This is a genomic window from Pseudonocardia sp. D17 (genome assembly GCF_036984265.1).
In the GTDB taxonomy this organism is placed as follows: Bacteria; Actinomycetota; Actinomycetes; order Mycobacteriales; family Pseudonocardiaceae; genus Pseudonocardia; species Pseudonocardia benzenivorans.
In genome coordinates, this window is the sequence record NZ_BPRG01000257.1 from 1 (window position 1) to 54,273 (window position 54,273).

The window sequence follows — 54,273 nt, forward strand, 5'->3', positions numbered from 1 at the left end:
GACGATCGTGTTCGCCACCTATGCCGGGATCTACTTCTGGTTCCCGAAGATGACCGGCCGGATGCTCGACGAACGCCTCGGAAAGGTCCATTTCTGGCTGACGTTCGTCGGGTTCCACACGACGTTCCTGGTGCAGCACTGGCTGGGCAACGAGGGCATGCCGCGCCGCTACGCGGACTACCTGCCGACCGACGGGTTCACCACGCTGAACACGGTCTCCTCGATCGGCGCGTTCGTCCTGGGGGCCTCGACGCTGCCGTTCATCTGGAACGTGTTCCGTTCCTACCGCTACGGACGAGTGGTGACCGTCGACGACCCGTGGGGTTTCGGGAACTCGCTGGAGTGGGCGACGTCGTGCCCGCCGCCGCGGCACAACTTCACCGAGCTGCCCCGGATCCGGTCCGAGCGGCCGGCGTTCGAGCTGCACTACCCGCACCTGGTCGAGCAGTTCCGCGAGGAGGCCCACAGCGGGACAGCGGCTCCGGCGCGGAGCCGCCTCACCCGCGGAGACATGACCACCGGTCAGCTGGAGCACCAGGAGGAAGAACAATGACCACGTTGAACGACATCGGTGCCGCGGACGGCGCCGTCGTGGCCACCGAGCACATCCGCGCGGCCCTGCTCGCGGGAACATTCGTCTTCGAGGACGGTTCCGTGCAGACCTTCGAGCCGTCAGGTGCGACGACGTACGTCGACCGCGGTCGGCCGACCGAGGGAAATTGGTACATCGGCGGCGACGGCCGTTTCTGCTCGTTCTGGCCTCCGGACTTTCGTGCCTGCTACGACCTCTACTGGATCCTCGTCGAGGACGAGGTCGTGGGAATTCGATTCGTCGGCGACAACCGTGGCAGCGGCTTCGTCGGCCGCTACCGGAAATGACCTCGCACCGTCCTGAACCGTTGTCGGACGACGTCCGGAGAGGTCCGGATCACGGCGGCCCCGGGCGCGGCACAGGCGGCGTCGCAGGCGAGGACCTCCTGCCCAGGACGGACGGGCGTCGTGCCGGCCCGGGTCAGGAGGCCGTCGTCGGAACGGTGGTGGTGTCGGCGGGACCGTTCGCGATCTCGGTCCGGACACTCCAGGCGAACTGGAGCAGCAGGGTGACCGGTGTCTTCTCGACGATGTTGATCATCGACTGGAAGTCCTGCGCGGGGACCTCCTCCGACAGTCGGATGGTGCGGTGGAGATATCGGGAGGCCCCCACGGTCGTCGGCTCGTGGTAGGTGACGTCCACGGTGATGTCGCCGGCGTAGTCGTACTTGCGGTCGGCATAGCTCCGCAGCGTGATGGCCGTGCACGAGGCGAGCGCCATCATCAGGTACTCGGTCGGGGTCGGGCCCGCCCCCGGCGTGCCGACGGCCGGATCGTCGGCCACACCCACGAAGTCCCCGGCCCGGATCTCGGTCTCGAGCCGGTTCGTGGCCGGCAGTGTCGCCCGTGCGGTCGCGACGATCCGCTCGTCGGTTGCGCTCATGTCCGGCTCCTTCCGCGTCGCCTCCTGCGACGGCCGTTCGAACGAGACGGCGTGCTCGGCGACACCCCGCCCGTCGGCTTGCTCGCGGCGTGCGGCCTCGGCGGCCGCGCGATCGGAGTATCCCGGGTGCCGCGGGTCGAGGAGGTCGGCGTAGCCCGTCGTCCGCGACAGGAAGTCGACGACGAAGGAGCAGATCGCCGTGACGGTGCCTCCCCGGGCGCGGATCTCGTCGAGCACCCGGCGCACCGTCGCACCGGCGACGCCCTGACGTCGATGACTCGGCTCGACCTCGGTGTGCAGCAGTGCGTACCGGTCGGGCCGCAGGTGGCGGTAGTAGAGCCACCCGACGAGCTCGCCGTCGCGACGGAGCTCGAAGCGGCTCTCGGCGGTGTTGTCGGTCAGGTCCTCGGTCACCTGCGCCCGTTCCTCGCTGCTCATGAGCTCCCTGTTCCGTCGTGTCGTCGCGCCGCGGCCCGTGTCCGCGCGTGCCGTCGTCACCGCCCGTCCGGGTCGGTGCGGGTTCCGAGCACCGCCTGCACGCGAGCGCGCAGGGCCGGGAGGGCCTCCTCAGCGAACCACGGATTCCGGGTCTGCCAACGGAAGTTCAGCGGCGACGGGTGGACGAGGGGCATGCGGTCGGGGAGGTGGTCGCGGAAGGCCCGGACCGTGTCGGTGAGGGTGGTTCCGGTGGCGCCGGGAAGGTAGTGCTTCTGCGCGTAGCGGCCGATCAGGACCGTGAGCCGGACGTGCGGCAGCTCCGTGAGCAGCCGCGGATGCCAGCGTGGTGCGACGTCGGGGCGCGGCGGCAGGTCACCGTGGGCGCCCTTGCCCGGGAAGTAGAAGTCCATCGGCAGGATCGCGAACAGTGTCGGGTCGTAGAACTCGTCGTCGGTGACCCCGAGCCAGCGCCGCAGCGTCACCCCGCTCGGGTCGTTCCAGGGGATGCCGCTGTGCTGCGCGCGCGTTCCCGGGGCCTGCCCGATCAGCACGATCCGGGCCTGCGGGTGCGCGGTGTAGATCGGCTGCAGTCCCGCGGCCGTCGCGGCCCGGTTGGCCGGGTCCGCGATGATCTCCTCCCGGATCCGCTCCAGTGCGGTGCTCGTCCCGGTCGCCGATCCGTCCACGGTGTGGCCGAGCGTCAGGTCGACGGCTGCGACGCGACGTCACGGCGTCGCGGCAGCACCCAGCCCGGCCGCGGGAAGTGGCAGGTGTAGCCGTGCGGGTAGCGCAGCAGGTAGTCCTGGTGTTCGGGCTCGGCCTCCCAGAAGGGACCGGCGGGCGCGACCTCGGTGACGACCTTGCCCGGCCACAGCCCCGATGCGTCGACGTCGGCGATCGTGTCCTCGGCGACCCTGCGCTGCTCGTCGTCGAGGTAGAAGATCGCCGACCGGTAGGACGTGCCGACGTCGTTGCCCTGCCTGTTCGGTGTGCTGGGATCGTGGATCTGGAAGAAGAACTCCAGCAGGTCGCGGTAGGTCGTCGCGGCCGGGTCGTAGGTGATCTCGATGGCCTCGGCGTGTGAGCCGTGGTTGCGGTAGGTGGCGTACGGGGTGTCACCGCCGGTGTAGCCCACACGCGTGGACAGCACGCCGGGACGGGAGCGGATGAGATCCTGCATCCCCCAGAAGCAGCCTCCGGCGAGGATCGCCCGCTGCGGCTCGGTCGTCATCTCGGTTTCCCTTCTCACGCGTCGTCGGGGTCGCGCACGATGTGGACGGCCGCTTCCTCGGCGCTGGCCGCGCCGCCGTCCCTCCCGACATCGACGGCGTTGAGGTAGGCGAAATCGTCCCACTCGCCGGCGGGTTCGACGTCCACCAGGCGCCCGGAGCGGACGACACCGACCTCGTCGTCGTACAGCTCGCCGTCGGTGCCCGGGGTGTCGCCGAGTCCGTCGCCGTCGTCGGTGTCCCCCACGTCTGGCAACTCCCGGGCCAGGCGGCCGGCGAGGCTCTCGTGATCGTGCGCCTCCCGCGCCGTGACCCCGTAGTGGTCCCGCTCCCACGGCCGTTCCGGCACCGTGTAGCCCTCGTCGAGGACATCGACCCCGCGTCCGTCGAGGGTGTCGTCGTCGTCGAGCAGGCCGTTGTCGATGTCGACCCCGTCCACGCCGTCGCTGTCGTCAGCCATGTCGCACTCCTGTCAGCGCCGCGGTCATCCCGTGACTCCGAACCGCTCGACCCTGATCCGTCCGGTGGGCACCCCCGCCGTCTCCGCGAGCCGGGTGGCGGCGTCGCAGAAGGCGGTCGACCCGCACACGTAGAGCTCGCGGTCCGGGTCCAGTGCCGCGGCGAGATCCTCTGCGGTCAGCCGGCCGGGCGGCCGGGCGTACCCGTCGGGCACGGCGCGCGTGAACGCGATCGACGTCTCCGGTCCCCGGACCTCCGCCGCGTAGTACAGGTCCTCGGGCCCGCGCACCGAGACGACGAGCCGGAACAGGTCCGGCTCGCCGAGGGCCTGGGCGTGGCGCAGCATCGACATCAGCGGCACGATCCCGGAGCCGCCGGCGACGCCGAGCGCGGGCCGGAGGTCCCAGGCGAAATGCCCGCCTATCGGGCCGCGCACGTCGAGGACGTCGCCCACCTCGACGGCGTCGTGGAGGAAGCGCGAGACCTCCCCGTCGGGCAGGAGCTCGACCGTCAGGTCGAGCTCGGCGGCGCCCGACGGCGCGCTGGCGATCGAGTACGACCGCTGGGCGCGGTAGCCGTCGGGGGCGGTGAGCCGGACGATCATGTGCTGACCGGGCCAGAACGCCCGTGGCTCGGACAGGGTCAGCGTGAAGGACTTCGCTGTCGGGGTCTCCCGGCGGATGCCGGTCACCCGCGCGGTCTGCCAGGGCCCCGGGTGGGGCGCCCTGCCGCGAACCACGGCGGTCATCGATCTCCCTGGTAGCGCTGCTCGCGCCAGGGATCGCCATGGTCGTGGTAGCCGTTGCGTTCCCAGAACCCTTGCTGGTCCTCGGCGAGCAGCGTGAGACCGGACACCCACTTCGCGCTCTTCCAGAAGTACAGGTGCGGCACGAGCAGACGGGCCGGACCGCCGTGGATGTCCTGGAGGGGCTCGCCGTCGACGTCCCACACGACCCACGCCTTGCCGCCGGTGAGGTCGTCCAGCGGAAGGTTCGTGGTGTAACCGGTGTGCGACCGCGCCAGTGCGAAGGCCGCGTCGGCGCCCACCCCGGCGATGTCGAGGAGGGTGTCGACGGATACGCCGTCGAAGCGCATCCCGAACTTCGACCAGGTGGTCACACAGTGGATCGCGCCCTCGTACCGGGAGCCGGGCAGCGCCCGGATCTCCTCCCAGCTCCACCGAACCGGTGTGTCGACCAGACCGTCCACCTCGAAGGTCCACCGCGCGGTGTCGATGCTGGGGGTCGACTCGACGTGCAGCACGGGCCAGGCCGCGCCGGCGTCGTACTGGCCCGGAGGCAGCCGGGTGTCCTGCGGACCCCGGCTCCGTCCGCTGAATCCCCTTGTCAGGGCCATCTGGAGGTTCGCTTCCCGTCGTCGGCGCGCCGCTCCGAGGGCAGACCTCGGCGTCCGGCAACGGGCCGGACAGCGGCTCTGGCGCCGAATATTGTCACGCAAAAGTGAACTGTCAAGTCCACTGTTCAGTAGCTGTCCGACCCATCACAGCGCGGATGTGGCGGACCTTCCGTCCCGGGTGATCCCCGAGGTGGCACCCGTCCGCGCTGATCGGGCCTGGTGTGTCGGGCTCGACCAGGGGGCCGTGACTCGAATTGTTATGGACGGTATCGTCCACAAATCTTCGTGGTGTGCGGCAGGGCAGACGGACTGAGAGAGGTGGCCCGATGAAGGCGATCGTCGTGACGGACCAGGCCGCGGGTACGGCCGGGATGACGCTGGTGGAGCGCGACGCGCCGGAGCCGGCGGGGAACGACGTGCTCGTCGAGGTGCACGCCTCGGGATTCACCCCGGGCGAGCTCACGTGGCCGTCGAACTGGACCGACCGCCTCGGCCGCGACCGGACCCCGTCGATACCCGGGCACGAGCTGGCCGGCGTGGTCAGCGCCCTCGGGTACGGCACGAGGGGACTGTCGGTGGGCCAGCGGGTGTTCGGCCTCACCGACTGGACCCGCGACGGCACCCTCGCCGAGTACACCGCGGTGGAGGCGCGCAACCTCGCGCCGCTGCCGGGCGACGTGGACTTCACGGTCGGCGCGAGCCTGCCCATCTCGGGGCTCACCGCATGGCAGGGGCTGTTCGACCACGGCCGCCTCCAGCCCGGGCAGAGCGTCCTCGTGCACGGCGCGGCAGGCGGAGTCGGTTCGATGGTGACGCAGCTCGCGGGGGAAGCGGGCGCCTACGTCGTCGCCACCGGACGCGCCCGCGACCGTCAGGCCGCGCTCGACCTCGGCGCGCAGGAGTTCGTCGACCTCGACCGCGACACCCTCGAGGACGTCGGCCGGGTCGACCTGGTCTTCGACGTCATCGGCGGCGACGTCCAGAAGCGGTCGGCCGCCCTGGTGCAGGCCGGCGGAACGCTGGTGACCATCGCCGGCCCGCCCGAGGCGCGCCCCGCCGACGGGCTGGCGATCGACTTCGTCGTCGAAGCCGATCGCGCCCAGCTGAGCGAGATCGTCCGGCGGGTGCGTGACGGACGGCTCCGGACGAACATCGGCACCGTCGCGACCCTCGACGACGCCGTCGCCGCCTTCAACCCGACCGAGCGGCCCACCGGAAAGACGATCATCCGCGTTCGCCCGTGAGGACGCCGGGCGCAGCCGTCGCCGGCCCGAGGATCGATGGAGCGAGGTGTTCGCGGTGAAGGCGATCGTGGTGACCGACCGGGCCGCCGGGACGGCCGGGATGAGACTGGCGGAGCGCCCCGACCCGGACGCGGCGAGGCTCGCCGGCCTCGAGGGGGCCAACTACGGCGACGTCGTCGTCGCGGTCCATGCGTCGGGATACACCGGCGACGAGCTGGAGTGGCCGTCGACCTGGATCGATCGTCTCGGCCGGGACCGGACGCCGTCGGTCCCCGGCCACGAGCTGGCCGGGGTGGTCACCGCCCTCAGCTACGGGACGTCCGGACTGTCGGTGGGCCAACGGGTGTTCGGCCTCACCGACTGGACGCGCGACGGCACGCTCGCGGAGTACACGGTCGTCGAGGCGCGCAACCTCGCGCCGCTGCCTGGCGACGTCGACCTCGTCGCGGGAGCGGGCGTCGCGATGACGGGGCTGACCGCGTGGCAGGGCCTGTTCGACCACGGCCGTCTCCGGGCCGGGCAGAGTGTCCTCGTGCACGGCGCGGCCGGCGCGGTCGGTTCCATGGCGACCCAGCTCGCGCGCGAGGCCGGCGCCCACGTCATCGGCACCGGGCGCGCGACCGGCCGCCGGGCCGCGCTCGACTTCGGCGCGCAGGAGTTCGTCGACCTCGACCGCGACACCCTCGAGGACGTCGGCCGGGTCGATCTGGTGTTCGACGTCATCGGCGGCGACGTCCAGAAGCGGTCGGCCGCCCTGGTCCGGGCCGGCGGAACGCTGGTGACCGTCACCGGCCCTCCCGAGGCCCGCCCCGCCGACGGCCTGGCGGTCGACTTCGTCGTCGTCTCCGATCGCGCGCAACTGGGTGAGATCGCCCAGCGGGTCCGGGACGGACGACTGCGCACCAACATCGGCACCGTCGCGACGCTCGACGACGCCGTCGCCGCCTTCACCACGACGGCGCCGGCCAAGGGCAAGACGGTCATCCGCGTTCGCCCCTGAGGACCGGAGGACGCCGTCCGCGAGCACTTGCCGGCGACGCGACCCGGGTGCGCGACCACTCCCTCCGGCTCGCGCACGAGCAGGCCCGGCGTCCCGGCCCCGAGCGCGCCCGTGCCGGTCGTTGCGGGGGACGGCGGACGTCCGTCAGGCTCCCCACCCTGCGCCGTGTTGATCGACGCCGGGCTGCGGGGGAGGAACGCCGATGACCGAAGCATCGCGGACGCGTCGGCGACCGGGATGGCTCGCGCCCGCGGTCTCGTTGCGCCGCGGCGGCATCGTCCCCGACGTCGTCGCCGGGCTCACCCTCGCCGCGCTCGCGATCCCCGAGGTGCTGGGGTACGCGCGGATCGCGGGCATGCCCGTCGAGACCGGGCTGTACACGATGCTGCTGCCGATGGTCGTGTTCGCGCTGCTCGGGGCCTCGCGGCAGCTGGTCGTCGGTGCCGACTCCGCGACCGCTGCCATGCTCGCCGCGGGTCTCGCGGTGCTCGGCGTCCCCGCCGCCACCCCGGAGTACGTCCGGCTCGCCGGGACGACGGCGCTGGTCGTCGCGGTGCTGCTCGTCGTCGCGCGGGTGGTGCGGCTCGGGGTGCTGGCCAACTTCCTGTCGCGCACCGTGCTCGTCGGGTTCCTCACCGGGGTCGGCATCCAGGTCGCGGTCGGGCAGCTGCCCGAGGCGCTGGGGCTGCCGCCGACGGGCGGTTCGACGCCGGAGAAGGTGTGGGCCGTCGCCGTGAACCTCCCGGACGTGGTCCCGATCGCGGTCGCCACCGCGGCAGGGGTGATCGTCGTCGTGCTGGTGGCGCGCCGGATCTCGCGACGCATCCCCGGCACGCTGGTCGCCGTCGTCGCGGCGATCGTCGTGACCGCGGCGGCGGGCCTCGACGCCCGCGGGCTGACGGTGCTCGGCGACGTCCCGGCCGGGCTGCCCGGGTTCGCGTTGCCCGCGCTCGGCATCGACGACCTGCGGGCCGTGCTGCCCCTCGCGCTGTCGATGCTCGTCGTCATCCTGGCGCAGAGTGCGGCGACCTCCCGCGCCTACGCCGCCCGCCACGGCGACGTGGCCGACACCGACCGCGACGTCGTCGGTCTGGCCGGTGCCAACCTCGCGGCGGCGGCGACGGGCGCGTTCGTCGTCAACGGCAGCCCGACGAAGACGCAGATGATCGACTCCGCGGGCGGTCGCAGCCAGCTCGCGCACCTCGCGGCCGCCGGGGCGAGCGTCGTCGCGGTACTGGTGCTCGCGCCGTACCTGTCGCTGTTGCCGCTCGCCGCGCTGGCCGCGGTGGTGCTGCTGATCGGCGTCGAACTGGTCGACGTCGCCGGGATGCGCCGGATCTGGCAGGTCCGCAGGCTGGAGTTCGCCGTCGCGGCGCTGACGACGGTCGCCGTCGTGGTGGTCGGCGTGGAGACGGGCATCGTCGTCGCGGTGATCGCCTCGATCGCCGACCACCTGCGGCACAGCTACGCGCCGCGCAGCAGCGTGCTGACGAAGTCGGCCCAGGGGCACTGGCGGTCGCTGCCCGTGACGGCCGGGGCGCGGACCGTCGAGGGGCTCGTCGTGCACCGGTTCGGCAGCGGTCTGTACTTCGCCAACGCGGCCCGGTTCGCCGACGACGTGGCCCTGCTCCTCGGCACCGGGCCGCCCGTGCGCTGGTACTGCCTGGACGCGGCGGCGATCGGCGACGTCGACTACACCGCGGGCGCGGTGCTGAACGTCGTGCTGGACCGGCTCGAGGCGGCGGGGGTGCGGTTCGTCGTCTCCAACCTGCTCGACCCCGTGCGCGCGCAGCTCGACCACTACGGCATCACCGCCCGGATCGGCGAGGACGCCTGTTTCGACACCTCCGGCGAGGCGCTCGAGGAGTTCGGGCGGAGCACGTCATGAGCGTGCCGGCGAGGTTCCCCGGGTCGTGCCACCGCGGTGTGCGACGATGCCGGCCGTGGCCGACGAGACGATCGCCGAACCGCGCCCGTGTCGGCGCTGCTCCAAGGACGCGTTGCTCAACGTGCACGGCTGCTGCGCCGACTGCATCGGGGACATGGGCCTGCGCCACGTCGACGAGCACGGGACGTGGCGCGCCGAGCTCGCCGAACTGGTGAAGTCCGGCGCGATCACCGGTGGCTGACCGAGTCGGGACTGGCGCGAACGGCTGCGCCCGTTAGGCTTCCAGCGGCCGACGTCGCCGGGACCGGCGACGGGCCCCGGGAGGCGACGTGCTCGTGACGATCCACCAGCCGCGGCCCGACGAGCTCGCCGACGTGCGCGAGCAGGTGCGGGAAGCGCTGCGCGACATGGATATCGCTCCGGACGGCGAGGTCGGCGCGGCCGTGGTCATCGTCGCCGACGAGCTGGCCGTCAACGCCGTGACCCACGCGAGGACCCCGTTCGCGGTGTCGGTCGAACCGCGGCGCGACGAGGTGGGCCGCGAGGTCGTGCGCGTCGCGGTCAGCGACGGCGCATGGTCGGTCCAGGGCGGCCCGGAGACGGTGACCGACGGCCGGCCCCGGCTGGGCCTGCCGATGGTGCGCGGGCTCAGCGTGCGGTGGGGCATCGAGACCCGCGACGAGGGGAAGACCGTCTGGGCCGACGTCCGCCGCTGACCATGACCGTGCTGCCCGCTGTCGCGGCGGCGTTCGCCGGGGTGCTCGCCGGCGGCGAACTGCTCGTCCGGTGGGGGATCGCTCCGGCGCTCACGGCGCTGCCCGACCATTCCCACCTGCTCGCCCGGCAGTCCCTCGTCCGCCGGCTGCGGGTGCTCGTCCCGGCGGTGATGGTGCCGACGGTCGTCCTGGCGGTGGTCGCGGCCGTGCTCGCGGGCGGTGTCCTCCCGTGGCTGGGTGTCGGCGTGCTCGCGGTGTTCGTCCTGGTCTCCGCGTTCGGCACGGTACCTATCAACATCCGGGTCGACGGCTGGGACGCCGCCGACCCGCCCGCCGACTGGCGCGCGCTCGTGCGGCGCTGGCAACGCATCGACGTCGTACGGTCGACGGCCGCGCTCGTCGCGTTCCTCGTGCTCCTCGCGGTGCTCGTGCCGATGCGCTGACGACCCCGCCGGGTGACGCGCGACGCGGCAGGGCAGGGCAGGCTGGGCCCATGCCCGCCCGCCGGCCCGACGCCGCCCTGCGGCCGATGCTGGCCACCCCCGGCCGCCCGCCGTCCGGTCCCGGGTGGGCGGTGGAGTTCAAGTGGGACGGCGTGCGCGCCCTGCTCGACGTCGACGACGCGGGCGAGGTGCACCTGACCAGCCGCAACGGCAACGACGTCACGCTGGGCTACCCCGATCTGCTGGCCGGCGTCGACACCGGGCAGCCCCTGGTGCTCGACGGCGAGATCGTCGCGCTCGACGAGGCGGGCCGTCCCGACTTCGGGCTGCTGCAGAACCGCATGCACGTCCGGCACCCGTCCGGGCCGCTGCTCGCCGAGGTCCCGGTGCGCTTCTACGCGTTCGACGTGCTGCGCGTCGGTCAGCGCTCGCTGCTGCGCGAGACCTACGACGACCGGCGCGCGGCACTCGCCGGCCTCGGTGTCGACGGCTGGGCCCGCTTCGCGGTGCCGCCGTCGACGACCGAGGTGCCGCCCGCGCAGATGCTCGATGTCGCGCGCGAGCACGGCCTGGAGGGGATCGTCGCCAAGAGGCGGACGTCGCGCTACGAGCCCGGGCGGCGGGCGGCATCGTGGGTGAAGACGGCGCTGTTCACCACGCGCGAGGTCGTCCTCGGCGGCTGGACGCCGGGGCAGGGCCGCCGCGGCGCGCTCGGCTCGTTGCTGCTCGGCGCCTACGACGACGAGGGCCGGCTCCACTACCTGGGCAACGTGGGCAGCGGGTTCAGCGAGGCCGCGCTGCGGTCGCTGCGGGAGAAGCTCGAACAGCTGCGCAGCGACGAGGACCCCTTCGCCTCCGGCGTGCCGCGCGAACACGCCCGTGGTGTGCGGTGGGTGCAGCCGCGGCTGGTCGGGGAGGTCGAGTACCGCACGCTCACCCACGATGCCCGGCTGCGGCACTCGGTGTGGCGGGGGCTGCGTCCCGACCGTGATCCGCACGAGGTGCGTATCGACGGCGCGTTCGCGCGGGCACCGCTGGCGTCCTACGGCGTGCGCGCGCCGGCCCTCGAGCCCGCGCGGGCGCCCGCAGCGTCGGAGGCAGCGGAAGCAGCGTCGGCGAGAGCGGAGGCGGCGGCCGAGCGGGTCCGGGCCGCCACCGGCGACGAGCTCGCCGCCCTCGAAGCCCTGCGCCGCAAGGGCACCTGGCACGTCGCGGGCGAGGAGGTCGCGCTGACGAACCTCGACAAGGTGCTGTTCCCCGGCCGCGACGGCGGGCCGCCCGTCACGAAGCGGGACTTCGTGCGCTACCACGCGCGCGTCGCGCCGTACCTGCTGCCGTACCTGCAGGGGCGGCCGGTGAACATGCAGCGCTTCCCCGACGGCGTGGCGCGGGAGGGCTTCTGGCAGAAGGAGATCCCGGTCCACGCGCCGGACTGGGTGACGCGCTGGCGCTACCCCGATGCCGAACCCGGCGACGTGCAGGACTACGTCGTCGTCGACAGCACCGCGACGCTCGTGTGGCTGGCCAACCTCGCCGCGGTCGAGCTGCACCCCTGGACCTCGCGGCTGCCCGACGTCCACCGGCCCACCTGGGCGTTGATCGACATCGACCCGGGTCCGCGCACGGCGTTCGACGAGGTGCTCGCCGTCGCGAGGCTCTACCGCGCCGCGCTCGACCACCTGGGCGTCGCCGCGGCGCCCAAGGTCACCGGCAAGCGGGGCGTCCAGATCTGGGTCCCGGTGACGCCCGGTCCGACGTTCGCCGACACCCGCGGGTGGGTCGAGAAGGTGTCGCGGGCCGTGGGGCGCATGGTCCCCGAGCTGATCTCCTGGGAGTGGCACACCGACCGCCGGGCGGGGCGGATGCGCCTGGACTACACGCAGAACGTCATCAACAAGACGCTCGTCGCGCCGTTCAGCGCCCGGCCCGCGGCCGGCGCCCCGGTGTCGATGACGTTGAGCTGGGACGAGCTCGACGACCCCGAGCTGCGACCCGACCGCTGGACGGTCGGGACCGCGCTCGACCGGCTCGAGGCCGTCGGCGACCCGATGTTCCCGCTGGTCGGACGCGAGCAGGTCCTGCCGGAGCTAGGGGGCGTCTGACGGATCACTCGTCGCGGTCTCGGCGCCCGGGCGATCCGTGACTGCGTTGTCGCCAGGCCCGAATACGCCCGGTATGCCGACCCGGCTCCGCCTTGCCACGAACCGCCCGGATCACCGAGCCCATCGACGGCGATCCGTCAGACGCCCCCAGGGGGAGCGCGGTGCTCGACCGCGTCCGGGTGCACGTCGCTGGCCTCGCGGCCGGCCACGGCGTAGCCGCGCTCGGCGTAGGGGAAGCCGTCGAGACCGGTCGTCTCCGGACGCTGCTGGTAGTAGGAGCGGATCTCGGCGATCAGCCCGTCGCGCAGCACGAACCACTCCGCGCCCCGCGTCGCGACGCGCTCGGCCGCACCGTCGGGCCGCCAGAACATCGTCCACTCGATGACGGCCTCGTCCCCGTCGGTCACGACGTGGTCGACGACCCAGCGTGCGTCGATCATCCGCGTGACCTTGCGCCAGTAACGCGCGAGGTGCTCGCGCCCCCGCACCGGCGCCGAGCCGACGTTGGGCGCGAGGAACCAGTGCACGACGTCGGGGTGCAGCGTCGCACCGAGTTCGGCGAGGTCGCCGTCGGTGCAGGCGTCGTAGTAGCGGCGGATGAGCGCAGCGGTGGTCGGGTCCGGCACCCGCCCAGTGTGCGCCCGTCGGCTGCCCGACGGCGGGACGATCTGTTACGGTCGGGCCGTGCGCGCGTCGTCGTTCCTGATCATTATCGAGCGCGCCGGCTGAGCCAGGTCGCCGGCGCGCCGTCGCCGTGCGTCCTCGCCGGAACCTGGTCCGGATCCCTCCGAACGCCCAGCTCCTGGAACGGATCCGTCATGACTGCCACCCTCACGCGGCCCGCCGTCGCCCCCCGCCCCGTCGCCCGCGACCTCGTCGCCCAGCGGCGTGTCACCGCCTACGTCGGCGGCGGACTCGACGGCGCGCTGCGCGTCGTCGCGATGCTGCGCGGCCGGATGTACCGCGTGCACGACCTGTCCGTCGACGTCCGCGACGGCGTCGTCGAGAGCCCGGTGAGCGCCACGGTGTCGCTCACCGCCGCCGAGGCCGACCTGCTGGTCGAACGGCTGCGCCGGATGCCGGTCGTCGTGTCCGCCGATCACGGCTGACGCCATCGCGCCGGTGTGCCACGGTTGGGGCGGACCGACGACCGAGGAGCCTCTCGATGTGCCACCGCCCCGACCCGGCACGCTACGACGGCACGATGCGCTACCGGCGTTGCGGCCGCTCGGGCCTCGACCTGCCGCTGCTCTCCCTCGGGTTCTGGCACAACTTCGGCGACGACCGTCCGATGCAGACCCAGCGGGCGATCGCGTTGCGCGCCTTCGACCTGGGCATCACGCACTTCGACCTCGCCAACAACTACGGGCCGCCGTACGGCTCGGCCGAGATCAACGCCGGCCGGATCCTGCGCGAGGACCTGGCCGCGTACCGCGACGAGCTCGTCGTGTCGACGAAGGCGGGCTGGGACATGTGGCCCGGTCCCTACGGTCAGGGCGGCGGGTCGCGCAAGTACCTGCTGTCCTCGTTGGACCAGTCGCTGCGCCGGCTCGGCCTCGAGTATGTCGACATCTTCTACTCGCACCGCTTCGACCCGACGACGCCGCCGGAGGAGACCGCGGCCGCCCTCGACGCGGCCGTGCGGGCGGGCAAGACGCTCTACGTCGGCATCTCGTCCTACACCGCCGCCGACGCGCGCCGGATGGCCGGGCTGCTGCGTGAGCTCGGCACGCCGCTGCTGATCCACCAGCCGTCGTACTCGATGCTCAACCGCTGGATCGAGACCGAGGGCCTCCTCGATGCCGCCGCCGACGAGGGCTTCGGGGTCATCGGCTTCACCGCGCTCGCCCAGGGCCTGCTGACCTCGCGTTATCTCGCTGGCATCCCCGAGGACTCGCGGGCCTCGCGCGGTTCGACGCTGCCGGCCGAGTGGCTGACCGGCGACATGGTCGACCGGCTGAGGTCGCTGGCCGGGATCGCGGAGCAGCGCGGTCAGACGCTCGCGCAGCTCGCGCTGGCGTGGGCGTTGCGCGACGAGCGCGTCACGTCGCTGGTGATCGGTGCGTCGCGGGTCGAGCAGCTGGAGCAGAACGTCGCGACGCTGGAGAACCTCGTGCTCTCCGACGCCGAGCTCGCCGAGATCGACGCACTGGTCGCCGAGGAGGCGGACGTCGACCTCTGGCGGGCCGCGCGCCGCGGTGAGCTCTGACGTCGCGTGGACGCGTGGATCGTCGACCGCCCCGGACCGGGATCACCGCTGGTCCGGGCGGAGCTCCCGGACCCGCAGCCCGGGCCCGGCGAGGTGCGGATCCGGGTGCGCGCGTGCGGGGTGTGCCGCACCGACCTGCACCTGGCCGAGGGTGACCTGCCGCCGCGGCGTCCCGGGACGGTGCCGGGGCACGAGATCGTCGGCACGGTCGACGCGCTCGGCCCGGGTGCCGGCCGGTTCGGGATCGGCGACCGGATCGGCGTGGCGTGGCTGCGCGGCACGTGCGGGCGGTGCCGGTTCTGCCGCACCGGCCGGGAGAACCTCTGTCCCGACGCCGCATTCACCGGCTGGGACGCCGACGGCGGGTACGCCGAGCGCGCCGTCGTGCCCGAGGCCTACGCCTACGCGCTGCCCGCCGCGCTCGACGACGTCACCGCGGCGCCGCTGCTGTGCGCCGGGATCGTCGGCTATCGGGCGCTGGTCCGGGCCGAGCTGCCGCCGGGCGGGCGGCTCGGGATCTACGGCTTCGGGGCCTCGGCGCACGTCGTCGCGCAGGTCGCGATCGCCCAGGGCGCCACGGTCCACGTGCTGACCCGCTCCCCGGCGGCCCGCGAGCTCGCCCTGTCGCTGGGCGCGGCGTCGGCCGGTCCGGCCGCCGACGGCCCGCCCGAACCGCTCGACTCGGCCGTGACGTTCGCGCCCGACGGGGGCGTCGTGCCGCTCGCGCTGCGCGCACTCGACGCGGGCGGCACGCTGGCCGTCGCCGGCATCCACCTCTCCGACGTCCCGGCGCTCGACTACGAGCGCGAGCTGTTCCGCGAGCGACAGCTGCGCAGCGTCACCGCCAACACCCGGGCCGACGGCGAGGAGTTCCTGCGGCTCGCCGGCGCGCTGCGGGTGCGGCCGACCGTCGACCCGCGTCCGATGTCGACCGCCGACCGGGCGCTCGCCGATCTGGCCGCCGGCCGGGTCACCGGCGCGGCGGTGCTGGTGGGCGAATGAGGGCACCCGCGACAGCGGGTCCTCCGGACGGTGCCGGCCGCGGCCCCGTCCGGATACGGTCGAGCGCACCCTGCCCGACGACGTGCGAGGAGTACCCATGTCCGGTCCGACGACCCTGCGCGCGGTGAGCGGCCTGCCCGCCGACCCGCCCGCCCTGTCGGCGTCCAGCCTCGTCATGATCGACTGCCAGAACACCTACACCCGCGGGCTCATGGAGCTCGAGGGCGTCCAGGCCGCACTCGACCAGGCCGAGCAGCTGCTCGACCGGGCCCGCAGCGCCGGCATCCCGGTCATCCACATCCAGCACGACGCCGGCCCCGGGTCGCCCTACGACGTGCGCGAGGAGATCGGGGCGATCGTCGACCGGGTCGCGCCGCGGGCCGGGGAGCCGACGGTCGTGAAGAACTACCCCAACTCGTTCACCGGGACCGAGCTCGGCTCGCTGCTCGCGCAGCACCCCGGCCGCCCGCTGCTGCTCGCCGGTTTCATGACGCACATGTGCGTGAACTCGACGGCACGCGGCGCGTTCAGCCTCGGCTACTCGCCCACGGTGGTCGGCGCGGCCACGGCGACCCGCACCCTGCCCGGTGCCGACGGGTCCGGCGAGGTCGCGGCCTCGGCACTGCAGGCGGCGAGCCTGGCCTCGATCGCCGACCTCTTCGGCGTCGTCGTCGGCGGCCAGGACGAGATTCCGGACTAGAGACGCCGCTGCGGGCTCCGGGGCCGTGGTGCCGCCCGGGGAGGCGCCACGGGCCCGGGGATACGGTCGGTCCGTGCGAGCCAACGTTCCCCGCGGCCGGATCGACGTCCACACGCATGCGATCGCCCCCGACCTGGCGGCGCCGGGCCCCGGTCGCTGGCCGACCGTCGAGAGGACGGCGGACGACGCGGCGGACATCCTGCTCGACGGGGCCCTGTACCGGAAGATCGACGATCGCTGCTGGTCGGCGCGGCGCCGGCTGTCCGACATGGACGCCGACGGCGTGGCGGCGCAGTTCGTCTCGCCGATCCCGGTGACGCTCTCGCACGACCAGCCCGTCGCGCCCACGGTCGCCCTGTGCGCCACGCAGAACGACTTCCTGGCCGACCTGTGCGGGCAGGCGCCCGACCGGCTGTTCGCGCTCGGCGCCGTCCCGCTGCAGGACGTCGAGGCGGCGGTCGGCGAGCTGCGCCGCTGCGTGCTCGACCTCGGGTTCGCCGGCGTCGAGATCGGCACCGTGGTCGGCACGACGGAGCTGGCCGACCCGGTCCTCGACCCGTTCTTCGACGAGGCGGCGGGGCTCGGTGCGTTCGTGCTGGTCCATCCCGTCGACCAGACGCTCGATCCGCGCGCCGTCGCACTCGGGCTCGGGTTCGGGCTGGGCATGCCGTCGGCCACCGCGATCGCCGGCGCCGGGCTGGTGACGCGCCCGCCGCGACGCCCCGGCGTCACCGTCTGCCTCGCCCACGGCGGGGGAGCGCTGCCGCAGATCCTGCCGCGGCTGGACAAGGGCTCCTCGCTCGACCGGCCCGACGCGCCACCGCCGACGCAGCTCGCACGCGACCTCTGGTGCGACTCGCTGACCTACGACGCCGCCAGCCTCGCCCTCTCGGCCGAGCGGTTCGGGGCCGACCACGTCGTGCTCGGGACGGACTACCCGTTCGTCGTCCGCGAGGCGCCCGCGGGCGCGGTGCTCGACCACGTCGACGCCGCGCTGCGCCAGGCGATCGGCCGGGACAACGCGCTCGCGGCGCTGGCGCGCGTCAGCCCGGCGTCTCGACGGTGACGTTCGTCGACTTGATGACGGCCACCGCCAGCGACCCGGGCTCCAGGCCCAGGTCGCGCGCCGCCTCCGAGCTCATCAGCGACACGATCCGGTTGGCCCCGCACTGCATCTCGACCTGCGCCATCACCTTGTCGGTGGTGACCTTCGTGACGAGCCCGACCATGCGGTTGCGCGCCGACGTCCGCACGTGCAGCGGGTCGTCGGGGGCCGGGTTGTGGTTCTGGATGAACTCGACGAGGTCGATGCCCTCGATGACCTTGCGGTTCGACTCGTCGAGGCCGGCCCGTAGCCGCCCGGAGTCGATGTGGCGGCGCACCGTGTCGTCGCTGACGCCCATCAGGTCCGCTGCCTGGGAGATCCGGAACCTCGCCATGGCCGACGATCCTAGGACCGCCCTCATCCGGCGCCGCCCTCGGCCGTCCGCAGAACCCGTCGAAAGGCCCACGACATGACCGGAATCGCCGCCACGCGCACCGACGGGGTGCTCACCCTGACCTTCGACCGGCCTGCCAAGCTCAACACGATCATGCCCGCCGACCTGGCGTCCGCGACCGCCGAGCTGGCCGACCTCGACGGCATCCGCGCCGTCGTGTTCCGCGGCACCGGCGAGCGGGCCTTCTCGGCGGGGATGAACGTCGCGGCGTTCGAGTCGTTCGAGGCGGGCAGCGCCGAGGCGTTCATCCGCGGTGCGCGCGACTTCATCGCCGCCGTGCGCACCGCCGAGGTCGTGACTGTCGCCGTCGTCGACGGGTACTGCCTCGGCCTGGCGTTCGAGCTGATCCTGGCCTGCGACCTGCGGATCGCGACGCCCGGTTCGTCGTTCGGGCTGCCCGAGATCAAGGTCGGGGTGCCGTCGGTGATCGACGCGGCGCTGCTGCACCACCACGTCGGCCTGAGCCTGGCCAGGGAGATCATCCTGACCGGCGACCTCTACCCGGTCCCGGTGTTCGAGCCGTTCCACCTGCTCAACGCCGTCGTCGAGCGGGCGGAGCTCGACGCCGAGCTCGGCCGGTGGCTCGAGCGGACCTCGCGGCACACCGCCACCGTCGTCGCGAGCCAGAAGCGGCTGTTCGAGACGTGGCTGAACACGACGCTGACCGACGGGATCGACGAGAGCACCGTCGAGTTCGGCCGGGTGTTCGACCACCCCGAGACCCTCGACCAGCTCGCCCGCTACCGGGAGGGCCTCGGCCGCAGTCGGACCTGACCCCAGTGTGATGCGACACCGCAATGATTGCGGTCCGCACGTGATCCGGTGACCATGTGCCGGTGCCTGCACCCACGGACGCATCCCGGCTCGACCGTCGCCTCGGCGACTTCACCCTCACCCCGCGGGTCCTGCTGATCGTCGCGCTCGCGCTGCCGATCGGTGCTCTCGGGGCCGTCGCGGCCTGGGCGTTGCTGCGGTTGATCGGCCTGGTCACGCACCTGGTGTTCTACGGCCGGGTGGGGTTCGACCTCGTGGCGCCCGGCGCCGAACCGCACCCCGCGTGGCTGGTGCTGCTCGCGCCCGTCGCGGGCGGGCTGGTGATCGGGCTGATGGCCCGGTTCGGCTCCGAGCGCATCCGCGGCCACGGCATGCCCGAGGCGATCGAGGCGATCCTGGTGCGGCGCAGCCGGGTCGAGCCCCGCGTCGCCGTACTCAAGCCGGTCTCGGCGGCGGTCAGCATCGGTACCGGCGGGCCGTTCGGGGCCGAGGGCCCGATCATCATGACCGGCGGGGCGATCGGCTCGATCCTCGCCCAGCACCTGCACCTGTCGGCCGACGAACGCAAGGCGCTCATGGTCTCCGGCGCCGCGGCGGGCATGGCGGCCACGTTCAACTCGCCGCTCGCGTCGGTGCTGCTGGCCGTCGAGCTGCTCCTGTTCGAGTGGCGGCCGCGCAGCTTCCTGCCCGTCGTGGCGGCGGTGTCGGCCGCGACGTTGCTGCGCGTCCCGCTGCTCGGGGGCGGCCCGATCTTTCCCGTCTCGCTGGGCGACCTGCACGTCCCGGCGCTGGACAGCGGGCTGTGCGTCGTCGCCGGGGTCGTCGGCGGGCTGCTGGCCGTCGGGGTGACCGCGCTCGTCTACGTCTCGGAGGACACGTTCGCCCGGCTGCCGGTGCACTGGATGTGGTGGCCCGCGATCGGCGGCCTGATCATCGGGATCGGCGGGCTGATCGAGCCCCGCGCCCTCGGCGTCGGCTACGACGTCATCGGCGAGCTCCTCACCGGACACGCGACGCTGGCGCTGGTCGTCGGCATCCTGACGGTGAAGAGCCTGATCTGGGGTCTCTCGCTGGGGTCGGGAACCTCCGGTGGGGTACTCGCGCCCGTCTTCATGATCGGGGCGTCGCTGGGGGCGCTGGAGGGTCACCTGTTCCCCACCGTCGCCCCCGGGTTCTGGGCGATCGTCGGGCTCGCGGCCGTGGTGGGCGGGGTGATGCGCTCGCCGCTGACGGGCGTGGTGTTCTCCCTCGAGCTCACCCACGCCTGGCCGATGCTGTTGCCGCTGGTCATCGCGTCAACGGCCGCCTACGGGACCTCGGCGCTGCTGCTGCGCCGCTCGGTGCTGACCGAGAAGATCGCCCGCCGCGGCTACCACCTCTCGCGCGAGTACGACGTCGACCCGCTGGAGGTCCTGCGGGCCGACGAGGTCATGCACGCCGCTCCGCGCACTCTCGTCGCCGACGACCCGCTCCCGGTCGACGTCGGCGTCCTCGCCGCGGAGGTGCCCCGTCGCGGGGGTGGCGCGGGCGGGCGGCCCGCGCCCGTGCAGCGTCTCTTCCCCGTGGTCGACGACGACGCGACGATCGTCGGGGTCGTTCCGCGCAGGCTCCTGACCCACCCGCCGGACGACGCCACCACCGTCGGCGACGTCATGATCGTCGAGCCGCTCGTCGTCGGGGCGGGGGAGACGCTGCGTGCCGTCGCATCACGCTTCGCGCAGGCCGCGGTCGGAGCCGCTCCCGTCGTCGACCGCACCGACCCGACCCGCCTGGCCGGTCTCGTCACCGTCGAGCAGTTGCTCGACGGCCGGCTGCGCGACCTCGCCGAGGAGCACCATCGCGAGCGGCCGCTGGGGGTGGCGCGCCGCCGCCGGACCGATGCCGCGCCGGTCGATGCGTGAGGTGCGACCAGGGCGCGAGGTCCACGACGGCCCGCGCGACACTCGACCCGTGACGATCGAGGAATCCGACGGGCCCATCGCCGATCAGGTCGACGCCGTCATGCTCGCGGCCCGAGTGCTGGTCGGGGTGACGGCGTCGTCGGTGGCCGCGGTGGAGGACCGGATCACGTTGCCGCAGCTGCGGGTCCTGGTCATGATCTCCAGCCGCGGCCCGCTCAACCTCGCCGCGGTGGCGGCGGGCCTGGGCGTCCACCCGTCGAACATCAGCAGGGCGTGCGAACGACTCGTCGCCGCCGGGCTGCTCGACCGCACCGACAACCCCGCGGACCGGCGCAACCTCGTGCTGGAGCTGACGGCGGAGGGCCGCACGCTCGTCGCCCAGGTCGACCGGCAGCGGCGTGACGCCATCGCGAGGATTCTCGACGGCATGCCGCGACAGCGTCGCGCGAGCCTCGTCCCGGCGCTGCGCGCGTTCGCCGACGCGGCGGGCGAGACGGCCCCCGATGCCTGGCAGCTGGGCTGGACGACCGCCTGACCCGCGAGGTCCCCGGGTGCCGAGGGGCCCGACCTCGTCCCCCGGGTTCTCGGGCGCGGCGAGGTCAGGACTCGTCGTCGCCGCGGAGCAGTCGGCAGTCCCGCTCGACGTCCTGCCACTGCTTGCGCGCGTCCGGATCGCGGTCCAGCCAGCGCTGCGCGGACTCGGCCGCGTCGGCGTCGCCGTGCTCGGCGAGGACGTGCAGGTCGACCAGATCGTCGAGGATGTGCTCTTCCATCGCCCCAGGATGAGGCCGTCGAGGCCGGTGGGCGCGAATCCGGCGCGTTCAGGTGACAGACTTCACGCAATCAATGCGTAAGCGCAACGATTGCGGGTAGCGTGTGAGCGTGAGTGTCGTGCGGCCCAACCAGATGTGGACGCCGTCGCCGGTCGCGACGGTCGCCGTACGCGCGATGCAGCTCGGCCGGTTCGCGGGCTCGGGCGTCGCCGCCGACTGTCCCGCCGAAGGCGCCGACGACGCTGCGCGCCATGAGGTCGGTGCGGGCGACGTCCGTGCCGTCGGCGATTCTGCCGGGAGGGCCGCTGGCGCTCCCGGAAGGGACGAGGGCGGCGTCGCGGAGGCGGGCGGCCCGGGCGACCGACCGCGCGGCGGCCCGGCCGTCCTTGCACGGTGCATCTCGGCCGTGCACGCGGTGGCGGAGCTGCTCAGGGACGCCGCCCGGGCGTAGGCGCCGGCCTCAGGAGGCGAGCCAGTCGTCGAACCGGGTGGGGGTGATCCGGGCGTCGCCCCGGGGGACGAGCGAGCCGGGCCGCAGTCGGGTGCCGAAGTAGCGCGCGTCCGGCGAGCCGACGACCACCCGCGGGTCGCCCGTGGCGGCCAGTGTCGCGCCCACGAACTCGGCCATCGGCCGCGCGTCGGGCCCGGCCACGTCGAAGGTCCCGGCCGGTGGGTCGACGACGACCTCGGCCAGCAGTGCCGCGACGTCGCCTGCGGCGACCGGCTGGAACTGCGCGGCGGGCAGGACCACGCGGTCGCCCTCGGTGGCGCCGTCGGCGATCGGGGCGATGAACTCGAAGAACTGGGTGGCGCGCACGATCGTGAACGGGATGCCCGATGCCGTGATCAGCTGTTCCTGGGCGGTCTTCGCACGGAGGTAGCCGGAGTCGGGCAGCGTGTCGGTCCCGACGATCGACAGCGCGACGTAGTGCTCGACCCCGGCCGCGCGTGCCGCGTCGACCAACGTCCGCGTCGACGTCGTGAAGAACCGCAGCACGTCCTCGTCGGCGAACGAGGGCGAGTTGCTGACGTCGACGAGCACCTGCGCGCCCGCGAGCGCGTCCGCCACACCGGCGCCCGTGAGCGTGTCCACGCCTGTCGACGGTGAGGCCGGGACGGCCTCGTGTCCCGCGGCGCGCAAGCGCTCGACCAGCGCCGACCCGACCCTGCCACTGCCACCCACCACGACGATCCGCACGACGATCCCGCCTCTCAACTCGGATAAAGACTGTCCGGAAACAATACCCGGACAAGATGTGTCCGAGTCAAGTAGGCTGCGCGGGTGAAGATGTCCGGGGGAGTCGAGTGGGCGCTGCACTGCTGCGTCGTGCTGACGGGCGCGACCGAGCCCGTTCCCGCGGCGCGGCTCGCCGCGTTCCACGACGTCTCGCCGACCTACCTGGCCAAGCAGCTCCAGGCGCTCTCGCGCGCGGGGCTCGTCCGGTCCGTCCAGGGGCAGGCCGGCGGCTACCAGCTCACCCGCGACCCGCAGGCGATCACGGTGCTCGACGTCGTCGAGGCCGTCGACGGCCGGCAGTCGGCCTTCGTGTGCACGGAGATCCGGCAGCGGGGCCCGTTCGCGGCCACCCCCGAACAGTGCCGGGTGCCCTGCGGGATCGCGTCCGTCATGTACGACGCCGACCGCGCCTGGCGTGACTCGTTGCGCGCCACGACGATCGCCGACCTGGCCGGCCGTGTCGGGCGAGACGTCGGACCCGAGACGCTGCCGCGGGCCCGGGAGTGGATGGCCGGTCGCTCGGGGTGACCGAGCTCGTCGCCGGCTCGCGGGTCCGGCGGGTCGCGGGTCGACGTCACGTCGGGGGTCCGGGTGGCGTAGACGAGCCCGATCCGGCTCGCCGGGCGGGCATGGCGACGTGATCGCCGCCGGCGGGACCTCAGCGCGTGCAGGTGCGCTCAGGTCCCGGGGACGGCGATCGACGAGCACGTCGTGGCTGTCTGGTGGGCTCCGCTTGCGGGGGCTGCCACGTGAACGTCACTGCCCGGCGAGGCGAGCGACGAGTCCGTGGCAGGAGGGTGATGGCCCGTCCTCAGGACGCCCAGTGCGTCCCTGAGGTTCTGGATTCGATGCGTTCTGGGGGTCGCGGGTCGCGGTGGCGGACTGCGGGGTCGGGGACTGCGGGGCGGTGGGCCGAGTGGGCCGGGTCGCAGACTATGGGCTGTTCATCGGCCAGGCCGGTCGTGATCGCCGTTGACGGGACATGAGCGCACGCAGCTGCGCTCATGTCCCGCGGATACCGATCACTACCCGCGCCGCGACGCGTGACTCCGTGCATCCGCAGCCGCCGGGCGGTGGACGTGGGTGGGGGCGCCCCGGGCGACGGCTCCGCGAGGTGACCCCGCGGCGCGGCGCGGGAGTCACGGGGCAACCGCGTCGGTCCCGAGGCGGTCGCGCGCAGGGACAGGTTCTGCTGCACCCGGGGCCGTAGACCGTCGGCCTGCCGTCGGCGAGCCTCGGGGGGACGATCTGGCCATACGGGAAGGACGGCGATGGCGACCCCCCGGACGGACGTGCGAGAGCCCGCCGTCGACGACGCGACGGCCCGCACCCTGCACGAGCGGATGCTGCTCATCCGGCGCGCGGAGGAACGGCTGATCGTCGCCTGTGCCGACGGGAGTCTGCCCGGCGGCGTGCACCTCTACATCGGCGAGGAGGCCGTGGCCGTCGGCGCCTGCTCGGTGCTGACCGACCGCGACTACATCACCAGCACCCACCGCGGCCACGGGCATTTTCTCGCCAAGGGCGGCGACCTCGACGCCATGTTCGCCGAAATCTGGGGCAAGGCCACCGGCATCTGCAAGGGGATGGGTGGCTCGATGCACGTCGCCGACGTGTCGAAGGGGATCCTGGGCGCCAACGGGATCGTCGGGGCCGGGTTCGCGATCGCGACCGGCGCCGCGTGGGGCGCGAAGCTGGAGGGCGAGGGCCGCGTCGCGACCTGCTTCTTCGGCGACGGCGCCGCCAACCAGGGCTCGTTCATGGAGAGCATGAACGTCAGCGCCGCGTGGGAGCTGCCCACGGTGTTCCTCTGCGAGAACAACGGCGTCTCCGAGTTCACCGTCACCTCGACCGTGACCGGCGGGGTGCTCGCCGACCGGGCGCGGGCGTTCATGCCGGTCGAGGTCGTCGACGGCAACGACGTGCTCGCGGTCCGGGCCGCCGTCGGCGCGGCGGTGGAGCGGGCCCGGGCGGGCGGTGGACCGTCGTACGTCGAGGCCACGACCTACCGCATCCGCGGCCACCTGGAGGCCGAGCAGCACATGCTCGGCGGCGGCACCTATCGCAGCGCGGACGAGATCGCGGCATGGCAGGCCGACGACCGCGACCCGGTGCTGCGCTCGGCCCGGCGACTGCTCGACGCCGGAATCTGCGACGCCGCCGAGCTCGAGCGGATCGACGCCGACGTCCGCGCCCGGGTCGAGGCGGCCGTCGCGTTCGCCGAGGCCGGACCGCCCGCGGACCCGGAGCTCGCGCCGCAGCTCATGTTCGGCCCGACGGCGTAAGGGGAGACCTCATGGCGCGCAAGCGGTTGATCACCGCCATCAACGAGGCCCTCGTCGAGGAGCTGGAACGCGACCCGAAGCTGATCGTCTTCGGCGAGGACGTCGAGCTGGCGATCATGGGCGACACCCGCGGGCTGGTCGAGCGCTTCGGGCGCGACCGCATCCGCAACAGCCCCATCTGCGAGCAGACGTTGACCGGGATGGCGGTCGGCCTGGCGTCAGCGGGCTACCGGGTGGTGCTGCACCTGATGTTCAACAACTTCATCTACACCGGCATGGACGCCATCGGGAACCAGATGGCCAAGCTCCGCCTCATGACCGGCGGCCAGATGGAGCTGCCGATCACGGTCGTCGCCGGCTACGGCGGGGGCAACTCGAACGCCGCCCAGCACTCCGACACCGCCTACTCGGTGCTGATGAACCTCGGCGGCATCCAGGTCGCGGTGCCGACGAACTCCGCGGACGCGAAGGGATTGTTCAAGACGGCGGTCCGTGGCGCGACCCCGACGTTCTTCCTCGAGGCAGCCGGGCGCGGCGGCGAGATGGGCGAGGTCCCCGACGGGGAGCACCTCGTCCCGTTCGGCCGCGCCACGGTGGCGCGCGAGGGCACGGACGTCACCGTCGTCGCCATCGGCCGGATGCTGAGGCCGACCCTGCGCGCCGCGAAGGCGCTGGCCGGCGACGGCATCTCCGCCGAGGTGATCGACCCCCGCACCCTCGTCCCGTTCGACGAGGAGACGGTGCTCGCCTCGGTCGCGCGGACCGGCCGGCTGGTCGTCGTCGACGAGGCCCGGGACCGCTGCAGCGCGGCGAGCCAGATCGCGGCGGTCGTCGCCGACCGTGGTTTCGACTCGCTGCGCGCGCCCGTCCGCCGGGTGACCGTCCCCGATGTCGCGCTGCCGTACGCGTCCAACGCCGAGGCCGCCCTGATCCCCGGCCCGGAGCGGATCGCCGAGGCCGTCCGCAGCGTCACCGAGAAGCAGTTCGCATGAAGATGACGCTGAAGCTCGTGCGCGTCGGCATGAACATGACCGAGGGCACGATCGTCGCCTGGCACAAGGAGCCCGGCGACCGGTTCGCCCCCGGTGACGTGCTCTACACCGTCGAGACCGAGAAGGTCTCGCACGACGTCGAGGCGACCGCCGACGGGACCCTCGTCGAGATCCTCGTGCCGGTCGACGAGGACGCCGAGGTCGGGCAGGGCGTGTGCGTCGTGGAGGTGTCATGACCGGCGAGTTCGGGTTCGGCCAGCCGCACGGCGGTGTCATCCAGACGGCGTTCGTCGTCACCGACCTGCGGGAGGCCGTCGACTTCTGGACCGGCGACCTGCGCGCCGGACCGTTCTTCCACTTCCCGGAGTGGCGGGGCGGTGACCCGGTCTACCGCGGTCGTCCCAGCACCGCGGCGGTGACGATCGCGATGGGCTTCGCGGGCCGCATGCAGATCGAGCTCATCCAGCCGCTCGACGAGGAGCCGTCGGTCTACAAGGAGCTGCTCGACCGCTCGGGTCCCGGCTTCCACCACCTGGGCGTCGCGAGCGAGGACATCGACGCCGACGTCGCCCGCTACGAGAAGGACGGCTGGACACTGGCCTTCCGCGCGGGCGTCGGGAACGGCGAGGTCGCCTACCTCGACGGCGGTCCCGCGCGGCCGGGGATGATCGAGCTCATCGAGGCGTCCCCGGGCCTGGACGCGAGCTTCACCGCGATGTGGCGGGCCTCGCTGGACTGGGACGGGACGGACCCGCTGCGACCGCGGTGACGACAGGCCCGGTTGCTCGTAGCGTGTGCGCGGTGACCGACCCGACGCTGGGCGAGCTGATGGTGGGCGTGGAGGGGCTCGCGCTGCTGCGGCTGCTCCACGCCGACGCGGCCGAGACCCGGGCCGCGAGGCTCGCCGAGACCCGCGACGTCCTCGACCGGCCCGACCGCGGCTCGCCGCTGGGTACCGAGGTCGACGTCGACGAGGGCTACGTCCAGTGGTCCGGGTCCTACGACGGCCCGCTGCGGCTGTTCGCCGTCGAGGGTGCCGCGGTTCGCCCGCGGATCGACCCGTGGCCGGCCGGCACCGTCCTCGATGCGGCGTGCGGCACGGGGCGCTGGTCGGAGTACCTCGCCGGGCGGGGGCACACCGTCGTCGGGGTGGACCGCTCGCCCGCGATGCTCGCGCTCGCCCGGCCGAAGATTCCGGACGGCCGGTTCCTGGAGGGCAGGCTCGACGCGCTCCCGCTCGACGACGCGTCGGTCGACGCCGCGGTCTGCGCGCTGGCGATGGTCCACCTCGCCGACCTGGGCCAGGCGTTCGCCGAGCTCGCGCGGGTGGTGCGGCCGGGCGGGCGGGTGGTCGTGAGCGACGTGCACCCGTTCCTCGTGACGCTCGGGTGGCAGGCGCAGTTCGCGGGCCGCAACGGGCGGGCGTTCATCCGGCTGCACCCCCACCTGCTCTCCGACTACGCCACCGCGGCGTTGGAGGCCGGGCTGCAGGTGCGCGGTGTCGCCGAACCGGTGCTGACGCGCGAGGCCGCGGCGACACCCACGGCGACCCTCATCCCGGAGGCCAACGAGGCGGCCTACGTCGGACTGCCCGCCGTCGTCGTCTGGGAGCTCGCGCGTCCGTGACCGGGCGTGCCGCGCCCGGGCACACCACCGTTGCCACGCACCCCGTCGCGGGCAGAACATCGAGGGACGAGCGTCGCCACCACCGGCGCGACCCGGAAGGACCGAGCATGGATCTCGTCACCGAGGACAACATCACCGAGCTCGCCGTGGACCGGTGGGCGACCGCCCACGACCCCCGCACGGCCGAGCTGCTCAGCGCCCTGGTCCGGCATCTGCACGACTTCGCCCGCGAGGTCCGCCTGACCGAGGCCGAGTGGATGGCCGCGATGCGCTGGCTGACCCGCACCGGCCAGATCAGCGACGACCGCCGCGAGGAGTTCATCCTGGCCTCGGACGTGCTGGGGCTGTCGATGCTCGTCGTGCAGATGAACAACCGCCTCGACCCGGCCGCGACGCCCGCGACCGTGCTGGGCCCGTTCCACATCGACGGCTCGCCGGAGCGCGGCTACGGCGACGACATGTCCGACGGGCTGCACGGCACCCCGCTCTACGTCCACGGCACGGTCCGCGACCTCGACGGCAAGCCCGTCGCCGATGCCGTACTCGACGTGTGGCAGGCCGACACCGACGGGCGCTACGAGTCGCAGGTCGTCACCGACGAGGCGCGGCTGCGGGCCAAGTACACCTCCCGCGCCGACGGGGAGTACTGCCTGCGCACCGTCGCGCCGCTGGGGTATGCGATCCCGATGGACGGGCCCGTCGGCGAGCTGGTCGCGCGCACCGACATCAGCCACTTCCGGCCCGCGCACGTGCACTTCCTGATCGCGGTCGAGGGCTACGAGCCGCTGATCACCCACCTGTTCCGGGAGGGCGCGCAGTACCTCGACAGCGACGTCGTCTTCGGGACGAAGCAGGAGCTGGTGGTGCCGTTCGTCGAGCACGAGCCGGGTCCCGCGCCCGGCGGCGGCCACTGTGACGTCCCGTTCCTCGTCGCGGAGTACGACTTCGTGTTGCAGCCCACGGCCCGGTAGCCGCGTGTCCGGTTAGGCTCCCCTGCGCGTCGCCCGTCGTGGGACGGGCGCCGGAGGAGGAACGGTGCACGGCCGGACGAACCACGACGGGGACCCCACGCGACTGCCGCTGTCCGGGGTCCGCGTCCTGGAGCTGGGCAACTACATCGCGGCACCGACCGCCGGACGGCTGCTGGCCGACTTCGGCGCCGACGTCGTCAAGGTCGAGCGTCCGCGCACCGGCGACGAGCTGCGCAACTGGCGGCTCTACGCCGGGACGACGTCGATGCTCTACCGGACGATCAACCGCAACAAGCGGTCGGTGACGCTCGACCTGCGCTCGCCGGAGGGCCGCGAGGCGGTGCTGGCGCTGGCCGCGCGCTCGGACGTCCTGCTGGAGAACTTCCGGCCCGGGACGCTCGAGAAGTGGGACCTCGGGCCCGACGTGCTCGACGCGGTCAACCCCGAGCTCGTCGTCGTGCGGGTGTCGGCGTTCGGCCAGACCGGCCCGCTGTCGTCGCGGCCCGGGTTCGCCGCGGTCGCCGAGGCCATGGGCGGGCTGCGTGAGCTCGTCGGCGAGGAGGACCGCCAGCCGGTGCGGGTCGGGGTGTCGATCGGCGACTCGATCGCGGGCCTCTACGCCGCGTTCGGCGCGATGATGGCCCTGTTCGAGCGCGAGCGCGCGCGTGCCGCCGACGCGCGGGTCCCGGTGTCGGACAGGACGATCGACGTCGCGCTGAGCGAGGCCGTCTTCTCGATGATGGAGTCGCTCGTCCCCGACCATCTCGCGTACGGCGTCGAGCGGCGCCGGACCGGCGGGCGGATGGAGGGCATCGCGCCGTCCAACGCCTACCCCTGCGCGGACGACTCCAGCGTCGTCATCGCCGGCAACGGCGACGGCATCTTCGGCAGGCTGATGACGCTGATCGGCCGCGCCGACCTGGGCGCCGACCCGGACCTGGCGGCCAACGCGGGCCGGTGGGCCCGGCGCGACGAGCTCGACGACGCCATCGGCGCCTGGACGGCACAGCACCCCCGAGCCGAGGTGCTGCGGCTGCTGGAGGAGGCGAGCGTGCCGGCGGGTCCGATCTACACGGCTGCCGACATCGTCGCCGACGAGCAGTTCAGGGCCCGCGACATGATCCAGTACCTGCCCGTCGACGTCGGCGGGGACGCCCCGCGCGAGGTGGGCTTCCCCGGCATCGTCCCGGTGCTGGGGGAGCGGTCGCTGCCGATCCGGTCGCTGGGCCCGGATCTGGGCGAGCACACCGACGAGGTCCTCGCCGAGCTGCGCGCCGACCCCCGCAGCTGACCAGGTCGGGCGTCAAGGTCTCGTCAAGGACCGTTGTCCGCCGGGCCCGCCGGGTGTCAGCTGGTCGGCATGGGGACCAGGACGTGGGCAGGGCCGTGGGCGCTGACGTGGGCGGTGGTGCTGCCCGTCGCGACGGCCGCGGTTCTCGGGCTGCTGCGTGCGGTGGTGGTCAACACGAGCGCCGCGCTGATCCTGGTGCTGGTCGTCACGGCGGTCGCGGTCCGTGCCGAGCGGGCCGCCGGCCTCCTCGCGGCGGTGATCGCCGCGCTCGCCTTCGACTTCTTCCTCGCGCCGCCCTTCTACGAGCTGACGATCTTCGAACGAGCCGATCTCGAGACCACCTTGTTACTCCTCGCCGTCGGTGCTGCCGTCACCGAGCTCGCGCAGTGGGGCAGGCGGGAGCGGGCGCGCGCGAGTCGGCGTGAGGGCTACGTCGCGGGCGTGGCCGGGGTCGCGCGGATGGCCGTGGACGGGGCCACGTCCGACCTCGTCACGACGGTCGGCGCGATGATCGCCGAGGTGCTCGACCTCGACCGCTGCGAGTTCCGGCCCGGACCGCCGCGCCCCGATCGGCCCCGGCTGCACCCGGACGGGAGCGTCACGTGGAACGGGCGCCCCGTCGACGTCGGACGCGAGGGCCTGCCCACGATGGACCGCATCGAGCTGGCGACCGGCCGCGGCGACGGGGTCTACGAGCTGACGGCCTCGACCCGCGTCCGGCGCCCCGACCTGGAGCGACGGCTGGTCGCGGCGACCCTGGCCGAGCAGGTCGACACCCGCCCCACGGGGTCTGCTCATATGAGCGGCTCCGGCGTCCAGGACCGCGGCAGCGGCTCGGGCCCGTCGTAACGCGTGCACCCGCAGCGGTGGACACCCTGGATCCCGTTGAGCCGCAGCACCTCCGAGCCGTGGCGGCGGGCCTCGCCCTCGTGCGTGCCGTAGCCGTGACCGCACGAGCAGATCTCCCGTGTGCCGGGCCGTGGGCCTCGACCCCGGCGGCGTTGCGAGGCGCGGCCGATGAGGTAGCCCGCCCATCCCGGGACCAGTGCCAGCAGCGCGCCGACGAGCAGCGTCGTCGTGGTCGCGTCCATCGGTGTGCTCCTTGCCGGTCGTCGTGGTGCTCAGCCGTGGTGGCGGATCGAGGCGCGTTCGTAGAGGCGGCGCGACCACGCGAACCCGGCGCCCGTGATCACGACGCACCAGCCGAGCGCGAGCCACCCGGTCGCGCCCGCCGGGGCCGTGCCCGTCAGGAACGCGCGCAGCGTCTCGATGACCGGGGTGAACGGCTGGTACTCGGCGAACCAGCGCAGCACCGTCGGCATCGAGTCGGTGGGCACGAACCCGCTGCTCAGGAACGGCAGCAGGATCAGGAACATCGGGGTGTTGCTCGCCGTCTCGACGCTCTTGGCCTTCAGCCCGAGCGCGACCGCGAGCCAGATCATCGCGAGTCCGGCGAGCGCGAGGATGCCGATCGCGCCCAGCCAGCCGAGGACGCCGGCAGTCGGCCGGAACCCGACCGCCAGCGCGACGGCCGCGACGACGGCGAGTCCCACGAACACCTGCAGGAGACTGCCGATGACGTGGCCGGTGAGCACCGCCGTCCGCGAGATCGACATCGTCCGGAACCGGGCGACGATGCCCTCGGTCATGTCCATCGCGATCGAGATCGCGGTGCCCTGGACCGCGCCGGCCACGGTCATGAGCAGGATGCCGGGGACGACGTAGTTCGCGTAGGCCGCGCGGCCGGTGAGGCCGGCCGCCGACCCGGGCAGCCCGCTGCCGAGCGTCCCCCCGAAGACGTAGACGAACAGCAGCAGGAACACCACGGGCATCCCGACGAGCAGGACGGTCAGTGACGGGTAGCGCAGCATCCTCCGGACGTTGCGGCGCAACATGGTGCGGGAGTCGCGCAGCGGCAGCGCGGGGGCGAGGGCGGTCATCGGACCAGCTCCTTCTGCTGGGCCTCCGCCGCGGGGCGGGGGCGACCGGTGAGGGACAGGAACACGTCGTCGAGGTCGGGACGGTGGACGGTGAGCTCGTCAGCCTCGACGTGTACCGCGTCGAGGCCGTCGAGCACGGCGCGCAGCGAGCGGACCCCGCCGTCGGCGGGGATCTGGAGGGTCAGGGTGTCGTCGTCGCGACGTGCCCGGGAGAACGTCCGCGCGGCCGTGTCGAAGGCGGCGCGGCCGGTGAACCGGACCTCGATGTGGCCGCCCGGGATCATCCGCTTGAGCTCGGCGGAGGTGCCCTCGGCGACGATCCGGCCGCGGTCGAGCACCGCGATCCGGTCGGCCAGCTCGTCGGCCTCGTCGAGGTACTGCGTGGTGAGGAAGATCGTGACGCCGCCGGCCGCGAGATCGCGGACGACGTCCCACATCATCCGGCGGGTGCGCGGATCGAGACCGGTGGTGGGTTCGTCGAGGAAGATCACGGCCGGGTCGCCCATCAAGGTCATCGCGAGGTCGAGCTTGCGACGCATCCCGCCCGAGTAGGCCGACGGTGCCTTGGCGGCCGCGTCGACGAGGTCGAACTGCTCGAGCAGCGCCGCGGTGCGCCGCCGTCCATCGGCCCGGTCCAGGTGCAGCAGATCGGCCATGAGCCGCAGGTTCTCCTCCCCGGTGAGCAGGTTGTCGACCGCGGAGAACTGCCCCGTGACCCCGATGGCGCGACGAGCGGCATCGGGGTCGGTGGCCAGGTCGTGACCGGCGATGCGGACGGTTCCGCCGTCGGCGGCCAGCAGGGTCGTGAGGATGTGGACGGTCGTGGTCTTGCCGGCGCCGTTGGGTCCCAGCAGGGCGAAGACGGAGCCGGCAGGGACGGCGAGATCGATGCCGTCGAGCACGACCTCGGTCCCGAACGACTTGCGCAGGCCGGTCGCGAGGACGGCCTCCGGGCGGGTTGCGGACATGGGTTGTCTCTCCTCGTTGATCGGGAGCTCTCGGTGGTCTCGGGACGGCATCAGGCACGGCGGACGACGATGTCGCCGCCGGCGGTGCGGGCGTGGACCTCGACGGTGTCGGTGAACCCGTCCGGGTTGTCGCGGGGGTCGAGGGAGTTGCGGATCCGGCCGGACGCGGAGCTCACGTCGAGCCATGCGGCCGTCCCCGCCCGGATGCCGACCTCGAGGACGCCCGAGGTCGTCACCAGGTCGACGACGCCGCGCGCGACGTCGTCGACCCGGACGCCGCCGTAGGCGGTGCGGGCGGTGACACTCGCCTCCGCGCGGTCGACACGGATGTCCCCGTAGAGGCCGGTGACCTGCAGGTCGCCGCCGACGTGGCCGACACGGGTCTCGCCGTAGTCGTTCTTGAGGACGCCGCCCGCGTCGAGCGTGCGGACGTGCAGCTCACCGGCGCTCGTCGTGAGCTCGGCGTCGTCGGTGGCGCGGTCGACGCGGATGTCGCCGTAGGCCGTACTCGCCTGCAACGGGCCGGCCTGCTCGACCCGGATGTCGCCGTAGCGGGTCGTCAGCCGGCACTCGCCGAGCGGGCCCGCGCACCGGTACTCGCCCATCGCGAGCGTGGCCTGGATCCGGGTCCCGGCCGGCGCCTCGATCAGGACGTCCTCCGCGGCGCTGCCGCGGAGCCGGTCGAGCGCCCAGCCGAAGCGGCGCCGGGTGGGGCCGGTGATCGCGAGGACACCCTCGGCCAGGACGACCTTCGATGTCGGCGGGCTGTCGGAGCCCGTGCTGACGGTGACCCGGGTGTCGGTGCGGTCGCCTGCCACCACGCGCACGCCGCCGTGCGGGAGGTCGACGGTGACGAGGACCGGCTCGGGGGTGTCGAAGACGTAGGACTCGTCCACGTCGCTCACCCCACCCAGCCGGTGAGCCGGCCGCTGCGCGAGCGCGCCGCGGGGTCGGGACGGTCGCGGGCCTCGAGCGCCGTCGTCGCCGCGCGGACGAGCCACGCGTTGACCGACAGGCCCTCGCGGCCCGCCGCCTCCTCGATCCGGGCCTTCAGGCTCTCCGGCGGCCGGAAGTTGATCCGCGACGTGGCGCCATCGGTGGCGTCAGCCTGGCTCGCCGGCGGCGGCTCCTCCGGTGCCGCGGTGCCGGCGGGCTCCGGCTGCGCGGGCAGGGCCACGACGAAGTCGGGCTCGCGGCCGCGCAGCCGCAGGTGGACCGAGCCGGGTGCCAGCTCACGGGTGATCTCGTCCGCCGCCACCGACAGCGCGTCGAGCAGCATCAGCCGCGTCGCCGAGTCGAGGGCGCGCACCAGCCGCTCCGCGAGCGCCCGCACGTCGTCGCCGCCGGCCTCGGCCGCGACGACCAGCTCGCGGTGCAGGCCGTCGACAAAGCCGTCGAGTTCCATGGCGCCATCATGGCGCCATGATGGCGCCATGTGCAAGTGTCACCAGCGATTTGCTCGTAGCAGGCGCAGAGCGAGGGCGATCGCGAGCCGGGTCCGCCCCGCGGGAGTGACGACCGACCAGCCCAGCGCGTGGCCGATCTGGTCGACGCGCTCCTGCAGCGTCGAATGATGGACGTGCAGCCGGGTCGCCGCGGCCCGCAGGCTCGGGTCGGCGGCCACGGCGAACAGGGTCGTCGGGGCCCAGCCGAAGCGGGCGACCACCCGCTCGATCGCGGCGACCTCGATCGACGCCGCGCCCGAGTCACAGCCGTCGGCGAGGGCGAGCAGACCCGTGACCTCGGCGGCATCGACGCTGGTGGGGCCGGGCTCGTCGGGTGCGGTGGTGAGACGCAACGCGAGCCGGGCCAGCTCGTGCGAGAGGGGCAGGTCGTCGAGCCCGACCGCAGGCCCGACGGCGTGCCGCGCGGGCCGGGGACCGGGGGTCCCGGCGGCCTCGACCGTGACGACGAGATCGCCGGGCCGGACCGCGACCCGGCTCCCCGCGGGCGGCGCGCCGCTCCCGACCGTGACGACGAACGCGTCGCCGACCAGCGCGAGCCGGCGCGCGGCCGCCCGCCGGACCTCCGGCGCCGCCCCGGGATCGACCAGCAGCTCGACGGCAGCCGGGTCCTCCCGCCGGCCCAGCGGCCGGGTGCGGTCGAGCACGATCCGCGCGGTCGTGGCCATCCGCTCCAGGATCACGGCGTCGAGCGCGTCGCGGGCGGGGTCGCCGGCGCCGGCGGGGCGCTCGAGCCAGACGACCGCGCCGTCGTCGTCGTGCAGCGCAGCCCGGGTGCCGGTGGGCTCGCCGTCCTCGCGCCGTCCGTCCGGCAGCACGCGGACGACGGCCCGCCGGGCGGGGTCCCGCAGCCCCGCCGCGCAGCCGGCCAGCACCGCGGCGGCGCGGACGACCGCCTCCAGTCCGGCCCGCGACTCGACGAGCGCGTCGAAGTAGGCGATGGCGTGCAGCGCGGCGCCCGCGTCCGGGTCCAACGAGCTCACACGGCCCGCGAGTTCGCGCATCCCGGCAGTCTCCTTCGCCGAGCCCCGTGCCGTCGAGCAGGTACCGGGTCCGGCCCGTCAGCCGGATAGGACCCGGCGCAACCAGTTCTCGCGCGCGGCGCGGGCCTCGCGCGAGAGCGTCGCCGTGGGCACGACCGAGTCGAACCCGTGGAACGCGCCCGGCCAGACGTGCAGCTCGGCCTGCCCGCCCGCCTGCCAGAGCCGCGTCGCGTAGTCGACGGTCTCGTCGCGGAACGTCTCGACCGCTCCCGCGTCGAGGAACGCGGGCGGCAGCCCGGCGAGCGACGTCGCCCGGGCGGGTGCGGCGTAGGGGGAGACGTCCGGGCCGCCTGCGGCGTCACCGAGCAGTGCCGCCCAGCCCGTCGCGTTCGACGTCCGGTCCCACAGGCCTTCACCGTCGAGCTCGGTGCTGGACGGGGTGCGGGCACGGTCGTCGATCATGGGACAGATCAGCAGCTGCGCCGCGAGGGCCGGGCCGCCGCGGTCCCGCGCGAGCAGCGCGACGCCCGCCGCGAGCCCCCCGCCCGCGCTGCCGCCCGCGACGACCAGCCGGGACGGGTCGACACCCAGCTCGGCGGCCTTGCCCGCCAGCCACTCCAGGCCCGCGTAGCAGTCCTCGAGCGGTGCCGGGTGCGGGTGCTCCGGCGCGAGCCGGTACTCGACCGACGCGACGACCATCGGCACGGCACGCAGCCAGTCCGCGGCCCAGTCCAGACCCACCCGCCGGTTGCCCGCGACCATGCCGCCGCCGTGGATGTGCAGCATCCCGGGCAGCGGCACGGCGGGGTCCGCGTCGGCCGGTCGCAGTACGGTCAGCGCGACGTCCGGCGCACCGGCCGGGCCCGGCGCGACGTGCTCCGCCACGTCGATCCCGGCCAACGACTCCTCGGCGATCCGGTAGGCGTCGGTGATCGCGCGCAGGTCGGCGATCCGTTCGGATGTCACCGTCGGTGGGTTCACCTGGTGCACGAGGCGCAGCGCGGCCTCGAGCTCCGGGTCGAACGGCGGGTGGGTGCGGGTCATCGTCGGCTCCTCGCTGTCGGACGACCCGACGCTATGCGTGCGCCGCGCACCTCCCCAGCCGTCGCGCGGCGGGCGTGCCCCGCCGGATGGCGGGTCACGCGCCGGCCGGGCAGGTCGAGGCAGGAGGCGTGCCCCGCTCCACCGCGGCGAGCCAGGGGAGCAGCGTCGGGAGGGCGTCGAGCGCGACGAAGCCGTGGTCGACGCCGGGCAACGGCAGCGAGGTCACGTGCGTGCCGAGGGCGCACTGCCGGGCCACGAACGCCGTGGTCACCTGGGGCCGCACGAGGGTGTCGGCGCCGCCCTGCGCGACGAGCAGCGGCACGTCGAGCCGGGTCGTGCCGGGGGTGTTGGCGGCCAGCAGCCGCGCCCATGGCTGGACGAGGCCCGGATCGCCCCCGAGATAGTGTCCGACCAGCGGCGTCGCGATGTCGTGCAGCTGTGCGTTCTGGCCGATCAGGCACAGCCGCGCCATCGCCGGCGTCGCGGCGGCGCCGGCGGGGGTGAGGATCGTGTCGAGCGGTACGCGGTACGCCGCCGAGTACGCGGCGAACGCGTAGGCGCCGATCGTCACGCCCGAGACGTCGCCGATGTCGGCGCGCAGCAGGTCGGCGAGGTCGGTCGCCGGGGCCGCGGTGGCGACGCCGAGCAGGCGCAGCTCGGGTGCGTAGGCGGCGGCCAGCTGCGCCGCGAACAGCACCGCGTGCCCGCCCTGCGAGTGCCCCCACAGCAGCAGCCGGTCCGACGCCCCCGCCTCGGGCAGGGCCCGCGCGGCGCGGGCGGCGTCGAGCACGCTGTCGCCCGCCGTCGCCCCGATCAGGTAGGACGCCGGGCCGGGTGCACCCATCGCCGGGTAGTCCGCGGCCGCCACCACGTACCCGGCCCGCAGCAGGTCGGACAGGCCCTCGACGAGATCGAACGGGTCGTCGCCGACCGACGGCGCGCACCGCTGCGCGGTACCGGTCGTCGGGTGCCCCCAGGACACGACGGTCCGCCCGCCGGCGGGAGCGGGGCCTGCCGGGGCGACCACGACGCCGGAGGTGAGCAGGTCGGCACCGGTGACGTCGCGCGAGTGGTAGAGCACCCGCCACGCGATCGCGCCCGCGGGCGCGCTGCCCAGCCGCTCCGACCGCACGAGGGTGCCCGGCGCACCGGGCGGGATCGGGTCGGGCAGCGTGTAGAACGGCCCGGCGGTCCACGAGTCGACGAGTCCGTCGACGGCCCGGCGCTCGGTGTCGCTGCCGCACGACGCGAGCAGCAGGACTCCCGCGAGCAGGAGCGGCAGCCACCGCATGCGTCGGGCCCTCCCGTCGTCCGCGGTCGCCGTCGTCGGGAACGCGGACGACGATCCTCGCCCACCGGACGCCGTGGGCGCCAGTGCCCGTCGCTCGGCGCCACGGCGTCCGAGGTGGACGGGCCGTGCCCGCCAGGAGTCGGGTTTCCCCCCGCGGGATCGGGGGCGCACTCGATCGTCCGCCGCGGCCCGGGACGGCAGGGTTCTCGTCAGCAGGAACACCCCCACGGCACGAACCCCCCAGCACGAACGACACCGAGAAGAGGCCCGAGATGTTCAAGTCCCACTGCAGCACCGGCAAGTACCACAACGACAACACCTGGAACCGCGAGTGCAACGACAGCTGGTCGGAGAAGCACCACAGCTGGGACGACAAGTACTCGCACTGCTGGGACAACGGCCGCTACGACGGCAACGACGACTGGTGCGACAAGTCCTACGACGACAAGGGCTGCCACGACTCCTACGACAAGGGCTGCCACGACTCGTACGACCACTCGTCGTCGGGCTACGGCGGACACCACGTCTACAACTGAGCGACCGCGCCCGCGACCGCCCCGGTCCCCGTGACCGGGGCGGTCGTGTGTCAGAGCTCGACGACAGTGCCCAGGCCGCGGGTGCCGGCCGCCCGCAACACGACCGCCGCCGCCGCGACGTCCTGCACCGCGAGGCCGACCGAGCGGTAGACCGTGCGCTGCCGGTCGTCGGTCCGGCCGGCGCGGGTGCCCGCGACGAGCTCGCCGATCTCCACGACGTCGTCGAGCGCGACGAGGCCGCGCGCCACCGCGTCGATGACGTCGTCGGCACCGGCGGGCCACGCGGTCAGGACGGTGTCGCGGTGCTCGACGACGAGCAGCGCGGAGGCCATCAGCGCCGGGTCGACCTCCCCGCCGCCACGGGCGTAGCCGACCGCGGCGACGTGGACGCCGTCGCGCACCTCGCCCGCGCGCACGAGCGGTTCGACGGCGCTGGTCGTGCCACACACGACGTCGCCCTCGCCGACGGCCTCCGCGATCGTGCACGCCGTCGCGTCGACACCGTGCGCGGCGAGATCGGCGACGACCCGCTCCGCGCGCTCGCGGTTCCGGCCGCCGACGAGCACCCGGTCGAACGGCCGCTCCCGCACGACGACCCGGGCGTGCGCGAGCGCCTGCGGACCGGTGCCGACGACCGCGAGCGTCCGCGCGTCCGGCCGCGCGAGCAGCCGCACCGACAGCGCCGAGCCCGCGGCGGTCCGCAGCTCGGTGATCGCGTCGCCGTCGAGCAGGGCCACGGGACTGCCGGTCTCCGGGTCGACCGCCACGACGACCGCCTGGTGCACGGGCCGGCCGGCCGCCGCGTTACCGGGGTAGACCGTCAGCAGCTTCGCCGCGGCCAGCCCGAGTGACGGGCAGTACGCGGGCATGGCGACCAGGACGCCGGCGGCAGCGATCGCCGCGCCCGTGCGCGGTGGGACGGTGGCGCGGCCGGCACTGAGGTCGGTCATCGCGACGGCGAGCGCGTCGACGAGCTGGTCGAGGTCGAGCAGCTCGGCCACGGTGGCCCGGTCGAGGATGCGCATCGACGCATGATCGGCCGGGTGGGCGCCGGGGGCCCAGGGCCGTTCGGCAGGTCCCGCGCGAGGTGTCCGGATCGCGCGGGATGTGCCGGTGTCGGTCGGGTCGGTCGGGGCCGGTCAGCGGTACGGGCGCCCGAGCCGGTCGGGGACCTCCTCGTACTGCCAGCGCCCGCCGACGACGGGGCAGTCCGCCGACAGCTGGTAGACCGCGCGCCAGCGGTCGTCGTCGTCGGTGAGGTAGAGCCGGGGCACCGGCGACGACATGGTGTCGTACTCGTCGTCCCTGCCGTCGGCCGGACCGCCCACGAAATGCACGGACAGATTCATGGCGCGCACCATGCCCTACCGGGGTCCGTCCGGTCCAGTCCCCTACCCCGACCGGGTCCGTCGCGACCACGAGGCCGTGACCGCCGCCCGGGCCCGATGTCGAAGTCGGCGAGATCCCAGGTCACCGTCTCGAAGTCCGGTACGAGCTCGAGGATGCCGGAGGTGCCGAACAGCTCGATGCGGTTGCCGCCAGCCTCGAAGACGTGGAGGAACGCGCCCCGCGTGATCCCGTGGACGTCCGGACCCCGCGCCGAGCTCGTGCACATGGACGACCTGGACGCCGTCGGCCACGGCCAGCTGCACGACGTCGGCACCGGAGCGGCAGTGTCACGACGTCGGGGCGGTGCGGTCCTGCAGGTACGCCAGCACGGCCGCGACCCGCCTGTGCACGGGCTCCTCGACCAGCCCGAGCTTGGCGAGGATCGCGTTGACGGCGATCACCACGCGCAGCAGCTCAGCCATCGGTACCTCCTGCAGGCAGCTCCGCGCACACCCGCGTGCCCACACCGGCACTGCCGTTGCCTGCCGTTGCCCGACGTCGTGGTGCCGCACCCGTCGTCGCGCACCGACACCGTGGGCCGGCCGTCGACCGCCGACAGTTCGACGTCGGCGCCGGCCGCGCCCGCGTGCTTGACGACGTTGGTCAACGCTTCGCAGACGACGAAGTAGGCGGTCGCCTCCACGTCGGCGGCCGCGTCCTTCTCGACGACGACCTTCGGGGTCACGGCGCCTCCGTCCCGACGCCGCCCGCTGCCGCGCCACGTCCTGGGTCTACCGGTTGCTCGTGAGTGGCGATGGTCGCCCGGGCGACCATCGCCACTCACCGCGTCGCAGAACTAGACGGCATGGTCGTCCACGGCGGGAGAGAATGCGGCGACCACGACGACGAGGACGAGCGCGATGACCACCACTCTGGGCGACGAGCTCGCCGCGGCCGTACCCGGCGTCAGCACCCGCGCGATGGACCGGTTCGGGATGGCGCACGACGCCTCACACTTCCTGCGCACGCCGCAGGCCGTCGCGACGGTGCGCGACGCGGGCGAGGTCGCCCGCCTGTTCACCGCGGTCGCGGCGGTGGGGACCCACCTGACGTTCCGCTCGGGCGGCACCAGCCTGTCGGGCCAGGCCGTGACCGACGGCGTCCTCGTCGACACCCGGAAGTTCTTCCGCGGCATCGAGATCCTCGACGACGGGCAGCGCGTGCGGGTCGGGCCGGGCGCGACGGTCCGGCAGGTCAACACCAAGCTGGCCCGCTACGGGCGGGTGCTCGGGCCGGACCCGGCCAGCGAGTCGGCGTGCACGCTGGGCGGGGTCGTCGCCAACAACTCCAGCGGGATGTCGTGCGGGACGACGGCGAACAGCTATGTGCTGGTGGAGTCGGTCGAGGTCGTCCTGCCGTCCGGGACGGTGCTCGACACCGGCGCACCCGATGCCGACGAGCGGCTCCGCGACCGCGAGCCGGACCTGTGGGCGGGGCTGGGCCGGCTGCGCGACCGGGGACGCGGGAACGCCGACTCGCGGCGACGTGTCGAGACGCTGTTCTCGATCAAGAACACGATGGGCTACGGGCTGAACTCGTTCCTCGACCACGAGCGGCCGGTCGACATCCTCACGAGGCTGATGGTCGGCAGCGAGGGCACGCTCGCGTTCGTCGCCTCGGTCGTCATGCGCACGGTGCCGCTGTACCCGCACGCGCGCACCGGGTTGCTGGTCTTCGCCGACCTGGCCGACGCGAACCGGGCGCTGCCCGATCTCGTCGCCACCGCGCCCGCGACGGTCGAGCTCCTCGACGCGACGTCGCTGCGGGTCGGCCAGGGCGACGCCGACGCCGCGCCGGTGCTGCGCGACCTGGTCGTGCGCGACCACGCGGCGCTGCTCGTGGAGTACCGCGCGGGGACCGCGGGGGAGGCCGACGCGCTCGCCGGGGCCGCCGCGCCGGTGCTGGAGCGGCTGCCGGTCGAGGGCCCGCGCACGCTCGCGGGTGACCCTGCCGCCAAGGCCGCGCTGTGGCACCTGCGCAAGGGGCTGTACGCGAAGGTCGCGGGCGCCCGCCCGGCCGGGACGGCCGCGCTGCTCGAGGACATCGCGGTCCCGGTCCCCGAGCTGCTCCCGACGTGCCAGGAGCTCACCCGGCTCTTCGAGAAGCACGCCTACGACCACGCCGTGATCTTCGGCCACGCCAAGGACGGCAACATCCACTTCATGCTCACCGAGCGCCTCGGCGACGGCTCGGGGCGCGACCGGTTCGGCCGCTTCACCGAGGACATGGTGACGCTGGTGCTCGGCCGCGGCGGCACCCTCAAGGCCGAGCACGGCACGGGCCGGATGATGTCGCCGTTCGTCCGCCGCCAGTACGGCGACGAGCTCTACGCCGTGCTGCAGGAGATCAAGCGGCTCTTCGACCCGCGTGGCCTGCTCAGCCCGGGTGTCGTGCTCGACGAGGACCCGCAGGCGCACCTGGCCGACCTCAAGTCGGCGCCCGTCGTGGAGGACGAGGTCGAGCGCTGCGTCGAGTGCGGGTTCTGCGAGCCCGTCTGCCCCAGCCGCGACGTCACGACGACGCCGCGGCAGCGGATCGTCCTGCGCCGCGAGACCGAGCGGGCCCGGCTCGCCGGCGACACCGACCTGGTCGCCGAGCTGGAGTCCGGCTACGTCCACGACGGCGTCGACACCTGCGCGGTCGACGGCATGTGCCAGACCGCGTGCCCGGTGCTGATCAACACCGGTGACCTGGTCCGGCGGCTGCGCGCCGAACGCCCGCAGCGCGCGGTCTCCGCGGCGTGGACGGTCGCGGCGCGGCACTGGTCGGCGACGACGGCCGCCGCCGGGGCCGCGCTCGACCTGGCCGGCCGGCTGCCGGCCCGGACCGTGGAGCGGGCGACGGATCTCGCCCGGCGCGTCGGCGACCCCGACACCGTGCCGCGGTGGTCGGCCGATCTGCCCGGGTCGGGTGGCGCGCGGGTGCCGGCCTCCCTTCCCACGGGCGACGCCGACGCCGTCCTCTTCAGCTCCTGCACCGGCACGATGTTCGGCCCCGCCGACCCGGGCGCCACCGAGGCGTTCGCCCGGCTCTGCAAGCGGGCCGGGGTGCGGCTGGTGGTGCCCGACCGGCTCCCGTCACTGTGCTGCGGAACCCCGTGGAAGTCCAAGGGGCACAAGGCCGGGCTCGCCGCGATGGCCGCCAGGGTGCTGCCCGCGCTGTGGACCGCGACCGATCGCGGCAGGCTGCCCGTCGTCACCGACGCGTCGTCGTGCACCGAGGGCCTGCACCAGATGCTCGCCGACGGCCATCCCCGGTACCGGGCGATCCGCGTCGTCGACGCCGTCGCGTTCACCGCCGAGCACCTGCTCGGCGCGCTGACGCCGACCCGCATCCCGACGCTCGCGCTGCACCCGACGTGCTCCGCGCAGCGGATGGGCCTCACCGCCGCGCTGCTCCGCGTCGCCGAGGCCGTCGCCGTCGAGGTGACGGTGCCCGACGCCTGGGGCTGCTGCGGGTTCGCGGGCGACCGCGGCCTGCTGCACCCCGAGCTCACGGCCGCCGCGACCGCCCCGCAGGCCGCCGAGCTGGCCGGCAAGGACTTCGACGCCCACGCCTCCTGCAACCGCACCTGCGAGCTGGGGATGTCGCGCGCGGTGGGGGAGCCCTACGTCCACGTGCTGGAACTGCTGGAGCGGGCGACGCGATGACGGCACCCCGAGCGGCGGGAGGGCACACTCCGTAGGACCTCGGCGGGTCCCGACGTGGGGGCCTGACCGTGCCCCAGCTGCGTGTTCCGGCGCTCGATGCCGTCGAGGAGGAAGTCGACGCCGCGAGCCAGCTGCTCGGCGGCGCTCGGTCCCTCGGCGATGCGCATCCACGCGGCGAGCAGCGGGTACCGCGCGGCTTCGGCGCAGCCCGGCGGCTCAGCGTTGCCTGCGGGCCTGCCGGTCATCGCGGCAGCGGAGCGGAACCGCGTAGCCGGACGATCCGGTGCCCCGCGCGGTGTCGTCGTACCAGGACGTCGGCGAGCGCGAACACCCCCGCCCCGACCAGCACCCATGCGGAGACGACGGCGTAGGTCGCGGAGGCCAGGCCGATCGCCAGGCCGACGATCGTGAGGACGGCGGCCGCGATCCACAGCGGCCGCGTGGCGGCGGTCGGGGTGCCGAGGGTCGAGGTGGACGTGGTGGCCGGGGTCGAGATGCTCATCGCCGCGCTCCGTTCCGGAGGACTGTCGTGCTGACGCCCTCCAGACTCGCCCCGTCGCGACGACGGTGCGGTCGGCCGCCCGGCGGACGTGCCGGACGACGCCGCCGTCCACCGACCGGCCGACGCCCGCCGTGTCCCGGGACAGCGACCCGATCGACGGCGCGGCGCGACGGCACGGGGGACGGCCGGTGGTGCGGCGGGCTCAGGCCCGGGGCGTCAGGGCGGCGAGCCGCGGGGTCTCGTCGAGCCAGCCGAAGGTCTGCTCGGTCGGCACCGTCGGGCTGTACTCGGCGGCCACCGCGCCGCGATAACCGGCGGCCCACAGCGCGTCGACGACACCGGGCACGTCGACCATGCCGGTCCCCGGCTGCGCGCGGCCCGGCGCGTCGGCGACCTGGACGTGCGCGATCACCCCGACGTGGTCGGCGATCACCTGCGGGAGGTCGTCGCCGCTGGTGGTGAGGTGGAAGGTGTCGAAGAGGAACCCGGCCGAGTCGGCACCCGCGGTCTCGCGCACCCGGTCGACGACGGCGACGGCCTCCTGCGCGTTCGTGACGGGGTAGGTGCCGTTGAGCCCCCGTCCGAGGGCCTCGACGAGCACCGTGCCGCCGACCTCGCCCAGACGCCGCGCGGCGGTCGCGAGCTGCGCGACGGCGAGCGCGTCCTGTTCCGCGACCGGCACGTCGGGCCGGCGTTGGCCGTAGAGGCCGTTGAAGACGGGGCAGCCGGTCCGTCGCGCGATCCCCACGACCGCGTCCAGGTTGGCGGCGAACTCCTCGGTGCGCGCCGGGTCGCAGGCGATCCCGCGCTCGCCGGCGGGCAGGTCACCGCCGTAGAGGTTGCACCCGGCGAGCCGGAGCCCGGCGTCGTCGAGCGCGGCGACGAGGGTGTCCACCCCGCCCGGTGGCGGCACGGGGTCCGACCAGGGCCACCACGTCTCGACGGCGGTGAAGCCGGCGGCCGCGGCCCTGGCGAAGCGTTCGAGATAGGGAACCTCGGCGAACAACAGCGAGATGTTGGCGACGAGCGGCAGCCGCTCCTCGGCGTTCACGCGGCGATCCCGGGGCCGACGACGGCGACGCGCACGGTCCTCCTCCTGGTAGGCGCCGGTCGACCCGACCGACTCTCGTGGCGCCGACGATTCCCCGCGACGGTGCCGTCGGTCAATGCCGCCGGACAGGATCACGGTCTCGCGCCCCGGCGGAGCCGCCGACCGGACCGGCGAGCCGCGGCGTTCAGGTGGTCGAAGCCAGCGCCCTCAGCGACGACTGCCACCATTCGGCGAGACGCTGTTGGAACGGCTGCAACGGGAAGCCGTGCCGGGCGACGTGCTCCTGCGGCACACCGTCCCACCCCAGGTGCTCGACGACGACGCGGGTCCCGTCGTCGACCTCCTCGAACCGCACGTGCACCTCGGTCTCCCTGTCGGCGGGGAACGTCGCGGGTCGCCAGCCGAGCACGAGCCGGCCGGGCGGCTCCCAGACCCGCACCCGCCCGACCTCGAACGGCGGGTCGTCGGGGTAGCACTCGAGCACCCGCCCGCCCGGTCCCGCCTCGATGGCGAGCCTGCCGTCGTCGCGACCGTTGAGCTGGAACAACGTGTTGGGCCGCCACCAGATCGCGGTCTCTGCGGTGAACGCGGTGAACACGCGGTCGGGCGGGGCCGCGATGCGCAGCGCGACCAGCACCCGTGAGGTCACGACGGCCCCTCGACGTGCGCCTTCAGCGCGGCGAGCTGGTCGGCCCAACCCTGCTCGACGGCGTCGAGCCACGAGCGCAGCTCGGCGGTCGCCCCCGGGCGCAGCGAGTAGACCCGCACTCGGGCGTCGAACGCCGGGCTGGTCTCCTCGACCATTTCGCTGTCGCGCAACACCTTCAGGTGCCGGCTCAGCACCGAGGGGCGCAGGTCGAGCGCCGCCGCGAGCTCGCCCGCCCGGTGCGGTCGTCCGCGCAGCAGTTCCACGACCCGGCGACGGTGCGGGTCGGCGAGCGCGCCGAGCGTGCGGTCGACGGGGTCCGGCGACGCGGCAGCGGCGGCCGCCGTCACGTCCAGCTCGGCGCGTCGATCCGCCGGCCGATCACGGTCTCCGCCTCGGCCCGGCTCACGTCGCGGACGTGGGCGGCGAACGTCCACACGTGGCCCTCGGGATCGACCGCGCGGTAGGTGCGGTCGCCGTAGAACTGGTCCTCCGGCTCGGCCACGATCCTCGCCCCGGCGTCGCGGGCGCGGGCGCAGTGCGCGTCGACGTCGCAGGTGAGCAGGACGCTCGCGCTCTGGGTGTTGGCGCCGCCGACACCGGCGGGGCTGCGCGTCCAGTCGGCCCACTCGCCGCCGATGACGATGCGGCCCCGGCCCTGTACCGACATCTCGTAGTGCGACGTCATCGCGTCGTCGCCCTCGATCGCCATGCTCACCTCGAAGCCGAACGCGCGCGCCAACCAGTCGAGCGCGGCCTTCGGGTCGCGGTAGGTGACCGCGAGGGTGACGGTCGGGACGTCCTCGGGAGAGGTCACGGGAAACTCCTTCCTCGTTTCGAGAATAGTTTCCGAATCTGAGAACTATCTGTCAACCCGGACGTCCGTGGCGCCTCTGCCACGATGGCCGGCCGGCGCTGCGCCCCGAGCACCGTCGGTTCATGGCGGGCCACGCCGCCAAGGGTGACGTCGTGTTCGCCGGACGCTACGCCGACGAGAGCGGCGGGCGCCGGGTTCCGGAGCGCAGCCTCACCGTCGGCGTGAGGCCGGTTGCCGAGGGTGAGTCCTGTGAGGTGAGGTCGGGACCTGGCCGAGCGGGTAGTGCACGGAACGGTGGCGCCTCGGGGGCGTAGCGGATCGTCGTGTCGTGGGCCTCGGCGCGCGGCGGTGGCGCGGAGCCGGGGTCGTGCCTGCGACCGGGCCGACGGCCCGGCCGGACGCAGGCCGTCCCGGCCGTCGGTCATCGCGGCGCCGCGCGAGGGCTCCGCGGGACGCGGACGACGGTCTCGCCGAGCCCGACGTCGTGCCCCGCCCGGCACCGGACCTGTACGTCGACCGCCGCGCCGCAGCCGGCATGGGCCAGCTCGACGGGACCGTCCTCGATGTGGGTGTCCCCCCACCGTACGAGGGCGACGAAGACCGCGTGCAGGTCACGGCCCTTGTCCGTCAGCAGGTACTCGTGCCGGGTCCGCTGACCGTCCTCGCGGTAGGGCCGCCGCTCCAGCAGGCCGTCGGCGACCAGCTGCCTGAGCCGGGTCGCGGCGGCGGCCTCGGTGATGCGCGCGCGGCGGGCGAGGTCCTCGAAGCGGCGGGCGCCGTAGTAGGCCTCCCGGAGCAGGAGCATCGCCGAACGCGTGCCGACGAGCTCGAGCGCGCGTTCCATCGAGCACCGGCCGGGCCCGGTCCAGTCGTCGCGGTCGGTCAGTCGGCCCTCCAGCGTCATCACCCCGGCCGACGACGCTTCCGCCGCGTTACCGTCCGTCGCGGCGCCGGCCGTTCCGCTGTCGGGTGTCGAGGCCATCACAGCTCCAGGGTAGGAGTCGCAGCGCCGGACCGGTGACGCCCGGCCACCCTGACTATAGCCCGATATAGTTAGCGGCGTCCGCCGCGCGGCGGGCCACCTCGCAGGACGCATCCGGCCTGCCCATGACCGACCACGGCCCCGGCGCCGTGCGATCCCGCGGAGGAACCCCGATGAGTGCTCCGGCGCCACCTGCGACCCAGGGCCGGCCGGTGCGTCGAGGCGCGACGCTCGCCGCGGCCTGCCTCGGCGTGATGATGACGTTCCTCAACATCACCGCGACGATCTCGTCGCTGGCCTCGATCCAGGCCGACCTGCACATCGGGAACACCGCGTTGGTGTGGATCACGAGCATCTACTCGCTCGCGGTCGCGAGCCTGGTCCTCGCGGCGGGCACCGCGGGCGACATCGTCGGTCGCCGGCTCGTCTTCGTCATCGGCGTCGGACTCATCGGGCTCGGCAGCGTGTTCGCGTACCTCTCCGCGGGCGTCGCCCTGCTGCTCACGGCGCAGGTCGTGATCGGCATCGGTGGCGCGATGGTGCTGCCCAACAGCCTCGCGATCGTCAGCCACACGTTCCACGAGCCGCACCTGCGCACCGAGGCGATCAGCATCTGGGCGGGATGCTCAGGTGTCGGTCTCGCCATCGGCCCGGTCGTGGCCGGCGCCCTGCTGGGCCACTGGTCCTGGCACGTCGTCTACGTCGTGAACGTCGTCGTGTCGGTGCTGGTCGTCGCCTTCGCGCTCCTCGTCGTCCAGGAGAGCAGGCACCCGGACAAGCGGCTCGACCCGCTGGGTGTGCTGCTGGCGACGATCGCGGTCGCCGCGCTGACCTTCGGCATCATCGAGGGCGCCTCGATCGGCTACCTCAGCGGCCGGATCCTCGGCGTCTTCGCCCTGTTCGTGGTGGCGCTGGCGGTGTTCGTGATCGTCGAGCTCCGCCACCCCGACCCGATGGTCAACCTCCGGTTGTTCCGCAGCCCGTCGTTCAGCACGGTCATGGTCGTCGCCGTCGTGTTCATGTTCGGGTTCACCGGTTGCGCGCTGCTCATGGTGCTCTATCTCGAGCGCGTCGCACGGCTGTCCCCGATCGACGTCGGCCTCGCCCTGCTGCCGATGTTCGGCGTCTACGTCGTCGTCAGCGCGATCGCCGCGCGGATCGTCCGCAGGCTCGGGACCACGTTGGTGATGACCGTCGGGCTCGTCGTCTCCGCCGGTGGCGCCTTCCTGCTCCTCGCCGCGGGCACCGACTATGCCTACGCGCACGTCTGGCCGGGCTTCGCGATCTTCGGCTTCGGCATGGGTCTCGTCGCGGCCCCGACCACCGCGGCGGCCGTCGTCAGCGTGCCGCCGCAGCAGGCGGGCATGGCCAGCGGCACGGTCAACATGTTCCGCCAACTGGGCAACGTCCTGGGTGCGAGCATCCTCGGCACGATCCTGACCAGCCGGTTCACCAGCGAGCTGCCCGGCGAGCTGGCGGGCAACGGCGTCCCGGCTCCCGTGGCGGCCCAGGTCGCGGCCGCGGCCTCCTCGGGCGGTGCTCCGTCGTCGGCGCTGCCGGTATCGCTCGCGGCGCGCGTCGCCGAGTCCGTCGGGTCGGCGTTCACCACCGGCTTCCACACCGGCGCGATCGTCGCGGGGGTCGTCCTGCTCGTCGTGGCCGTTCCGACCGCTCTGCTCGTTCGTCAACGCGCGGCCGTCGCGGCACCCGCACCGCCGGCCTCGGCTCCCACGGTGCTCGACGCCGTCGCCGCCGGCGAGTGGGCCGCCGCCACCGGCGAGTCGGCCGTCGCCGTCAGCGCGGTCGCCGTCGGTGCCGGTCCCGCGGTCGTCGGCACCGTCCGCGGCGCGGACGGCACGCCACTCGCCGCCGCCGTCACGCTGACCGGGCCGTCGGGGGAGCAGATCGGGCGCCTGAGCACCGGTCCGGACGGCACCTACCGCATCCCGGTCGGTGCCGGCGGCCGCTATCTGCTGGTCGCGAGCAGCCCGGCGCGCCGTCCGCACGCCGAGACGGTCGTCGTCGGCGACGGGCCCGTGCGCCACGACGTCACGCTCGTCGGGAGCTTCGCCGTGCGCGGCCGGCTGGCGGACGAGGGCGGTCGGCCCGTCGAACGGGCGACGGTCTCGCTCATCGACGCCGTGGGTGACGTCACCGCGGTCACCACCTCGGCGCCGGACGGCACGTTCCTCGTCGACGCCGTCGCCGACGGCCGCTACACGCTCACCGCCCACCACCCCGGTTGCGTGCCCGTGGCAGCGGGCATCGAGGTCGGCCACGACGTCGTCGACGCCCCCGGCCACGAGATCGCAATGGTCCGACGGGCGCGCCTGATCGGCTCCGTCGTCGTGGCGGGCAGTGGCCGCGGGGTGGCCGGCGCGACCGCGACGCTCACCGACGAGCAGGACCGGGTCGTGGCGACCGCCGTGAGCGACGAGCACGGACGGTTCGCGTTCGACGACGTCGCGAGCGGCACCTACACGCTCAGCACCCGCGGGTACGACCCGGTCGTCCAACAGGTGCGGGTCGAGCCCGGGCGGACCGGGTCGACGCACGTCGAGTTCCCCGCACCCGACGGCAGGGCCGTCCCGCTCGACGTGGTGCCCGCCGAGGGCGGGCGTCCGGTCGTTCACTGACCGCGGCGGGAATCCGAGCGGCGCGCAGCGCGCCGACCCGGAACGGCCGACCATCTATGTAGAACGACATAGTAAGTTGGGGAACGGGCACGCTCGGGCCGTCACGCGCCGCCCGCGGCGAGAGCGGACGCGCCGTCCCCGCCGGCCCCCGCCGCCTCGTCCCGCAGCCGGTCCGCCTCGGCGGCGAGCACGTCGCGCAACGTCTCGAACGACGTGGTCGACCGCAGGCTGCGGCTGATGATCAGGGCGCCCTCGAGGGCGGCGTAGGCCGCGGCGGCGAGCGGGTGGGCGGCCTCGGCGGGCACGCCCTTCTCCGTCAGGCGGGCCGCGAGGATGACGACCGAGTCCTGGAACGACCGGCGGGTCGCCTCCGAGAGCGTCGAGGTCTGCGGCACCTCGAGCACGATCGGCGCGACCGCGCAGCCCTGGCGGTAGCCGCTGGCCACGAGCCGTTCGAGGGAGGCGTCGAGGAACCCGCGGATGATCTCCCCCGGGGTGTCCACGCGCAGGGCGACCCGGTTGATCAGGGCTGTCGTCTCGGCGCTGTGGGTCAGCACCACCTCGGTGCCCAGCTCCTCCTTGCCGCCGGGGAAGTGGAAGTAGACCGAGCCGCGCGGCGCGGCGCTCGCCGCCAGCACGTCGGACATCGCGGTCCCGAGGTAACCGCGCTCGCGGAACAGGCCGCGCGCAGCGGTCACCATGCGGGCCTTGCTGTCGGTGCGGCGAGGCATGCCGACACGGTACATCCGCGGCCGATCGTTGTCCCCGGGCTGCCGTTGACACTATGTCGGGCGGCATATAACGTCCGCCGCCACAGTCCGAGCAGAGGAGGGCACCGTGGCCCAGGCAGCCCCGCAGGTGACCGACGTCGCCGTCGATCCGGAGCCGGGGGGCGGCGACGTCGCCCGTCCCGCCGAGCGACCTGAGGAGGCGCACGTCGCGCGCGAGATGCACGGAGCGCTGGCCGTGCTCACGATGCAGAGCAGGCCGCACAACTTCCTGGGGCCCGACCTCATCGCCGGTGTCCTGTCCGCTGTGGACCGTTCCGTCGCCGACGGCGCCCGCGCGATCGTCCTCCGCAGCGGCCTGCGCAACTTCTGCGCCGGTGCCGACGTCGGGATCTTCGACAGCGCCGACCGTGGCGAGGCCCCGGACGTCGACCTGGTCGACGTCCTGCGGGTCTTCGACGAGCTCCCGGTCCCGATCGTCGCGGCCGTGCACGGCGTGTGCGTCGGTGGCGGCTTCGAGCTGGCGCTCGCGTGCGACCTGATCGTCGCCGCCCAGTCGGCGAAGATCGGCTGCGTCGAGGCGACGATCGGGATGAACCCGCTGATGGGGGCGATGCAGCGGATCACCGACCGGGCGGGTTCGGCGCGCGCGAAGGAGATGGCGCTGCTGGCCCGCCGCTACGACCCGGCGACGTTGGAGCGCTGGAACGTCATCAACCGGGTCGTGCCCGACGACAGCCTCGAGGGGGTCGCGCTGACGCTCGGTCAGGAGCTCGCGCACGGCCCGACCGTCGCGCACGCCTCGACGAAGGCGGTCATCTCCTACGCGGCGGGCCACGGCCCCCGCGCGACCGACGCCGTGATGGCCGAGCTGCAGAAGGACATCTGGACGTCGAACGACCTCAAGGTCGGCCTGCGGTCGCTCGCCCAGAACGGGCCCGGCGCCGCCCGCTTCGAGGGTCGGTAGGCCGACGATGCCCCTTCCCCTCAGCGGTCTGCGCGTCGTCGACTTCTCCCGGGTGCTCGCCGGCCCGCACTGCGGCAAGCACCTCCTCGACCTCGGCGCCGAGGTGATCAAGGTCGAGCCGCCCGGTGGTGACCTGTCGCGCAGGGCGTTCCCGGTCCAGGGCGCGGTCACCGGCTACTACGCGCAGCAGAACTCGGGCAAGCGCAACATCAGCGTCGACCTCAACGTGCCGGAGACGCGCGAGGTCGTGACGGCATTGTGTGCGACGGCCGACGTCGTCATCGAGAACTTCCGGCCCGGGGCGCTCGGCTCCTTCGGGCTCGACTACGCCTCCGTCGCGGCGGTCAAGCCCGACATCGTCTACGTCTCGATCAGCGGCTACGGCCAGCGCGGCAACTGGGCCGGCCGGATGGCCTACGCGCCTACCGTCCAGGCCGAGGTCGGCTTCACCCGCAACACGTTGTGGCACTTCGACGCCGAAGGTCCACGGCGACGGACCGACGCCCTCTCGCACGCCGACGTCTACTCCGGGCTGCACGCCACGATCGCCCTGCTCGCGGCCCTGCAGCACCGCGCGGCGACCGGCGAGGGCCAGTACGTCGACGTCGCGATGGCGGCGGTGATGACGTCGATCAACGAGCGCGTGCACGTCGATCTCGCCGACCACGACCTGGGCTCGGAGCGGCCGGTGCTGGGCGCCACCGACGCGCCGTTCTTCACCAGTCCCGAGGGCGATCCGTTCGTGGTCCCGATGAGCCTGGTCGGCTCGCTGACGTTCCAGTTCTACTGCAACGCGATGCGCCGCCCCGACCTGCTCGACGACCCGCGCTTCCTGACCCCGCAGCTGCGCGAGGCCAACTTCGCCGCCCTGCACGCGATCGTCCAGACCTGGATCCACACGTTCGACACCATGGGCGCGCTCGACGCCCAGTTCGACGAGGCCAAGATCGCGACCGGGATCGTCCGCGGCATCGACGAGTTCGCCGCGTCCGAGTGGGCCGAGCAGTGGGGTGTCACCCGCACGGTGTCCGACCGCGCCGCGGGCACGATCACGATCCCGGGCATGCCGTGGCACTTCAGCCGGCACGAGGAGCCTCTCGACGACCAGGTGCCCGCCCTACAGGGCGAGCACAACGTCGAGGTGCTCACCGAGCTCGGGTACGACGCCCAGCAGATCGAGTCCCTCTACAAGGTCGGCGGGCTCGTCGAACCGGCCAGGGAGGGAGTGTGACGCGCTGGGTGACCTACTCGTCCGGACCCGGCGCCCCGCTGCGCGCCGGCGTCCTGCACGAGGGCCGGGTCCACGGCCGGGCGGGGACCGAGACGCTGCTCGACCTCGTCGGCACGGACCTCACCGCCGAGGGGCGCGACGTCCTCGCCGCGCCGGCCGAGGTCCTCGACGAGGCCGCGGTCGTGCTGCACGCACCGATCCCGGTCCCGCCGTCGATCCGTGACTTCATGGCGTTCGAGAACCACGCCGTGACCTCGCTCGAAGCGGTCGGGTCGAGCCTGGCCCCCGCCTGGTACGACGCCCCGGCCTTCTACTTCACCAACCCGCGGGCGGTGGTCGGGACCGGCACGCCCGTCGCGGTCCCGCCGGGCAGCGCGGCGTTCGACTACGAGCTCGAGGTCGCCGTCGTCATCGGGCGGGACGGCTCGGACATCCCGGTCGAGCAGGCGTGGAGCCACGTCGCCGGGGTGACGATCCTGTGCGACTGGAGCGCGCGCGACCTGCAGGCGCACGAGATGGCGGTGGGACTGGGCCCGGCCAAGGGCAAGGACTCGGCGACGACGCTGGGGCCCTGGCTCGTCACGCCCGACGAGCTGGAGCCGTACCGGCGCGGCCACGGGTTCGACCGGGCCATGCGGGCGAGCGTCAACGGTGTCGGGTACAGCGCCGGGACGCTGGCCGACCTGTACTGGTCGTTCGAGGAGATGATCGCCTACGCCTCGCGCGGCACCCGGCTCGTCCCGGGTGACGTGCTGGGGTCGGGCACCGTCGGCACCGGCTGCATCCTCGAGCTCTCCCGGGTGCACGGCGGCGACCGCTACCCCTGGCTCGTCCCGGGCGACGAGGTCGAGCTGTCCGTCGAGGGACTGGGCTCGATCCAGCACGTCGTGCGGGCGGGGGCGACGGTGCTGCCGCTGCGGCAACGGCCTGCGTGAGGCCTGCGTGAGGCCTCCGTGCCGCCCCGCGACCGACGCGCCGTGCCGGTCGCGGGGCCGGCGGGATCAGCCGTGCGCCATGCCGGTCGCGAGCCGGCGGGATCAGCCGTGCAGGGCGGCCCGCAGGGTCCGGACCGCCTGGTCGATCGCGGCTTGCGCGGCACCGGAGTCGCGCAGCGCGTCGACCATCATGAAGTCGTGCACCATCCCGAGGTAGCGGATGGCGGTGACCGGGACGCCCGCGGCGCGCAGCTTGTTCGCGTACGCCTCGCCCTCGTCGCGCAGCACGTCGGCCTCGTCGGTGAGTACCAGCGCGGGCGGCAGGCCGGCCAGCTGCTCGGTCGTCGCCCGCAGCGGTGACGCGGTGATCTGCGCACGCTCGGCCGGGTCGGTCGTGTACTGGTCCCAGAACCAGCGCATGCCCTCGCGGTGCAGGAAGTAACCGGTGTCGTACCGCTCGTAGGAGCCGGTGTCGAAGTTCGCGTCGGTGACCGGGTAGAAGAGCAGCTGGGCGGCGAACCGGACGTCGCCGCGCTCCTTGGCCAGCAACGTCAGCGCGGCGGTCATGTTGCCGCCCACCGAGTCTCCGGCCACGGCGAGCCGGGTGCCGTCGAGCCCGTGCGCCGCGCCGTCGGTGCCGATCCACTGCGCCGTGCGGTAACCCTGTTCGATCGCGACGGGGTAGCGCGCCTCCGGCGAGGGCGTGTACTCGACGAACACCACCGCGACCCCGGCGCCGACCGCGAGCTCGCGGACGAGCCGGTCGTGGGTGTGCGCGTTGCCGAAGACCCAGCCGCCCCCATGCATGTAGAGCAGGGTCGGCAGCGCGCCCGTCGATCCCTGCGGTCGGACGATCCGCACGTCCACCGGACCGGTCGGGCCACCGTCGACGGACACCCACTCCT

General features: G+C 73.8%; 63 protein-coding genes (1 of these 63 only partly in view). 33 read left to right on the forward strand and 30 right to left on the reverse strand.

What is annotated here, in order from left to right; translation table 11 throughout:
• Window positions 1–553, forward strand: a 553-nt coding sequence (locus PSD17_RS34685) for a cbb3-type cytochrome c oxidase subunit I (protein ID WP_339126310.1), incomplete at its 5' end; no start/stop codon positions are given.
• Window positions 550–879, forward strand: a complete 330-nt coding sequence (locus PSD17_RS34690) for a hypothetical protein (protein ID WP_339126311.1) — start codon at window positions 550–552, stop codon at window positions 877–879. The genes PSD17_RS34685 and PSD17_RS34690, both read left to right, overlap by 4 nt.
• 133 nt (window positions 880–1,012) lie before the next feature.
• Here PSD17_RS34690 and PSD17_RS34695 read toward each other — a convergent pair whose 3' ends face one another.
• Genes PSD17_RS34695 through PSD17_RS34720 form a run of 6 tightly spaced genes read right to left on the reverse strand, consistent with a single transcriptional unit; the run spans window position 1,013 to window position 4,956 of the window.
• Window positions 1,013–1,912: a GNAT family N-acetyltransferase gene (locus tag PSD17_RS34695; RefSeq protein ID WP_339126312.1), complete on the reverse strand. Its 900-nt coding sequence runs from the start codon at window positions 1,910–1,912 to the stop codon at window positions 1,013–1,015.
• Window positions 1,913–1,968: 56 nt separating this feature from the next.
• Window positions 1,969–2,598: a uracil-DNA glycosylase family protein gene (locus PSD17_RS34700; RefSeq protein ID WP_013677044.1), complete on the reverse strand. Its 630-nt coding sequence runs from the start codon at window positions 2,596–2,598 to the stop codon at window positions 1,969–1,971.
• A gap of 14 nt (window positions 2,599–2,612) precedes the next feature.
• Entirely contained in the window at window positions 2,613–3,143 is a 531-nt protein-coding gene (gene msrA, locus PSD17_RS34705; protein ID WP_339126313.1) for a peptide-methionine (S)-S-oxide reductase MsrA, read from the reverse strand.
• A gap of 14 nt (window positions 3,144–3,157) precedes the next feature.
• On the reverse strand, window positions 3,158–3,601 hold the full coding sequence (locus tag PSD17_RS34710) for a DUF5709 domain-containing protein (RefSeq protein ID WP_103379957.1): 444 nt from the start codon (window positions 3,599–3,601) through the stop codon (window positions 3,158–3,160).
• Between the two features lie 24 nt (window positions 3,602–3,625).
• Window positions 3,626–4,348: an FAD-binding oxidoreductase gene (locus PSD17_RS34715; RefSeq protein WP_339126314.1), complete on the reverse strand. Its 723-nt coding sequence runs from the start codon at window positions 4,346–4,348 to the stop codon at window positions 3,626–3,628.
• Window positions 4,345–4,956, reverse strand: coding sequence for a sulfite oxidase-like oxidoreductase (locus tag PSD17_RS34720; RefSeq protein WP_013677040.1), 612 nt, complete (start codon window positions 4,954–4,956; stop codon window positions 4,345–4,347). The genes PSD17_RS34715 and PSD17_RS34720 overlap by 4 nt, the downstream gene beginning before the upstream one ends.
• A gap of 326 nt (window positions 4,957–5,282) precedes the next feature.
• Between PSD17_RS34720 and PSD17_RS34725 the strand changes: the two genes are divergently transcribed.
• From PSD17_RS34725 to ligD, 7 genes are all read left to right on the forward strand, one after another.
• On the forward strand, window positions 5,283–6,200 hold the full coding sequence (locus tag PSD17_RS34725; protein ID WP_339126315.1) for an NADP-dependent oxidoreductase: 918 nt from the start codon (window positions 5,283–5,285) through the stop codon (window positions 6,198–6,200).
• Window positions 6,201–6,255: 55 nt separating this feature from the next.
• On the forward strand, window positions 6,256–7,200 hold the full coding sequence (locus PSD17_RS34730; RefSeq protein ID WP_013677038.1) for an NADP-dependent oxidoreductase: 945 nt from the start codon (window positions 6,256–6,258) through the stop codon (window positions 7,198–7,200).
• Between the two features lie 202 nt (window positions 7,201–7,402).
• The gene (locus PSD17_RS34735; protein ID WP_013677037.1) at window positions 7,403–9,088 is read left to right on the forward strand and encodes a SulP family inorganic anion transporter; all 1,686 of its coding nucleotides are present in this window, start codon (window positions 7,403–7,405) and stop codon (window positions 9,086–9,088) included.
• A gap of 55 nt (window positions 9,089–9,143) precedes the next feature.
• Window positions 9,144–9,329: a hypothetical protein gene (locus PSD17_RS34740; protein WP_132975736.1), complete on the forward strand. Its 186-nt coding sequence runs from the start codon at window positions 9,144–9,146 to the stop codon at window positions 9,327–9,329.
• 88 nt (window positions 9,330–9,417) lie between these two features.
• Entirely contained in the window at window positions 9,418–9,804 is a 387-nt protein-coding gene (locus PSD17_RS34745) for an ATP-binding protein (protein ID WP_013677035.1), read from the forward strand.
• Window positions 9,805–9,806: 2 nt separating this feature from the next.
• Window positions 9,807–10,247, forward strand: a complete 441-nt coding sequence (locus PSD17_RS34750; protein ID WP_013677034.1) for a DUF1772 domain-containing protein — start codon at window positions 9,807–9,809, stop codon at window positions 10,245–10,247.
• Window positions 10,248–10,297: 50 nt separating this feature from the next.
• Window positions 10,298–12,349: a DNA ligase D gene (ligD, locus tag PSD17_RS34755; RefSeq protein ID WP_339126316.1), complete on the forward strand. Its 2,052-nt coding sequence runs from the start codon at window positions 10,298–10,300 to the stop codon at window positions 12,347–12,349.
• A gap of 137 nt (window positions 12,350–12,486) precedes the next feature.
• On the opposite strand, the gene PSD17_RS34760 is transcribed toward ligD, so the two are convergent.
• The gene (locus tag PSD17_RS34760; RefSeq protein WP_013677032.1) at window positions 12,487–12,975 is read right to left on the reverse strand and encodes a nuclear transport factor 2 family protein; all 489 of its coding nucleotides are present in this window, start codon (window positions 12,973–12,975) and stop codon (window positions 12,487–12,489) included.
• A 192-nt stretch (window positions 12,976–13,167) separates the two neighbouring features.
• Here PSD17_RS34760 and PSD17_RS34765 point away from each other — a divergent pair, with 192 nt between their 5' ends.
• The 5 genes from PSD17_RS34765 (at window position 13,168) to PSD17_RS34785 (ending at window position 17,326) form a co-directional block, all read left to right on the forward strand.
• A complete protein-coding gene (locus PSD17_RS34765) occupies window positions 13,168–13,458 on the forward strand; it encodes a hypothetical protein (RefSeq protein ID WP_339126317.1) in 291 nt (96 codons plus the stop codon).
• Window positions 13,459–13,514: 56 nt separating this feature from the next.
• Window positions 13,515–14,558, forward strand: a complete 1,044-nt coding sequence (gene mgrA, locus PSD17_RS34770; protein ID WP_339126318.1) for an L-glyceraldehyde 3-phosphate reductase — start codon at window positions 13,515–13,517, stop codon at window positions 14,556–14,558.
• Window positions 14,559–14,564: 6 nt separating this feature from the next.
• On the forward strand, window positions 14,565–15,560 hold the full coding sequence (locus PSD17_RS34775; protein WP_013677029.1) for a zinc-dependent alcohol dehydrogenase family protein: 996 nt from the start codon (window positions 14,565–14,567) through the stop codon (window positions 15,558–15,560).
• 97 nt (window positions 15,561–15,657) lie between these two features.
• Window positions 15,658–16,260 (forward strand): cysteine hydrolase family protein, encoded by a 603-nt coding sequence (locus PSD17_RS34780; protein WP_013677028.1) that lies wholly within the window; start codon window positions 15,658–15,660, stop codon window positions 16,258–16,260.
• A gap of 73 nt (window positions 16,261–16,333) precedes the next feature.
• Window positions 16,334–17,326, forward strand: a complete 993-nt coding sequence (locus PSD17_RS34785; RefSeq protein WP_013677027.1) for an amidohydrolase family protein — start codon at window positions 16,334–16,336, stop codon at window positions 17,324–17,326.
• On the opposite strand, the gene PSD17_RS34790 is transcribed toward PSD17_RS34785, so the two are convergent.
• Window positions 17,304–17,699 (reverse strand): TOBE domain-containing protein, encoded by a 396-nt coding sequence (locus PSD17_RS34790; RefSeq protein WP_013677026.1) that lies wholly within the window; start codon window positions 17,697–17,699, stop codon window positions 17,304–17,306. The genes PSD17_RS34785 and PSD17_RS34790 overlap by 23 nt on opposite strands.
• A 75-nt stretch (window positions 17,700–17,774) precedes the next feature.
• Here PSD17_RS34790 and PSD17_RS34795 point away from each other — a divergent pair, with 75 nt between their 5' ends.
• The 3 genes from PSD17_RS34795 (at window position 17,775) to PSD17_RS34805 (ending at window position 20,969) form a co-directional block, all read left to right on the forward strand.
• Entirely contained in the window at window positions 17,775–18,533 is a 759-nt protein-coding gene (locus PSD17_RS34795; protein ID WP_103379948.1) for an enoyl-CoA hydratase-related protein, read from the forward strand.
• 62 nt (window positions 18,534–18,595) lie between these two features.
• Window positions 18,596–20,434 carry a chloride channel protein gene (locus tag PSD17_RS34800; RefSeq protein WP_339126319.1) on the forward strand — a complete coding sequence of 613 codons (1,839 nt, stop codon included), beginning with the start codon at window positions 18,596–18,598 and terminating at the stop codon, window positions 20,432–20,434.
• A 49-nt stretch (window positions 20,435–20,483) separates the two neighbouring features.
• Window positions 20,484–20,969, forward strand: a complete 486-nt coding sequence (locus PSD17_RS34805; protein WP_339126320.1) for a MarR family winged helix-turn-helix transcriptional regulator — start codon at window positions 20,484–20,486, stop codon at window positions 20,967–20,969.
• Between the two features lie 64 nt (window positions 20,970–21,033).
• On the opposite strand, the gene PSD17_RS34810 is transcribed toward PSD17_RS34805, so the two are convergent.
• Entirely contained in the window at window positions 21,034–21,207 is a 174-nt protein-coding gene (locus PSD17_RS34810; RefSeq protein WP_013677022.1) for a hypothetical protein, read from the reverse strand.
• Window positions 21,208–21,316: 109 nt separating this feature from the next.
• Here PSD17_RS34810 and PSD17_RS34815 point away from each other — a divergent pair, with 109 nt between their 5' ends.
• Window positions 21,317–21,658, forward strand: a complete 342-nt coding sequence (locus PSD17_RS34815; protein ID WP_339126321.1) for a hypothetical protein — start codon at window positions 21,317–21,319, stop codon at window positions 21,656–21,658.
• Window positions 21,659–21,667: 9 nt separating this feature from the next.
• Here PSD17_RS34815 and PSD17_RS34820 read toward each other — a convergent pair whose 3' ends face one another.
• Window positions 21,668–22,405 (reverse strand): SDR family oxidoreductase, encoded by a 738-nt coding sequence (locus PSD17_RS34820; protein WP_339126322.1) that lies wholly within the window; start codon window positions 22,403–22,405, stop codon window positions 21,668–21,670.
• Between the two features lie 90 nt (window positions 22,406–22,495).
• Here PSD17_RS34820 and PSD17_RS34825 point away from each other — a divergent pair, with 90 nt between their 5' ends.
• From PSD17_RS34825 to PSD17_RS34865, 9 genes are all read left to right on the forward strand, one after another.
• On the forward strand, window positions 22,496–22,972 hold the full coding sequence (locus PSD17_RS34825; RefSeq protein WP_103379994.1) for an RrF2 family transcriptional regulator: 477 nt from the start codon (window positions 22,496–22,498) through the stop codon (window positions 22,970–22,972).
• 743 nt (window positions 22,973–23,715) lie between these two features.
• Window positions 23,716–24,729, forward strand: coding sequence for a thiamine pyrophosphate-dependent dehydrogenase E1 component subunit alpha (locus PSD17_RS34830; RefSeq protein WP_103379936.1), 1,014 nt, complete (start codon window positions 23,716–23,718; stop codon window positions 24,727–24,729).
• An 11-nt stretch (window positions 24,730–24,740) separates the two neighbouring features.
• The gene (locus tag PSD17_RS34835) at window positions 24,741–25,721 is read left to right on the forward strand and encodes an alpha-ketoacid dehydrogenase subunit beta (protein WP_339126323.1); all 981 of its coding nucleotides are present in this window, start codon (window positions 24,741–24,743) and stop codon (window positions 25,719–25,721) included.
• Entirely contained in the window at window positions 25,718–25,957 is a 240-nt protein-coding gene (locus PSD17_RS34840; protein WP_103379934.1) for a lipoyl domain-containing protein, read from the forward strand. The genes PSD17_RS34835 and PSD17_RS34840 overlap by 4 nt, the downstream gene beginning before the upstream one ends.
• Entirely contained in the window at window positions 25,954–26,490 is a 537-nt protein-coding gene (locus PSD17_RS34845; RefSeq protein ID WP_013677015.1) for a VOC family protein, read from the forward strand. Before PSD17_RS34840 ends, PSD17_RS34845 begins: the two co-directional genes overlap by 4 nt.
• Before the next feature lie 32 nt (window positions 26,491–26,522).
• Window positions 26,523–27,347 carry a class I SAM-dependent methyltransferase gene (locus PSD17_RS34850; protein ID WP_339126326.1) on the forward strand — a complete coding sequence of 275 codons (825 nt, stop codon included), beginning with the start codon at window positions 26,523–26,525 and terminating at the stop codon, window positions 27,345–27,347.
• A gap of 107 nt (window positions 27,348–27,454) precedes the next feature.
• Complete coding sequence (locus tag PSD17_RS34855) at window positions 27,455–28,318, forward strand: dioxygenase family protein (RefSeq protein WP_339126327.1); 864 nt, start codon at window positions 27,455–27,457, stop codon at window positions 28,316–28,318.
• A 64-nt stretch (window positions 28,319–28,382) separates the two neighbouring features.
• Entirely contained in the window at window positions 28,383–29,609 is a 1,227-nt protein-coding gene (locus PSD17_RS34860) for a CaiB/BaiF CoA transferase family protein (protein ID WP_339126328.1), read from the forward strand.
• Between the two features lie 69 nt (window positions 29,610–29,678).
• Complete coding sequence (locus tag PSD17_RS34865; protein ID WP_339126329.1) at window positions 29,679–30,458, forward strand: DUF4118 domain-containing protein; 780 nt, start codon at window positions 29,679–29,681, stop codon at window positions 30,456–30,458.
• Here the strand turns inward: PSD17_RS34865 and PSD17_RS34870 are convergent.
• The 8 genes from PSD17_RS34870 to PSD17_RS34905 all read right to left on the reverse strand — a co-directional run bounded on the left by PSD17_RS34870 (window position 30,404) and on the right by PSD17_RS34905 (window position 37,298).
• Window positions 30,404–30,700, reverse strand: a complete 297-nt coding sequence (locus PSD17_RS34870; protein ID WP_339126330.1) for a hypothetical protein — start codon at window positions 30,698–30,700, stop codon at window positions 30,404–30,406. The two genes, PSD17_RS34865 and PSD17_RS34870, sit on opposite strands and share 55 nt — an antisense overlap.
• A gap of 30 nt (window positions 30,701–30,730) precedes the next feature.
• Entirely contained in the window at window positions 30,731–31,549 is an 819-nt protein-coding gene (locus PSD17_RS34875; protein WP_339126331.1) for an ABC transporter permease, read from the reverse strand.
• Window positions 31,546–32,517, reverse strand: coding sequence for an ATP-binding cassette domain-containing protein (locus PSD17_RS34880; RefSeq protein WP_339126332.1), 972 nt, complete (start codon window positions 32,515–32,517; stop codon window positions 31,546–31,548). The genes PSD17_RS34875 and PSD17_RS34880 overlap by 4 nt, the downstream gene beginning before the upstream one ends.
• A 50-nt stretch (window positions 32,518–32,567) precedes the next feature.
• Window positions 32,568–33,422 carry a DUF4097 family beta strand repeat-containing protein gene (locus PSD17_RS34885; RefSeq protein ID WP_339126333.1) on the reverse strand — a complete coding sequence of 285 codons (855 nt, stop codon included), beginning with the start codon at window positions 33,420–33,422 and terminating at the stop codon, window positions 32,568–32,570.
• Window positions 33,419–33,922, reverse strand: a complete 504-nt coding sequence (locus PSD17_RS34890) for a hypothetical protein (RefSeq protein ID WP_013677006.1) — start codon at window positions 33,920–33,922, stop codon at window positions 33,419–33,421. The genes PSD17_RS34885 and PSD17_RS34890 overlap by 4 nt, the downstream gene beginning before the upstream one ends.
• 39 nt (window positions 33,923–33,961) lie before the next feature.
• Window positions 33,962–34,984: a helix-turn-helix domain-containing protein gene (locus PSD17_RS34895; protein WP_339126334.1), complete on the reverse strand. Its 1,023-nt coding sequence runs from the start codon at window positions 34,982–34,984 to the stop codon at window positions 33,962–33,964.
• 57 nt (window positions 34,985–35,041) lie between these two features.
• A complete protein-coding gene (locus tag PSD17_RS34900) occupies window positions 35,042–36,007 on the reverse strand; it encodes an alpha/beta hydrolase (protein WP_339126335.1) in 966 nt (321 codons plus the stop codon).
• A 94-nt stretch (window positions 36,008–36,101) separates the two neighbouring features.
• Window positions 36,102–37,298 (reverse strand): alpha/beta hydrolase family protein, encoded by a 1,197-nt coding sequence (locus PSD17_RS34905; protein WP_339126336.1) that lies wholly within the window; start codon window positions 37,296–37,298, stop codon window positions 36,102–36,104.
• A gap of 272 nt (window positions 37,299–37,570) precedes the next feature.
• Between PSD17_RS34905 and PSD17_RS34910 the strand changes: the two genes are divergently transcribed.
• Window positions 37,571–37,834 (forward strand): hypothetical protein, encoded by a 264-nt coding sequence (locus tag PSD17_RS34910; protein WP_339126337.1) that lies wholly within the window; start codon window positions 37,571–37,573, stop codon window positions 37,832–37,834.
• Between the two features lie 50 nt (window positions 37,835–37,884).
• Here PSD17_RS34910 and PSD17_RS34915 read toward each other — a convergent pair whose 3' ends face one another.
• The 4 genes from PSD17_RS34915 to PSD17_RS34930 form a co-directional block, all read right to left on the reverse strand.
• Window positions 37,885–38,859 carry an ornithine cyclodeaminase family protein gene (locus PSD17_RS34915; RefSeq protein ID WP_339126338.1) on the reverse strand — a complete coding sequence of 325 codons (975 nt, stop codon included), beginning with the start codon at window positions 38,857–38,859 and terminating at the stop codon, window positions 37,885–37,887.
• A gap of 114 nt (window positions 38,860–38,973) precedes the next feature.
• Window positions 38,974–39,183: a hypothetical protein gene (locus PSD17_RS34920; protein ID WP_132975726.1), complete on the reverse strand. Its 210-nt coding sequence runs from the start codon at window positions 39,181–39,183 to the stop codon at window positions 38,974–38,976.
• A 327-nt stretch (window positions 39,184–39,510) separates the two neighbouring features.
• Window positions 39,511–39,645, reverse strand: coding sequence for a hypothetical protein (locus PSD17_RS34925; RefSeq protein ID WP_267895061.1), 135 nt, complete (start codon window positions 39,643–39,645; stop codon window positions 39,511–39,513).
• On the reverse strand, window positions 39,621–39,908 hold the full coding sequence (locus tag PSD17_RS34930; RefSeq protein WP_339126339.1) for an ATP-binding protein: 288 nt from the start codon (window positions 39,906–39,908) through the stop codon (window positions 39,621–39,623). Before PSD17_RS34930 ends, PSD17_RS34925 begins: the two co-directional genes overlap by 25 nt.
• Window positions 39,909–40,083: 175 nt before the next feature.
• Here PSD17_RS34930 and PSD17_RS34935 point away from each other — a divergent pair, with 175 nt between their 5' ends.
• Window positions 40,084–42,873 carry an FAD-binding and (Fe-S)-binding domain-containing protein gene (locus PSD17_RS34935; protein ID WP_339126340.1) on the forward strand — a complete coding sequence of 930 codons (2,790 nt, stop codon included), beginning with the start codon at window positions 40,084–40,086 and terminating at the stop codon, window positions 42,871–42,873.
• Window positions 42,874–43,114: 241 nt separating this feature from the next.
• On the opposite strand, the gene PSD17_RS34940 is transcribed toward PSD17_RS34935, so the two are convergent.
• From PSD17_RS34940 to PSD17_RS34965, 6 genes are all read right to left on the reverse strand, one after another.
• Window positions 43,115–43,375 (reverse strand): hypothetical protein, encoded by a 261-nt coding sequence (locus PSD17_RS34940; protein WP_339126341.1) that lies wholly within the window; start codon window positions 43,373–43,375, stop codon window positions 43,115–43,117.
• A 202-nt stretch (window positions 43,376–43,577) separates the two neighbouring features.
• On the reverse strand, window positions 43,578–44,426 hold the full coding sequence (locus PSD17_RS34945) for a hydroxypyruvate isomerase family protein (RefSeq protein WP_339126342.1): 849 nt from the start codon (window positions 44,424–44,426) through the stop codon (window positions 43,578–43,580).
• A gap of 184 nt (window positions 44,427–44,610) precedes the next feature.
• The gene (locus tag PSD17_RS34950; protein ID WP_339126343.1) at window positions 44,611–45,075 is read right to left on the reverse strand and encodes an SRPBCC domain-containing protein; all 465 of its coding nucleotides are present in this window, start codon (window positions 45,073–45,075) and stop codon (window positions 44,611–44,613) included.
• A complete protein-coding gene (locus PSD17_RS34955) occupies window positions 45,072–45,422 on the reverse strand; it encodes an ArsR/SmtB family transcription factor (protein ID WP_103379919.1) in 351 nt (116 codons plus the stop codon). The genes PSD17_RS34950 and PSD17_RS34955 overlap by 4 nt, the downstream gene beginning before the upstream one ends.
• Window positions 45,419–45,889 (reverse strand): VOC family protein, encoded by a 471-nt coding sequence (locus PSD17_RS34960; protein WP_339126344.1) that lies wholly within the window; start codon window positions 45,887–45,889, stop codon window positions 45,419–45,421. Before PSD17_RS34960 ends, PSD17_RS34955 begins: the two co-directional genes overlap by 4 nt.
• Window positions 45,890–46,310: 421 nt before the next feature.
• Window positions 46,311–46,871, reverse strand: a complete 561-nt coding sequence (locus PSD17_RS34965; RefSeq protein WP_103379916.1) for a winged helix-turn-helix transcriptional regulator — start codon at window positions 46,869–46,871, stop codon at window positions 46,311–46,313.
• Between the two features lie 173 nt (window positions 46,872–47,044).
• On the opposite strand from PSD17_RS34965, the gene PSD17_RS34970 reads away from it, so the two are divergent.
• The gene (locus PSD17_RS34970; RefSeq protein ID WP_339126345.1) at window positions 47,045–49,507 is read left to right on the forward strand and encodes an MFS transporter; all 2,463 of its coding nucleotides are present in this window, start codon (window positions 47,045–47,047) and stop codon (window positions 49,505–49,507) included.
• Between the two features lie 101 nt (window positions 49,508–49,608).
• Here the strand turns inward: PSD17_RS34970 and PSD17_RS34975 are convergent, their stop codons facing one another.
• Window positions 49,609–50,238, reverse strand: coding sequence for a TetR/AcrR family transcriptional regulator (locus tag PSD17_RS34975; protein ID WP_339126346.1), 630 nt, complete (start codon window positions 50,236–50,238; stop codon window positions 49,609–49,611).
• Window positions 50,239–50,344: 106 nt separating this feature from the next.
• Between PSD17_RS34975 and PSD17_RS34980 the strand changes: the two genes are divergently transcribed.
• From PSD17_RS34980 to PSD17_RS34990, 3 genes are read left to right on the forward strand one after another with little or no spacing between them, the layout of a single operon-like run.
• Entirely contained in the window at window positions 50,345–51,202 is an 858-nt protein-coding gene (locus PSD17_RS34980) for an enoyl-CoA hydratase/isomerase family protein (RefSeq protein ID WP_339126347.1), read from the forward strand.
• 7 nt (window positions 51,203–51,209) lie between these two features.
• Window positions 51,210–52,433 (forward strand): CaiB/BaiF CoA transferase family protein, encoded by a 1,224-nt coding sequence (locus tag PSD17_RS34985; protein WP_339126348.1) that lies wholly within the window; start codon window positions 51,210–51,212, stop codon window positions 52,431–52,433.
• Complete coding sequence (locus tag PSD17_RS34990; protein ID WP_339126349.1) at window positions 52,430–53,368, forward strand: fumarylacetoacetate hydrolase family protein; 939 nt, start codon at window positions 52,430–52,432, stop codon at window positions 53,366–53,368. Before PSD17_RS34985 ends, PSD17_RS34990 begins: the two co-directional genes overlap by 4 nt.
• Before the next feature lie 102 nt (window positions 53,369–53,470).
• Here PSD17_RS34990 and PSD17_RS34995 read toward each other — a convergent pair whose 3' ends face one another.
• Window positions 53,471–54,273, reverse strand: partial view of an alpha/beta hydrolase gene (locus PSD17_RS34995; protein ID WP_103379911.1) — the 3' portion only. 151 nt of this gene lie beyond the right edge of the window; only the last 803 of its 954 coding nucleotides appear in the window; its start codon lies off the right edge, out of view; it ends in the stop codon at window positions 53,471–53,473.

Excerpts from the sequence above, each read along its gene's own strand:
- PSD17_RS34690 (WP_339126311.1), top strand. The coding sequence starts at position 550 with ATGACCACGTTGAACGACATCGGTGCCGCGGACGGCGCCGTCGTGGCC.
- PSD17_RS34695 (WP_339126312.1), bottom strand. The coding sequence starts at position 1,912 with ATGAGCAGCGAGGAACGGGCGCAGGTGACCGAGGACCTGACCGACAAC.
- msrA (WP_339126313.1), bottom strand. The coding sequence starts at position 3,143 with ATGACGACCGAGCCGCAGCGGGCGATCCTCGCCGGAGGCTGCTTCTGG.
- PSD17_RS34710 (WP_103379957.1), bottom strand. The coding sequence starts at position 3,601 with ATGGCTGACGACAGCGACGGCGTGGACGGGGTCGACATCGACAACGGC.
- PSD17_RS34715 (WP_339126314.1), bottom strand. The coding sequence starts at position 4,348 with ATGACCGCCGTGGTTCGCGGCAGGGCGCCCCACCCGGGGCCCTGGCAG.
- PSD17_RS34720 (WP_013677040.1), bottom strand. The coding sequence starts at position 4,956 with ATGGCCCTGACAAGGGGATTCAGCGGACGGAGCCGGGGTCCGCAGGAC.
- PSD17_RS34725 (WP_339126315.1), top strand. The coding sequence starts at position 5,283 with ATGAAGGCGATCGTCGTGACGGACCAGGCCGCGGGTACGGCCGGGATG.
- PSD17_RS34735 (WP_013677037.1), top strand. The coding sequence starts at position 7,403 with ATGACCGAAGCATCGCGGACGCGTCGGCGACCGGGATGGCTCGCGCCC.
- PSD17_RS34750 (WP_013677034.1), top strand. The coding sequence starts at position 9,807 with ATGACCGTGCTGCCCGCTGTCGCGGCGGCGTTCGCCGGGGTGCTCGCC.
- ligD (WP_339126316.1), top strand. The coding sequence starts at position 10,298 with ATGCCCGCCCGCCGGCCCGACGCCGCCCTGCGGCCGATGCTGGCCACC.
- PSD17_RS34765 (WP_339126317.1), top strand. The coding sequence starts at position 13,168 with ATGACTGCCACCCTCACGCGGCCCGCCGTCGCCCCCCGCCCCGTCGCC.
- mgrA (WP_339126318.1), top strand. The coding sequence starts at position 13,515 with ATGTGCCACCGCCCCGACCCGGCACGCTACGACGGCACGATGCGCTAC.
- PSD17_RS34780 (WP_013677028.1), top strand. The coding sequence starts at position 15,658 with ATGTCCGGTCCGACGACCCTGCGCGCGGTGAGCGGCCTGCCCGCCGAC.
- PSD17_RS34790 (WP_013677026.1), bottom strand. The coding sequence starts at position 17,699 with ATGGCGAGGTTCCGGATCTCCCAGGCAGCGGACCTGATGGGCGTCAGC.
- PSD17_RS34795 (WP_103379948.1), top strand. The coding sequence starts at position 17,775 with ATGACCGGAATCGCCGCCACGCGCACCGACGGGGTGCTCACCCTGACC.
- PSD17_RS34810 (WP_013677022.1), bottom strand. The coding sequence starts at position 21,207 with ATGGAAGAGCACATCCTCGACGATCTGGTCGACCTGCACGTCCTCGCC.
- PSD17_RS34825 (WP_103379994.1), top strand. The coding sequence starts at position 22,496 with ATGTCCGGGGGAGTCGAGTGGGCGCTGCACTGCTGCGTCGTGCTGACG.
- PSD17_RS34830 (WP_103379936.1), top strand. The coding sequence starts at position 23,716 with ATGGCGACCCCCCGGACGGACGTGCGAGAGCCCGCCGTCGACGACGCG.
- PSD17_RS34835 (WP_339126323.1), top strand. The coding sequence starts at position 24,741 with ATGGCGCGCAAGCGGTTGATCACCGCCATCAACGAGGCCCTCGTCGAG.
- PSD17_RS34840 (WP_103379934.1), top strand. The coding sequence starts at position 25,718 with ATGAAGATGACGCTGAAGCTCGTGCGCGTCGGCATGAACATGACCGAG.
- PSD17_RS34845 (WP_013677015.1), top strand. The coding sequence starts at position 25,954 with ATGACCGGCGAGTTCGGGTTCGGCCAGCCGCACGGCGGTGTCATCCAG.
- PSD17_RS34855 (WP_339126327.1), top strand. The coding sequence starts at position 27,455 with ATGGATCTCGTCACCGAGGACAACATCACCGAGCTCGCCGTGGACCGG.
- PSD17_RS34865 (WP_339126329.1), top strand. The coding sequence starts at position 29,679 with ATGGGGACCAGGACGTGGGCAGGGCCGTGGGCGCTGACGTGGGCGGTG.
- PSD17_RS34870 (WP_339126330.1), bottom strand. The coding sequence starts at position 30,700 with ATGGACGCGACCACGACGACGCTGCTCGTCGGCGCGCTGCTGGCACTG.
- PSD17_RS34875 (WP_339126331.1), bottom strand. The coding sequence starts at position 31,549 with ATGACCGCCCTCGCCCCCGCGCTGCCGCTGCGCGACTCCCGCACCATG.
- PSD17_RS34880 (WP_339126332.1), bottom strand. The coding sequence starts at position 32,517 with ATGTCCGCAACCCGCCCGGAGGCCGTCCTCGCGACCGGCCTGCGCAAG.
- PSD17_RS34890 (WP_013677006.1), bottom strand. The coding sequence starts at position 33,922 with ATGGAACTCGACGGCTTTGTCGACGGCCTGCACCGCGAGCTGGTCGTC.
- PSD17_RS34895 (WP_339126334.1), bottom strand. The coding sequence starts at position 34,984 with ATGCGCGAACTCGCGGGCCGTGTGAGCTCGTTGGACCCGGACGCGGGC.
- PSD17_RS34900 (WP_339126335.1), bottom strand. The coding sequence starts at position 36,007 with ATGACCCGCACCCACCCGCCGTTCGACCCGGAGCTCGAGGCCGCGCTG.
- PSD17_RS34905 (WP_339126336.1), bottom strand. The coding sequence starts at position 37,298 with ATGCGGTGGCTGCCGCTCCTGCTCGCGGGAGTCCTGCTGCTCGCGTCG.
- PSD17_RS34910 (WP_339126337.1), top strand. The coding sequence starts at position 37,571 with ATGTTCAAGTCCCACTGCAGCACCGGCAAGTACCACAACGACAACACC.
- PSD17_RS34915 (WP_339126338.1), bottom strand. The coding sequence starts at position 38,859 with ATGCGCATCCTCGACCGGGCCACCGTGGCCGAGCTGCTCGACCTCGAC.
- PSD17_RS34920 (WP_132975726.1), bottom strand. The coding sequence starts at position 39,183 with ATGAATCTGTCCGTGCATTTCGTGGGCGGTCCGGCCGACGGCAGGGAC.
- PSD17_RS34925 (WP_267895061.1), bottom strand. The coding sequence starts at position 39,645 with ATGGCTGAGCTGCTGCGCGTGGTGATCGCCGTCAACGCGATCCTCGCC.
- PSD17_RS34935 (WP_339126340.1), top strand. The coding sequence starts at position 40,084 with ATGACCACCACTCTGGGCGACGAGCTCGCCGCGGCCGTACCCGGCGTC.
- PSD17_RS34940 (WP_339126341.1), bottom strand. The coding sequence starts at position 43,375 with ATGAGCATCTCGACCCCGGCCACCACGTCCACCTCGACCCTCGGCACC.
- PSD17_RS34965 (WP_103379916.1), bottom strand. The coding sequence starts at position 46,871 with ATGGCCTCGACACCCGACAGCGGAACGGCCGGCGCCGCGACGGACGGT.
- PSD17_RS34970 (WP_339126345.1), top strand. The coding sequence starts at position 47,045 with ATGAGTGCTCCGGCGCCACCTGCGACCCAGGGCCGGCCGGTGCGTCGA.
- PSD17_RS34975 (WP_339126346.1), bottom strand. The coding sequence starts at position 50,238 with ATGCCTCGCCGCACCGACAGCAAGGCCCGCATGGTGACCGCTGCGCGC.
- PSD17_RS34985 (WP_339126348.1), top strand. The coding sequence starts at position 51,210 with ATGCCCCTTCCCCTCAGCGGTCTGCGCGTCGTCGACTTCTCCCGGGTG.